Source organism: Methylobacterium sp. FF17 (assembly GCF_025813715.1).
Taxonomy (GTDB): Bacteria; Pseudomonadota; Alphaproteobacteria; order Rhizobiales; family Beijerinckiaceae; genus Methylobacterium; species Methylobacterium flocculans.
Genome location: NZ_CP107532.1, coordinates 4,450,690 through 4,508,360 on the forward strand (window position 1 = coordinate 4,450,690; position 57,671 = coordinate 4,508,360).

Here is a 57,671-nt window from a genome sequence, read left to right on the forward strand (position 1 = left end):
GCACCGGCGACGCCCGAGATGTTGCGCGTCACCTCGCCCGTGCCCATCGCCGCTCGGGAGACGTTGCGCACGATCTCCTGCGTCGCCGCACCCTGCTCCTCGACGGCGGCCGCGATCGAGGTCGCCACGCCGCTGATCTCGCGGATACGCCCGGCGATGCCGTCGATCGCCGTGACCGCCTGACCGGTCGAAGCCTGGATCCGCCCGATCTGGCCGACGATCTCCTCCGTCGCCCTGGCGGTCTGGTTGGCGAGTTCCTTGACCTCGGCGGCCACCACCGCGAAGCCGCGACCCGCCTCGCCGGCCCGCGCCGCCTCGATGGTCGCGTTGAGCGCCAGAAGGTTGGTCTGGCCTGCGATGCCGGAAATCATCGCCACCACGTCACCGATACGGGTGGCCGCCTCGCTCAAATCCCGCACCAGCACGGCTGTCTCGCCGGCCGCCGCCACGGCGCGGGTGGCAAGGTCGGCCGAACCGTCGACCTGCCGGCCGATCTCCTGAACCGACGAGCCGAGTTCTTCGGCCGCCGCCGCCACGGTACCGACATTCGCAGCCGCTTCCTCGGCGGCCGTCGTCACCGAAGTCGACCGGGCAGCGGTCTGTGCCGCAGTCCCCACCATGGCCCGCGCCGTCGCCTGCATCTCGGCAGCCGCGGCATCCACCCGGCCTACGATGCCGTTCACCGTCGTTTCGAACGCACGGGTCGTGGCATCGATCTGCTCGGCCTGACGCACCTTGCGCACCTGCTCGGCGGCACGCTCCTCCGTCAGCCCCCGTGCGGCCAGGGCATTGTCCTTGAACGTCCGCACGGCCCGCGTGATGTCCCCGACCTCATCGCGCTGCAGCGTATCCGGCACCGCCGTGTCGAGTTCGCCCCGGGCGAGCTTCAGCATCACGGCGGTCAGCGGGCGCAGCGGGCGGATGGCCCGATACGCCCAGACCGCGAAGCCGCAGCCGACGAGGCAGGCCATCGCGCACAGCGCCAGCATGAGGACGGTGAAGGCTTGGGAGACCGCGCGGAGATCGGCGCCGGTGGCCTGGTTGCGCGCTTCCTGCAGGTCGATGAACCGGTTGATGCGCGCCAGCCACTCGACGAAGGCCGGTCGGGCGTCCTGCATGAGCGTCGCGCGCGCCTTGCCGACATCCCCGGCCTGCTGGCTGTCGATGACCGTCTTCATCAGCGGCAGGGTTCGGGTTTCGGTCTGCTTGATATCCGCGAGGATCGCGCGCTCGTCGGCAGAGGTCTCCGGCCGCTCGGCGAACATCCGGTCCATGCTCGCCGCCGACCGCGCGTAGGCCTCGGTCAGGCGCGCAATGTCGGACAGCACCGCGTCGCGGCCCGCCTGGTCCGGCACGAGCGTGACGTCACGCAGACTGATGGCCCGGTCGTGCACGCTGCCACGGAAGTTGATGGCGTAGCGCTGCTTGACCGCGTTGAGGTCGTTGATTTCCGTCAGTTTGCTATCGATGATCTTGACCTGGTAAATACCGTATCCTGTCAGCACAACCATCATCAGCAGCATGACGGCATAACCAGTGGCGACCTTGGTGCCTAATCTGAGATTGGCCACGGATATCCCTTTCACGACGCGTGATCAGGCCCCATAAGCAACCCATCTTAACAGACCCAAGTAAACCGAGCGGCCTCACGTAAATGTTATTGGAAACGAAGCAAGACCACCGGGCCTCCCCTGACCGCGTTTTACCGAATCGCTCCCATCTCGCGCAGATGCTGTTCCACGGACTTTCGAATCCTTACCCAGTTTTCGAAAGATGGCCCTTCGGAGCAGCCTCGACCTCCCTGTCTTGGATGCCTCGTTTCCGCACGCGGCCTTGCAAACGCACAGAACTGTCCCGTCGTCGATCCCATGGATCGCTTTCGAAGAGCGCTGGGTCTCGGTCCCCGTGAGGGCAGAGCACCACGCGACACCTATGCGGCGAGCTTCGTGTCGGTGAGAAAGTCCACGAAGTCCGCGTAGGGAAGCGGTCGGCTGACGTGGTAACCTTGAACCTGCCCGCAATGCTCGGCCGCGACGAAGGCGTATTGCTCGGCCGTCTCGACACCCTCGACCGTCGTGGTCATGCCGAGGCACGCCCCCATCGTGATGATGGCCCGGACGATGGCGGCGCTCTCCGGATCCTCGGGGAGCAGGCGGATGAAGGACCGGTCGATCTTGATCTTCGAGAACGGAAAGCGGCGCAGGTAGCTCAGCGAGGAATAGCCGGTGCCGAAATCGTCCATGGCGAGGCCGACACCGACATCCTTGAGCCTGGTCAGCATCGCGAGCGTCCGCGCCTCGTCATCGAGCATCACACCCTCGGTGATCTCGAGTTCCAGTCGATCCGGGGCGAGCCCCGTCGCCTCGAGGATGGATGCCACCATGTCCGGGAGCCGGTCGTCGCGGAACTGGACCGGCGAGAGGTTGACGGCGACCTTGATGGTGCTCGACCAAGCGGTCGCGTGCCGGCAGGCCGTGCGCAGCACCCAGGCGCCCAACGGCATGATCAGGCCTGTCTCCTCCGCGAGCGGGATGAAGTCGGCCGGCGCGATGAGACCCTGTTCGGGATGCCGCCAGCGAACCAGGGCTTCGGCGGCGGTGACCGCTCCGGTCTGGGACTCGACGAGAGGCTGGTAGTGCACCTCGAATTCGCCGGCATCGAGCGCCCGGCGCATGTCGGCTTCGAGCTGGCTTCGGGCTCGCATGCGCTCCGCGAGCGCCGGCTCGAACATCCGGAAGGTGGCCTTCCCCTCGGCCTTGGCCTTGTACAGGGCGAGATCGGCGTTGCGCAGCAATTCGTCGGGCCGACGTCCATCCTGAAACGCGACCGCGACGCCGACGCTCACGCCGACATGGACGAGTTGCCCGTCGAGCAGGAAGGCGCGGTCGATGGCTTCGACGATCCGGGCCGCCACGTCCCGCGCGCGCGCCTCGCCGCCGGCATCGAGAAGGAGAATGGCGAACTCGTCGCCGCCGAGGCGCGCGACGACATCCTCCTGCGCGACGACGGAGGACAGGCGTGCGGCGACCTTGCGGAGGAGTTCGTCCCCCATGCCGTGGCCGAGGGTATCGTTGACGAATTTGAAGCGATCCAGATCGAGCATCAGCACGGCGAAACCGTTGGCCTGCTCACGCAGGGCGGCGGCATGGTGGGCCAGGAGATCGCCGAACCGCGCCCGGTTCGGCAGGCCGGTGATCCCATCCGTGAAGGCGAGTTTGCGCAGCCGGGCCTCGGATCGCAGGCGTTCGCGCTGGTCGCGGAAGGCGATGACGGTCTGATGCTTGTGGCCGAGCGTGATGGCTTTGCGCAGGACCCGCACGGGGACGCCCTGACCCCGCGCGTCGATCAGTTCGGCATCACGCTCCTCCTGCTCCGGCAGGTCGGCGAGCACGAGGCCGGGGAGCAGTCGGATGAGGCTGGCGCCGATGAGCTCGGCCTGCGTCATGCCCGCAAGCTGTTCGAGGCTGCGATTGGCGGTGTTGATCACATCGCCGTCGCAGACCGCGAGTCCTTCGAGGGCAAGGCTCGCGAGTTCGCGCAGGCGCCCCTGGTCGCGGCGAAGCTGCGCCCGGGCGTTCAGGGTCATGCGCAGCCCGATAAAGGCCAGGAGCAGCAATCCGAGCGAGACGGCTGCGATGATCGGCGCGATCGAGGCCGGAGCGATGACGGACGCCGGCAGCGGGACCAGGGGGTCATAGACCAGCCTGACGGCCGTCATGCCCGCGAGGTGCAGGATCACGATCGAGCCCAGCAGCAACGGGACAGCCGCCCGGCGCAAGGCGCGGTTGCGCTCTCCGGAGAGCACCAGGGCCAGCCCGGACATCGGAAGGCTGATGAGGACGGAGGTCGTCACCAGGCTCATGTCCCATGAGACATGCCCGGTCACGCGATAGGACGCTTGCCCGACGTAGTGGAGAGCGGCGATTCCGGCGCCGATGATCACGCCGGCCGCGAAACGGCGCAGGCGACCGCGCCGGCCGAGGGACAGACCGACCCCGACCCCGATGCTGGCGATGACGAGAAGGAGCGAGATGGCCGTGAGGATCGGCTCGAAGCCGGATGCCATGCCTGGCTGGAACGCCAGGAGAGCGATCATATGGGTCGCCCAAGCCGTGCAACCCGAGGCGATGATGCTGGCGAGCCCCCATTGCCGCCGGGCTATCCCCTCGGACCGTGCCGCGTGGGAGGCAATCGCAGACGAGGCATAAACGCCGACCGCACAGACCAGAGCCGCCGCCAGCAAGAGCTGCTGATCATGCCTCTGCGTAACACACGTTAAAAGCGCTTGCATCGCGACCTCTCTGCTTCGGAGATGAGCGGGAGAGAGGTTAAGCCTTCGAGAACAGACCTTTCCATTTACTCGTGAGGAATACCAAGAAACACACTTTTACTCGCCCGGCTCAGTTGCGACGGGGATTGACCGGGGTGCGTCACTTTGAGCGCTGGCCCAGGGGAGCCCGACATTGGCCCCGCGGGACTCGGTGCCCCGCTGGCTTGTGGCGATGTCTCGAAGGCCGACGTCACGGGCGGTGCGGATGACCGCCCAGGGATGCGGGGCCGCGCGTTCCGGATCGGCGTGATCGGATCGACACCGGTCCGAGCCTCCGCCCCGAACCGCGACGTCGAAACCCTGCCGCCACGCCGGCCCCGTCTCACCACCCCATGCTGCCCGGTCCGCCCTTGAACGGCCCGACGATCCCGGGGGTGATCCAGCCGCCGTAGAAGCCGCCGGGCTGGGGCGTCGCGCGCGCTTCCCCGACGAAGCAGCCCTCCATCGGGCCCGCATAGAAGGCGACGTGGCCGGCGATGGCCCGGAAGCCCGGGGTCGGGTCGGGATAGGCCCAGGCGGCGCCCTCGGCGCGGCGATCCCCGGCCGCGACGTCGTACAGGACGGCGCGTCCCTTCCATTCGCAGCTCCCGGCCCGGCGGGCGGGCCCGAGGACATCGGGCGCGACGTCGTCCGCCGGGAGGTAGTAGGTCGGCGGGTGGCTCGTCTCGAGCACGCGGTACCCCGCCACCGTGTCGGCGATGGTCCGGCCACCCAGCACCACCCGCAGCCGGACGGGCACCGGCTCCAGGCGGGGCGGGCGCGGATAGGCCCAGACGCTCTCCTCGCCCGGTCCGGGCGAAATCGGGATGGGTCGCATGGGGAGAGCCTCGCCGTCGGGGATGGGAAGACCGGACAGATAGGGCAGGGCGCCGGGCCGGCCCGTCTTTTCGGAGCCGACCGTCGACGCCGCGTCGGGCCTTGCCGCTTTTGCCCCTTGCCGCTTTTGCCCCTGGCGTGAGGCATGCTAGCGCAGGCCCCGATCAGACGAAGGGACCCCCCGCGTGACCGAGCCGACCGCGTTCGCCCTGTATCTCGACTTCGACGGCACCCTGGTGGAGATCGCCCCCAAGCCCGACCAGGTCCAGGTCGATCCCGCGCTCGCGCCCGCCCTGGAGCGCCTGCGCGCCCGCCTCGGCGGCGCCCTCGCCATCGTCACCGGGCGCCCCATCGGGGTCATCGACGACTTTCTCAGCCCCGCCCGCTTCGACGTGGCGGGCCTGCACGGGGTCGAGCGGCGGGTGGACGGCGTGGTCTCGGGCGGGCGCGCCGAGGACCATCCCGACCTGCGCGCCCAGGTTCCGGCCCTGCACGCGGCGGTCGCCGCCCTCGAACACGTGCTGATCGAGGACAAGGGCGCCTCCGTCGCGGTGCATTGGCGCCTCGCCACCCCGAGCGACGCGGCCGCCGCCGAGGAAGCGGTGAAGGCCGCGGCCGAGGCGCTCGGGTCCGCCTACCGGCTCCAGCTCGGCAAGGCGGTGGGCGAAATTGTCCCGGCCTCCGCCACCAAGGGCCACGCCATCCGGGCGCTCGGCGCGAACCCGCCCTACGCGGGCCGCCGGGCGATCTTCCTCGGCGACGACCTCACCGACGAGAAGGCCTTCGCGGTGGTCAACGAGACCGGCGGCGTCAGCGTCCGCATCGGCGGGGCCGAGACCATCGCGGCCCGCCGCCTCATCGACCCCGAGGACGTACGCCGCCTGCTCTACGCCTGGGCCGACGGGGCGCCGATCGACCCCGACGCCCTGCCGCCGGCCTGAGCGGCTCTTCCCGCCCGAATCGATCCCCCCGCCCCAATCGATCCTCCCTGCCCGGCCCGGGCGCCTGACGGAAGTGGCGCGCATGTTCGAATTCCCCGTCCTCGTCGGCGATATCGGCGGCACCAATGCCCGCTTCGCCCTGGTGCCCGAGGCGGGCGCCGAGCCGGTCCTGCTCTCCCGGGAGGAGACGGCCGGCCACCCCGACCCCAGCGCCGCCATCCGGGCCTCCCTGGCGCAGGCTTCTCGCGCGCAGACCTCCGGCGCGAGCCCGCGCTCGGCCATCCTCGCGGTGGCGGCCCGGGTCGACGGGCCGGCGGTGCAGCTCACCAATGCCGACTGGGTCATCGAGGGGGCCCGGATCGGTCACGATTTCGGGCTGTCGCGGGCGGTCGTCGTCAACGATTACGTGCCGGTGGCGGCGGGCGCCGCCGGGATCCGCCCCGGCGAGCTGACGCCCGTCGGCCCGCGCCGGGAGGAGGGCCGGGCGGGGGACCAGGGCGCGCGCCTCGTCCTCGGCCCGGGCACCGGCTTCGGCGCCGCCGCCCTGCTGCCCGTGGACGAGCGCCTGCTCATCGTCTCCACGGAGAGCGGCCACGTGGATTTCGGGCCGGGCACGCCGGCCGAGCACGCCCTCTGGCCGCACCTGGAGCGGGTGGAGGGCCGCGTCACCGTGGAGACCCTGCTCTCCGGCCCCGGCCTGACCCGCCTGCATGCCGGTCTCCACCGGCTCCGCACCGGCGCGGACGGTCCCCGCCTCGACCCCGCCACCGTCACCGAGGCCGGCTTGGCGGGCACCGATCCGGACGCGGTGGACGCCCTGGACCTGTTCGCGACGCTCCTCGGCCGGGTCTGCGGCGACCTCGCGCTGACCTTCCTCGCCACCGGCGGCGTCTATATCGGCGGCGGCATCGCCCCCCGCATCCTCGAGGTGCTCCAGCGCGGCGCCTTCCGGGCCGCCTTCGAGCACAAGCCGCCCTTCGTGGCCCAGATGCGGGCGATCCCCACCAGCGTCATCGCCGTGCACGACCCCGCCCTCACGGGGCTGGCGGCCCTGGCGAGCCAGCCCGGCCGCTTCGTGTATCACGGGCAGGTCTGGCAGGCCGGCTGAGCGTCGATGCGCCCGCGCCGGGCAGCCCCGTCGCGGGCCACGTCGATCCTCGGCGGCGCGGCGGCCCTCCTCGCCACGGGCCTCGGCCTCCTCGTCCTCGCCGCCCTGCTCACCGCGCGGCCCGGCGACCCGGATCTCTATCCCGCCCGCGGGGCGGACGGGGCGGCGGTCGCCCTGGTCTCGCATGGCTGGCATTCCGGCCTCGTCCTGTCGCGGGCCGACCTGACGGGCGCGGGGAGCGGGCCGGCCCTGGCCGCCATCGCCACGCGGTTCCGCGCCTATCCGGAGATCGAGTTCGGCTGGGGCGAGGCCCGCTTCTACCGGGCGACGCCGACCCTGGCGCAGTTCGATGCCGGGCTCGCCCTCGCGGCCCTGTTCACGCCGGGCGGCCGGGACGGCGTGGTCCAGGTGGTGGGCCTGGAGCGCCCGGCGCGCGACAGCTTCCCCCATTCCGGGATCGTGGCCGCGCGGGTCTCGCCCGCCGGGCTCGCGCGCCTGCTCGCCCGGCTGGAGGCGAGCTTCCGCCTCGTGGACGGCCAGCCGGTCGCCGGGGGCCCCGGCCTCTACGGGCCGAGCCTGTTCTACGAGGGCGAGGGCCGCTTCTCCTACGCCAATGTCTGCAACCATTGGGCGGCGCGCCTGCTCGGCGCCGCCGGCCTGCCGATCACCCCGGTGCTCGACACCCATCCGGCGGGGCTGCTCCTCGACCTGCGCTGGCGCGCCGGCCTCACGCCGCTGCCGCCCGCCGGCGCCAACCTGTCCAAACCGTAATCTCCGCGCCACGCCGGCGTCAGGCGCCGCGCCCTACAAACCGGATCACGGCCCGCCGATGGCGCGTTCCCGCGTTGGACGTTTCATCCCGGCAAGTCCCCCGGCAAGCCCCCCAATCTCGCCCGGCAAGCCCCCCAATCTCGGCAAGCCCTCGATTCGGAGACCCCCATGACCGCCCAGCCCAACCGCCTGCGCCGCAACGCCCTCGCCTCCGTCGCCGTGGCCGCCCTCGTCGCCACGGGCGCGGCCGGCGTCGGTCTCACCCAGCCGGCCACCCCGGTCCAGGCCCAGTCCCTCTCCAAGAACCCGATCGAGACCCCCGACCACCCGCCGGGCTCCTTCGCCAGCGTGGTCGACAAGGTGAAGCCCGGCGTCGTCGCCGTGAAGGTGAAGCTCGACGACAGCGCGGACACGGGTGACGACGACGGCCCCGGCCAGGGCCGGCAGGTGCCCCCGCAGCTGCGCGAGTTCTTCAAGCGCTTCGGTCAGGGCGGCCCCGGCCAGGGCGGTCCGGGCCAGGGCGGTCCCGGCGAAGGTTTCGGCGGCCCGAAGCGCCCGGGCCAGCGCGGCGCCATGGGTTCGGGCTTCATCATCTCGGCGGACGGCTACGTCGTCACCAACAACCACGTGGTCGACAAGGCCAAGACCGTGCAGGTCACCCTCGACGACAACCGCACCCTCGACGCCAAGGTCATCGGCAAGGACCCGAAGACCGACCTCGCGCTCCTCAAGATCACCGAGGGCGGCACCTTCCCGTACGTCTCGCTGAGCAAGGCCGCGCCCCGCGTCGGCGACTGGGTGGTGGCCATCGGCAACCCGTTCGGCCTCGGCGGCACCGTGACGGCGGGCATCGTCTCGGCCCGCGGCCGCGACATCGGCGCCGGCCCCTACGACGACTTCCTGCAGATCGACGCGCCGATCAACAAGGGCAATTCCGGCGGCCCGACCTTCAACGTCGGCGGTGAGGTGGTGGGCGTGAACACCGCCATCGCCTCGCCCTCCGGCGGCAGCGTCGGCCTCGCCTTCGCGATCCCCGCCGAGACCGTGCAGGCGGTGGTCGACCAGCTCCGGGCGGACGGCCGGGTGGCGCGCGGCTATCTCGGCGTCCAGGTCCAGCCGGTGACGAAGGACATCGCGGACGGGCTCGGCCTCGACAAGGCCAAGGGCGCCCTGGTGGACCATGCCGAGGCGGGCACCCCCGCGGCCAAGGCGGGCCTCAAATCCGGCGACGTCATCGAATCGGTGAACGGCACGCCGATCAACGACGCCAAGGAGCTGTCCCGCAAGATCGCCGGCATCAAGCCGGGCGCCAAGGTCGAGCTCACCTACCTGCGCGGCGGCAAGTCGGACACCGCCACGGTGGAACTCGGCGCCCTGCCGAACGACACCAAGGTGGCGACCGGCGATCGCGACACGGCCAGGGACGGCCAGCCGCGCCTCGGCCTCAGCCTCGCCCCGGCCTCCGAGGTCGGCGCCGGCAGCGAGGGCGTCGCGGTGATGGAGGTCGACCCGGACGGCCCGGCGGCCGCCAAGGGCATCGAGCAGGGCGACATCATCCTGGATGTCGCCGGCGCCAGCGTCTCGCGTCCCTCCGAAGTGGCCGAGCGCATCCGCTCCGCCGAGTCGAGCGGCCGCAAGGCGGTGCTGATGCGGGTCAAGAGCGCCAAGGGCACCACCCGCTTCGTGGCGGTGGCCCTGAACAAGGCCGGCTGATCCGCCGGCGGGACGACACCGCCCCGAACGCGACGCGCCGGCCCCTGCAAAGGAGCCGGCGCGTGTCCGTCGAACGCGGCTGCGGCGGGGGCGCTGGCATGCCACGCAACCCTGGCACCGCGAGATCCGCGCCGGCGCAGGGTGACGCGGACGGCGCGACGCGGCATGGTGCGCCCGCTTCGCCGCCCGCGCGGCCTCAAACGGACCCGACACACCATGACGACGATCGCCGACCGCAGCACGGCCGAACTCGCGGACCTGCGCGCGCAGGCTCAAAGCGCCTACGACGCCTTCAAGGCGCGGGGCCTCAAGCTCGACATGACGCGCGGCAAGCCGGCGCCCGAGCAGCTCGACCTCTCCTCCGGGATGCTGACCCTGCCGGGCAACGGCGACTACACCACCGCGGCCGGCGAGGATGCCCGCAACTACGGCGGCCAGCAGGGCCTGCCCGAGCTGCGGGCCCTGTTCTCCCACCTCATCGACGCGCCGGCCGACCAGATCGTGGTGGGCGGCAATTCCAGCCTCGCGCTGATGCACGACACCATCGCGTGGGCCCTCCTCAAGGGCGTGCCGGGCTCCGAGCGGCCCTGGTCGAAGGAGGAGGCGCCGGTCTTCCTCTGCCCGGTTCCGGGCTACGATCGCCACTTCGCCCTCTGCGAGGAGTTCGGCATCCGCATGATCCCCGTGCCCATGACGGGGCAGGGGCCCGACATGGACGTGGTCGAGGCGTTCGTCGCGAACCCGGCCGTGAAGGGCATGTGGTGCGTGCCGAAATACGCCAACCCCTCGGGGGAGATCTTCTCCGACGAGACCGTCCGGCGCCTCGCCACGATGAAGACCGCCGCACCCGACTTCCGCCTGTTCTGGGACAACGCCTACGCGGTGCACCACCTCACCACGGATCGTCACCCCGTGCGGGACATCCTCGCGGCCTGCGCCGAGGCGGGCCACCCGGACCGGCCCTTCCTGTTCGCGTCGACCTCGAAGATCACCCTGGCGGGCGCGGGGCTGGCGGTCTTCGCCGGCTCGCCCGAGAACACCCGCTGGTTCCTGGCGCGCTCCGCCAAGCAGACCATCGGCCCGGACAAGCTCAACCAGCTGCGCCACGTGCGCTTCCTGCGCGACGGCGCCGGCCTCCAGGCCCACATGGACGCGCATCGCGCGCTCATCGCCCCGAAGTTCGCCGCCGTGCAGGAGGCCCTCGACCGGCACCTGTCCGGCACCGGTGCGGCGCGCTGGACCCGTCCGCAGGGCGGCTACTTCATCACCGTGGAAGCCCGCCCGGGCACGGCCACGGAGGTGGTGCGCCTCGCCAAGACGGCCGGCATCGCCCTGACCCCGGCCGGGGCGACCTCCCCCTACGGCCGCGACCCGCAGGACAGCGTGCTGCGCCTCGCGCCCACCTTCCCGAGCCTCGACGACGTGACGAAGGCGGCCGAGGGCATTGCCCTGTGCATCCTTCTGGCTGCGCTCCAGGCCGAGGACGCGGCACGCGCGGCGGCCTGAGGCCGCCGTCGCGCCCCGGAACCGCACGCTGGAAGATGCGGCGCGCGGTTCCGGGCGTGACAGGACGACGACCCTGACGCGGTCGAGGCGGGGCACGCACCCGTTGAGTCGACCACCCGTCCTGCGCCCGCCCGAACCCTGTCGAGACCTGGTCCCCGCCGAGACTTGGTCTTCGTCCCGCCCGCCCGGTAAACTCGACCGATGACGCACGCCTTCCGCCTCGCCGCGATCCTGCTCTCGCTCGGTTCCGGCGCCCTCGCACCGGCCCGGGCGGCGGAGGGCTGCGACGCCCTCACCGCGCGGATGATTCGCGCCACCGGCGCCTCGCTCGCCGGGCGCGAGGGCACCCGCGCGGTGTTCCGCGCCGCCGACGCGGAGCGCATGAGCCTCGATTGCGGAGCCCCGCGCCGGATGGTCTTCACCGCCCTGGCACGGGAGCCGGCCCGCCCATTCTACGGGCTGATCGGCCTCGCCGCCGAGGCGCTGACCGGCGCCAAGTCCGAGGCGGCCGAGACCCTGGCCCTGGCCCTGCACCAGGACGCGCTGCTCACGGGTCGGCCGCAGCAGGGGGTGGCGGGCCGCGCGGCCCTGCGCTGCGAGGCGGCGCCCGACGCGGACCCGTTCGCGACGCCCCGCACCCGCTGCATCCTGGCGCCGAGCACGCGGCCGAGTCGCAGAACCGGCCTTTTCGGAAGCGCCCGGCCGGGCTAGACAGTCCCCATGCCCGAGATCACCCCCGCCCCCGTTGTCGCCGCCGGCTCCGTCGCCTTCGCGAATCACCGGCCCTTCGCCCTCATCGCCGGCCCCTGCCAGCTCGAGGGCCGCGATCATGCCATCGAGATCGCCGATGCCCTGAAGGCGATGACCGACCGCCTCGGGATCGGCCTCGTGTTCAAGGGCTCCTTCGACAAGGCGAACCGGACTTCCGGCAGCACCGCGCGGGGCCTGGGGCTCGCGGAGGCGCTGCCGATCTTCGCCGAGATCAAGGCGCGCTTCGGCCTGCCCGTGCTCACCGACGTGCACGAGGCGGCGCAATGCGCCCCCGCCGCCGAGGTGATCGACGTCCTCCAGATCCCGGCCTTCCTCTGCCGCCAGACCGACCTGCTGCTCGCCGCCGCCGCCACCGGACGGGTGGTGAACGTGAAGAAGGGCCAGTTCCTCGCTCCCTGGGACATGGCGCATGTCGCCGCCAAGGTGACGGGGGCGGGCAACCCCAACGTACTGGTGACCGAGCGCGGCGCCTCGTTCGGCTACAACACCCTGGTCTCCGACATGCGCAGCCTGCCCATCATGGCGCGGGTGACGCACGGCGCCCCGGTGGTGTTCGACGCCACCCATTCGGTGCAGCAGCCGGGCGGGCAGGGCGCCACCTCCGGCGGGCAGCGCGAGTTCGTCTCGGTGCTCGCCCGCGCCGCCGTGGCGGTGGGGGTCGCCGGACTGTTCATCGAGACCCACCCCGACCCGGACCGCGCGCCCTCCGACGGGCCGAACATGGTGCCGCTCAAGGACATGCCGGACCTGCTGGCCGAACTCCAGGCCTTCGACCGGCTCGCCAAGGCGCGGGTAGGCGAGGCGCGGGTGGGCGAGGCGCGGACGGGCGAGGCGTAAATCCCCGATCCGGGCAATTGGGGAACGATCGGCGCGGCTTGACGTTGGAATCTTCAAGATTTCCGCGAACCATCAAGGATTCCATGCGCAAGCTCGCCCTCATCTCCGCCCTGACCCTCTCGCTGGGCGGCCTCGCCGCCGCGACCTCGGCCGAAGCTGGCCCGCGCGGTCACGGTTACGGCCATGGTGGCTACGGACACGGTCACGCCTACGGACATCGCGGCTACGGCCGTGGCGGTTACGCCTATGGCGGCCGTCGTCGCGGCATCGGCACCGGTGCGGCAGTCGGCCTCGGCATCGCCGGCCTCGCCGCTGGTGCGATCGCGGCCGGCGCGGCGCGCGATGCCTACAACCGCGACGGCTACGGTCGTCCGGCCTATGGCTACGGCGCCCCGGCCTACGGCTACGGCTACTGAGTTCAAAACCTTCGAACGGACATCGGGGGCGGTCGGCGCAAGCCGGCCGCCCTTCGTCGTTCCCGCTTCACCGTTGTCAGCGCCGGCGTTGCGTCGTCCACGCGAAAGGATTGAAAAATACAGCCTGAGATAGCATGAGGGCGGTTCGTGCCATCACGCGAAGGTGACGCCCGATGCCCATTCTCATCGCCATGGCGGGGGCGCTCGTGACCGGACTGGTCTATTGGATCCAGTACGGCCACGGGCTGGAGCACATCGACCAGTCCCTGCGCGATTGGCGGACCGGGCGGCGTCGCAGGGCGAGCGAGAGCGCGATCCGCTCAAGCCCCCTGAAAGCGCTTCGACATCCGGCCGACATGGCCGGGCTGCTGATGACGCTGGTGGCCCATCAGCGTGGTCTGCTCACCCCCGAACAGGAGGCCGAAATCCTGTCTCAGCTGCGTGCCGTCGCCGAACCGGGGGACGACCTCGACACCCGGATGGTGGTGATCCGCCACGCGGCCGATCAGGCGCCCGATCCGGATACGGCCGTCCGCTCCCTGGCCCCGCACCTGCGCGACTGCCTCTCCCGATCCGAGCGGGACCATCTGTCGGACATGCTCTGGGCCGTGGCGACCGTGCATCAGGGACCGACGATGGCGCAGGAGCGCTTCATCGAGCAGGTCCGGCGCGCGATCCATGAGGATCGCTGACGACGCGTCTCAGCGTGCCCGGTAGGGCGGCACGCCGGGATCGGGCAGCCAGACGGATTTCGGCGGCTCCCCGGTCTGCCAGAACACGTCGATGGGGATGCCGCCGCGCGGATACCAGAAGCCGCCGATGCGCAGGTAGCGGGGCGCCAGCAGATCGGACAGCGTCAGGCCGATTCCCACCGTGCAGTCCTCGTGGAAGGCCCCGTGGTTGCGGAAGGCGGTGAGGTAGAGCTTCAGCGACTTCGATTCGACCAGCCACTGGTCGGGCACGTAGTCGATGACGAGGATCGCGAAATCCGGCTGCCCCGTGACGGGGCAGAGGGACGTGAATTCCGGCGCGGTGAAGCGGGCGAGGTAGTCGGTCCCCGGATGCGGGTTCGGGACCCGGTCGAGCCGGGCCTCTTCGGGGCTGGCGGGCAGGGGGCTCATCTGCCCGAGTTGCAGGCCCTCGGAGCCCGAATGCTGGTGGGTCATGTGCGGAATCTCTCGTGCCGCCGGGCGCGAAGCCCATGGCGGGCGTCGCGCGTACGACGGAAAACCATCAATTTGCCGCGCAAGCGGCCACGGTGAGTGGCAGGCGCGGGGTCCGCGTGCCATATGGGTGTCATGAGCGACGAAAACACGGCAACCTATCCCTACACCCTGGAGATCCAGCCGCCCAAGGCCCCGGGCAGCCCCTACCAATGGGCGATCCGCCGCAAGGGGAAGCTGATCCAGCGGTCCGACCGCAATCACCCGACCGAGGCCAAGGCGCGGGAGAACGGCATGGCGCAGATCGAACTGCTCCTGTCCGGAGCGGGCGACCGCTAGGACCGGGCGCCGGCGACCGAACGGGTGAGATTCCGGTCCTCCTCGGGCCGGCAGGCTGCGCAGGACGCTTGCCGGACGCGAGGCGTTGGCGGATAAGCCTCGGCGGGAACGCCCCGCGAGACGGCCATGCGCGGCCGTCTCGCGGGGCGTTCCCGGCCTCGTGCGCGAGGCCTCGACAAGCCGTAACGTCCGGAAGGCGCCTGCATGACCGCGATCACCAACATCGCAGCCCGCGAGATCCTCGACAGCCGAGGCAACCCGACCATCGAGGTCGACGTGCTGCTCGAGGACGGCTCCTTCGGCCGCGCGGCCGTGCCGTCGGGCGCCTCCACCGGTGCCCACGAGGCGATGGAGCTGCGCGACGGCGACAAGGGCCGCTACGGCGGCAAGGGCGTGCGCAAGGCGGTGAACGCCGTGCAGTCCGACATCCTCGACGCCATCGGCGGCATGGATGCCGAGGACCAGATCGCCGTCGACGAGGCGATGATCGAGCTCGACGGAACCCCGAACAAGAGCCGGCTCGGCGCCAACGCGATCCTGGGCGTCTCGCTCGCGGTCGCCAAGGCGGCGGCCGAGACCGCCGGCCTGCCGCTGTACCGCTACATCGGCGGTACGCAGGGCCGGGTGCTGCCCGTGCCGATGATGAACATCATCAACGGCGGCGCGCATGCCGACAACCCGATCGACTTCCAGGAATTCATGATCATGCCGGTGGGCGCATCCTCGCTCGCCGAGGCCGTGCGCATGGGCGCCGAGGTGTTCCACACGCTGAAGGGCGCCCTGAAGAAGGCCGGCCACAACACCAACGTGGGCGACGAGGGCGGCTTTGCCCCCAACCTGCCCTCGGCCGAGGCCGCCCTCGACTTCGTGATGCAGTCGATCCAGGCCGCCGGCTTCAAGCCCGGCACCGACATGGTGCTGGCGCTGGACTGCGCCGCCACCGAGTTCTTCAAGGACGGCGCCTACCATTACGAGGGCGAAGGCCAGACCCGCGACATCGAGGCCCAGGTGAGCTACCTCGCGGGCCTCGTCGACGCCTACCCCATCCTGTCGATCGAGGACGGCATGTCCGAGGACGACTGGGAGGGCTGGAAGCTCCTCACCGACCGCGTCGGCGACCGCTGCCAGCTCGTGGGCGACGACCTCTTCGTCACCAACGTGACGCGCCTGTCGCGCGGCATCGCCGAGCAGACCGCCAACTCGATCCTGGTGAAGGTCAACCAGATCGGCTCGCTCACCGAGACGCTGGCCGCCGTCGATATGGCCCAGCGCGCCGGCTACACCGCCGTGATGTCCCACCGCTCCGGCGAGACCGAGGATTCGACCATCGCGGATCTGGCGGTCGCGACGAATTGCGGACAGATCAAGACCGGTTCGCTGGCCCGCTCGGACAGACTGGCCAAGTACAACCAGCTCATCCGCATCGAGGAGGGCCTCGGCTCGCAGGCCCTCTATGCCGGCCGCAACGCCCTGAAGGCGCTCGCCCGCCGCTGAGCCTCACGGCCCATCTGCCCTGACCCATGAGAAACGGCCGCGAAGCGATTCGCGGCCGTTTTCGTTATCTCGATCCCGACGACCGGCCCCGTGACGGCGAGGGAACGCGCTCACGGACAGATCCGCCTCAGCGCGCCGTCCTCTCGATGGCCTCCGCCACGACGCGCCGGGTCGGAGCCGCACGGGGGGTCACGGACGGGGTGGTGGTCAGTTCGGAGGCCGGCCGCAGCGTGGCGGTGACGCGGGCCTGCTCCCGGTAGAGCGGAGGCGTGAGGTAGGCACGGTCATCCGCCCATGCGGCGCAGGTCGGCGTCGCGGCGGCGACGACCACGGACGGCGTGGTGATCAGTTCGGAGGCCGGACGGACCGTGGCGGTGACGCGAGCCTGCTCCCGATAGAGCGGAGGCGTGAGGTAGGTGCGTTCGTCGGCCTGGACCGCACCCGTCAGGGTGGCGGCGGCGAGGGCGGTGAGAACGAGGGTGCGAAGGGTCATGATCCCGATGTCCTTGCGTGTCACGGGGCCCGTGCCCCGTTCGATGACCGCAATCTATTTTGCGTCGCACCATCATTCAAACAGATCTGGTCGATAATCCGTATCGACTTGATCAATATGGGGACTCTGCGCCGGTGCCGGATGCCGCCGACCGGCGGATCCCGTGCCTCGTGCCCACGGAGGCGGCGCGCGCCCTATCTTGCGGGGATGATAGTCTCCGCGCCTCCCGTCCTCACCGTCTACTTCGACGGCGCCTGCTCTCTCTGCGCGGCAGAGATCCGCCTGTACCGACGATCCGAGGGCGCCGAGCGGATCGCCTGGGTCGATGTCGGGACGGACGGACCGGAGGATCGGGAACCTGGGGATCTGGGACCCGGCCTGACGCGCGACGCGGCCCGTGTCCGGTTCCACGTCCGGCGGCCGGGCGGTGACCTGATCTCGGGCGCGGCGGGGTTCGCCGCCCTGTGGGCCGTGCTGCCGCGCTGGCGCCTCCTCGCCCGCCTCGCCGCGTTGCCCGGCGTGACGGCGCTCGGCGAGATCGCCTACCGGCTGTTCCTGCCGCTGCGGCCCTGGATCGCCCGGGTCGTGCCGGTGCGCGGGGCCCGCTGCGACAAGGCTTGCGGGTAGGGCGGGCGAGGGCGCAGAGACGGCCTGCCACGCACCTGCCACGCACTTGCCGCGCAACCTGCTCCTCACCCTTGCTCACATCCTTGTTCCTCCGCGCGAGACGCCGCCATGCGCACCCCCTTCCAGTCACTCCCCGTCCAGGCCTTCTGGCTGCGGCCCCGGCTGCTCGCCTCCGTCGGGCTCACCCTCGTCCTGGCGCTGGTCCTGCCGTTCGCCGACCTTTCGGTGCGGCTCCTCATCGGCTGGTGCCTCGGCGTGCTGGTCTATTGCGGGCTGATCGTCGCAAAGGCCGCGCGGCAATCGCAGGACTCCCTGCGCGCCGAAGCCACCCGGCTCGACGACAGCGCCTTCGCGGTCACGCTCTTCGCGATCCTGGCGGCGGCCGCGAGCTTCGGCGCCGTGGCGATGCTGGTGCTCGGCGGCAACGGCAGCGAGGCCTATCGGCTCAGCCACCTCGGGCTCGCCGCCGCGACCATGGTCTGTGCCTGGCTCTTCGTGCAGGTGGTGTTCACGGTGCACTACGCGCACCTCTATTACGGCGCCGACGACCGGACCTCGCGCGGCGGGCTCGACTTCAACGGCGACGAGAACCCGGATTTCTGGGATTTCTTCTACTTCTCGGTCACCATCGGGGCGACCTCCCAGACCTCGGACACCGACATCACCAGCAAGGCGATGCGCCGGGTCGCGACCGTGCAGACGATCTACGCCTACGTCTTCAACACCAGCGTGCTGGCGCTGGCCATCAACATGGCGGCCGGCGTGGCCCAGCACTGAGGCACCTTCACCGGGCGGCCTCCACGGCCTCCTGGGCATCGCGATGATCCTCCGCCGTCGCTTCCGGCGCGTCCTGCAGCCGGGGCGCCGCCTCGGTGCGGCAGAGGCTGATCAGGATCGGGAAGTGGTCCGACTGGATGTGGGGCAGGCGCTCGATCCGGCCGAGAAGGAAGTCGTCGCTGAAGAAGATGTGGTCGAGGGGCCAGCGCAGCAGCGGCCACTTGGCGTTGAAGGTCGGGTAGAGCCCGCGCCCGATGCGGGGATCGAGGAGCCCGCTGATATTCTGGAAGAGGTCGTTGGTCTTCGACCAGGCGACGTCGTTCAGGTCGCCCGCCACCACGGCGGGGCGCCCCTCCGCCTTCACCTCGCGCGCCACCAGGATCAGCTCGGCGTCGCGGGGCGCGCTGCTCTGGCCGGGATGGGGCGGGCGCGGATGCACCCCGAAGAAGGTGAAGGTCTGGCCCGAGCGCAGGGTCACGCCAGCCCGCACGGACGGCACGTCGTCCTGGAGCAGGAAGCGCACCTGCGGGTCGGTCAGGGGAAGCTTCGAGTAGAACATCAACCCGTAGGTGTTGTCCTGGGGCTGGGCCACCACGTAGGGGTAGCGCGCCTTCAGCGGCTCCAGGGCCTCGGCCCAGGCCGCGTCGGTCTCGACCAGCAGCAGCAGGTCGGGGTCCTGCGCGGCCACGAGGTCGAGCACGGGCGCGGTGGCGCGGTTCGATTCGAGCACGTTGGCGATCATGATCGACACGCCGGCCGCCGAGCGGCAGGCTCCCGCCTCGGCCGCGACCGCCTGCGGCGAGACCAGCCGTGTGAACGGGTAGATGCACGCCACCTGGTAGGCTAGGGCTGCGACGAGGCCTGCGGCGAGGGACAACCCGGTCGCGTCGCGGGCGACGATCAGCAGTCCCAGGATCACGGCGACGATCAGGGCCGCAATCTGCAGGCGCGGGAAGTCGAAGGTGCGGATGAACCCGGAATTGCTCGGAATGAAGGGCAGCAGCGTCGCCACCACGAGGAGCGCTCCGACGGCCTCCAGGCCGATTGCCACCCACGTCACCGCCACCTGCCGCTCCCCCCGCCGTCGCCGGCACGTCGTTCTCGCGGCCAAGCCTGCCGCAACGCCCGACAGGCCGAATGGTGCCCGCATCCGGCACCCGGAGTTGCGACATGGCGCCTGACATGCCCCCCGCCACGGAGGACGGCGCCGCCGCCCGGGTGCGGGTCGACGCCCTGCTGGCGCGCCTCGAGGCCCTGGCGGGCACGCCCTTCACGGCGGATGCGGACGCCCGCGACCTCAGGGGTCTGCCCCTGGGGCGCGACGCCCTGGCGGTGCGGCTCGACGCGGACGCGGCGCCCCCCGCCTGGTGGGATGCCAAGCAGGCGGGGCTGTCGCTGGCGGGGGCGGACCTCACGGACGCGCATCTGGAGGACGCGGATCTCTCGGGCGCCAACCTCGCGGGCGCGCGGCTGGCCGGCGTGCTCGGCCGCTCCGCACGCTTCGCCGACGCCATCCTGGAGGAGGCGGATTTCGCGGGCGCCGACCTCAGCGGCGCCCGGTTCACCGGCATGGCCGGGGGCGAGGCCCATTTCGACGACGCGATGCTGGAGGACGCGCATTTCGGCGGCGCGGCCATGCGGTTCGCCAAGCTGCGCCGCGCGCTCCTCGACGGCGCCAATTTCGACGGAGCAGACCTCTGGGGCGCGGATTTCACCGGGGCGGACGCGGACTACACGCATTTCCGCGGCGCCCGCCTCGACGAGGTGAAGCTCGTCGGCGTCAACCTCACCTATGCGGATTTCGAGGGCGCCAGCCTGAAGAAGGCGCAACTCGGCGGCTCGCGCCTGCGGGGGGCCAACCTCACCGGGGTGAAGCTCGACGGGGCGAATCTCGCGGGCGCCGACCTCTCCGAGACCAGCCTCGTGCGCCTCAACCTCTCCACCTGCGACCTGCGCCACGCCCGCTTCGCCGGCGCCTGGCTCAGCGGCACCCGGATGCGGGTGGACCAGCTCGGCGGCGCGGTGGGTGAGGAGGTCGCCCGCGACTATCCCGCCGCCCAGGCGAGCTACCTCGCGCTCGAACAGAACTTCAAGAGCATCGGCAGCCAGGACGCGGCGAGCTGGGCCTACAAGCGCGGGCGCCGGATGGGCCGGCTCCAGGCGGGCGCCCAGGCGCGGGCGGCCTGGGAGGCGCGCTCCGGGCCCGCCCTCGCCCGGCACGGCTACCAGTGGGTCGCCGACCGCTTCGTCGAATGGCTCTGCGATTACGGCGAGAGCCTGTCGCGCATCGCCCGCGCCTTCGTGATCCTCATCTTCGTGTTCGCGGGATTCTACGGCCTCACCGGTGGCCTCATCCCGGAGGGCGGCGACGGGCGGCCGACCTACAACCCCCTCGACCTCGTCAGCTACAGCGCCCTCAACATGATGACGGCCAACCCCCCCGAGATCGGCGTGAAGCCGGTGGGCCGCGTCACCAACCTGCTGGTGGGCATCGAGGGCGCGGCCGGCATCATCCTGATGGGCCTGTTCGGCTTCGTCCTCGGCAACCGCCTGCGGCGCTGAACGCTTTCACCGCTCATGACCTCGCTCACCGCGCGCCTGACCGAACTCTACGAGGGCGGCACGCCCCGTGCCCACCGGTTCCGCTACGGCCTCCTCGCCTTCGACGTGGCGACGGTGGCCTACGTCGCGGTCACCTCGTTCCTGCCCCGCCAGGCCTGGATCGAGGGGATCGACGTGGTCCTCGGGCTCGCCGTCCTCCTCGACTTCCTGGCGCGGCTCGCCATCAGCCCGCATCGCTTCCGGGAGTTCCTGCACCTCTCGACCTGGGCCGACGTCGCGGCGGTGATCTCGTTCCTCGCACCCATGGTGGGGGAGGGCGCCGGCTTCCTGCGCATCCTGCGGACCCTGCGCCTGCTGCGGAGCTATCGCCTCCTCGACCGGCTGCGCGCCGACAGCCAGGTCTTCCGCGTCAACGAGGACGCGATCCTGGCGGCCACCAACCTCGCGGTCTTCGTCTTCGTGATGACGGGCTTGGTCTACGCGACCCAGCACGGGAGCAACCCGGCGATCGGCAACGCCGTCGACGCCCTCTACTTCACCGTGACCTCGCTGACGACCACCGGCTACGGCGACATCACCCTGCCGGGCACGTCGGGACGCCTGATCTCGGTGGCGGTGATGATCTTCGGCGTGACCCTGTTCCTGCGGCTCGCGCAGGTGCTGTTCCGGCCGCCCCGGGTGCGCTTCCCCTGCCCGGATTGCGGCCTCCAGCGCCACGACAGCGATGCCGTCCACTGCAAGGCCTGCGGCTCGCGCCTCAACATTCCCGACGAGGGCAGCGACTGACGGCACGCGGTGCGGGGCACTGGGCTGCGCGGAGAAGCGGGGTGCCTGAGAACTCCGCGATGAACGGAACCCGGCCCGGCGCGTTTGCGAGCGTCGGTGCCAATGGCCTGCTATGGCGTGTCCGACCCTTCCCGCCCCAGGGCGTCGACCCCCGTGAACCGGACCGCATGACCAAGCCCTCCTCCCCGCTGTCCTTCCTCGGCTGGCGCAGGCCCCGCGTCCTCATGGGCCTGCCGAGCTCGCCCCTGGCGCTGATCCTGATCGGCGTCGCCGTGGCGGCCGGGATCGGCAACTATCTCGCCGGCGAGGCGAGCCGCGCGGAAGTCGCCCGCCAGCACGCCGTCCTGTCGCAGAGCGACCGCCTGCTCGCCAACATGGTGGAGCTGGAGACGGGCATGCGCGGCTTCGTGCTGCTCGGGGAGGAGACCTACCTCGAACCCTACGACGCCGCGCAGGCCACCATCGACGGGCAGCTGAGCGCCATTAACGACCTCACGCGGGGCATGGATGCCCAGAGCCCGGAGCACATGCGGATCCTGCGCGAGGCCGTGGACGCCAAGCGCGCCTATGCCGCGCGGGTGATCCAGCTGCGCCGCACCGAGGGCTACGACCCCGCCGTGGCCGTTGTCCGGACCGGGGAGGGCAAGCGCACCATGGATGCGGTGCGCGCGGCGACCAAGACGGTGCAGACTCATGCCGACGCCGTCCTGACCGCCAGCGAGGAGCGGGACCGGGTGCTCTCCCTGGTGCTGTCGCTGGTCTCCCTCGCCTCGGCCATCGCCGCGGTCGGCCTCCTCGGGCGCCTCGCCCTGGTGCGCCGGCGCGACGAGCAGCGCACGGCCGCCCTCCTCGACGGAGTCTTCGCCAACGCCCCCGTGGGCCTCGGCTTCCTCGACCGCAACCTCACGATCCAGCACATGAACCGGGCGCTGGCCACCATGAACGAGCGCGGCTTCGGCGCGGATCTCGGCGCGCCGATCTGGGCGAGCGTGCCGACCCTCCAGGAGCAGCTGATCCCGAAGCTCAAGGCCGCCCGCGACGAGGGCCTGGTGACCACCAACGTCGACGTGGCCGTGCCGACGCCGAGCGCCCCGCGCGGGGTGCGCCACTTCCAGATGAGCTTCTATCCGCTGCGCGGGCGTGCGGGCTCGTCGCGCGCGGGCGAGATCCAGGCCGACGGCGTGGGGCTGGTGGTCTCCGACGAGACCCTGCGCAAGCTCTCGGAGGAGCGCATGCGCCACAGCGAGGAGCGCTTCCGCTCGCTCACCGAGGCCACCACCGCCATCGTCTGGACGACCACGCCCGAGGGCAGCTTCGAGGTCACCCCGTCCGAATGGACCCGCTTCACCGGCCAGACGCCCCAGGCGGCCTCGGGCGCCGGCTGGCTGGAGGCGATCCATCCGGAGGATCGCGTCCGCACCAACGCGGCGTGGCTCCGGGCGGTGGAGACCCTCTCGCCCTACGAGATCGAGCACCGCGTGCGCCGCGACGACGGAGTCTGGCGGATCATGTCGGCCCGCGCCGTCCCGATCCTCGAGGAGAACGGCAGCATCCGCGAATGGGTCGGCACCCATTCCGATGTCACCGCCCGCAAGGAGGCCGAGCTGGCCCTCGAAGCCGCCAAGGAGGCGGCCGAGGAGGCCAACCGCGCCAAGAGCCAGTTCCTGGCGAACATGAGCCACGAGCTGCGCACGCCGCTCTCGGCGGTGATCGGCTATTCCGAGATGCTGCAGGAGGAGATCGAGGATCTGGGCGAGGAGGGGCTGCTCGCCGACATGCGCAAGATCGAGGCGAATGCCCGCCATCTCCTCGGTCTCATCAACGATGTCCTCGACCTCTCCAAGATCGAGGCCGAGCGCATGGAGATCTACGCCGAGACCTTCTCGGTGCCGGAGGTCGTCCGCGACGTGGCGGCCACCGTGGAGGCCCTCGTGGACAAGAAGGGCAACAGCCTCGCCCTCGAGATCGCCGACGACCTCGGCATGGCCCAGACCGACCAGACCAAGCTGCGCCAGTGCCTCATCAACCTGTTGAGCAACGCGGCCAAGTTCACGGAGGGCGGGCGCGTCGTGCTGGCGGTCTCGCGCGCGCCGCATGACGGCAGCGACTGGTTGACCTTCCGCGTCACCGATACCGGCATCGGCATGAACCCCGAGCAGCAGGCCAAGCTGTTCCAGCGCTTCACCCAGGCGGACGCCTCCACGACCCGGCGCTTCGGCGGGACGGGCCTCGGGCTCGCCATCACCCGCGCCTTCGCGGAGATGCTGGGCGGGCGCATCGAGGTGGAGAGCCAGGAGGGGAAGGGCACCACCTTCACCCTGGCAGTGCCGGCGACCTACGTGGCCCCGGCCACCGACGAGGCCGCCCCGCACGGGCACGACGCCCTGCACCGGCTGGGCGAGGCGCGTCCCGTGCCCGGCGGGCACGTCCTCATCATCGACGACGACGCGGCCACCCGCGACCTCCTCGCCCGCTTCCTGGAGCGGGACGGCTTCACCGTCGCCACCGCCCGCGACGGGCGCGAGGGCGTCGAGCGGGCCCATGAGCTCAAGCCCCGCGTCATCCTCCTCGACGTGACGATGCCGCGCCTGGACGGCTGGTCGGTGCTGCGCACCCTGCGGGCGGACCCCGAGCTCGGCGCGACCCCGATCATCATGGTCACCGTGCTCGACGAGCAGAACCTCGCCTTCTCGCTCGGCGCCACGGACTACCTGCAGAAGCCCATCGAGTGGGGCCAGCTCAAGGCCGCGATGGAGCGGTTCAAGCCCTCCGAGCACAAGGGCCCGGTCCTCATCATCGACGACGACCCGGATGCCCGCGAGCGCCTCTCGGCGATGCTGACCCGCGAGGGCTGGCGCGTGGCGGCCGCCGAGAACGGCGTCGCCGGCCTGGAGGCGACCGCGGCCAAGAAGCCCTGCCTCATCCTCCTCGACCTGATGATGCCGGAGATGGACGGCTTCGGCTTCCTGCGGGCCCTGCGCGAGCGCGCGGAATGGCGCGACATTCCCGTGGTGGTGCTCACCGCCAAGGACATCACCGCCGAGGACCGCCGGCGCCTCGCCGGCCGGGCCGACCGGGTGCTGCAGAAGGGCGGCCTGAGCCTCACGGATCTGGCCGAATCCCTGCGCCCGCTGGTGGCGCCGGGCGTGTGAGGATCGAGCGGCCGGCACGGCGCCCCGCGCGCTTGCCGGCCCCTTCACGCCGGCCTATAGCCCTGGACCCAGCATGACAGCCGCGCCCCAGAGCTTCCCCCACCGGCACCTGCTCGGGATCGAGGGGCTTTCCCGACCCGACATCGAGATCCTGCTCGATCGGGCGGAGGACGCCGTCGCGCTGTCGCGCCAAGTCGAGAAGAAGCGCACCACCCTGCGCGGCCGCACCCAGATCAACCTGTTCTTCGAGCCCTCGACGCGCACGCAGAGCTCGTTCGAGCTCGCCGGCAAGCGCCTCGGCGCCGATGTCATGAACATGTCGGTGGCCTCGTCCTCGGTGAAGAAGGGCGAGACCCTCATCGACACCGCCGCCACGCTGAACGCCATGCGGCCCGACATCATCGTGGTGCGCCACCACGCGGCCGGCGCCGTGCACCTCCTGGCCCGCAAGGTCGATTGCGCCGTGGTCAATGCCGGCGACGGCGCCCACGAGCACCCGACCCAGGCGCTCCTCGACGCGCTGACCATCCGCCGCAACAAGGGCCGGATCGAGGGATTGCGCGTCGCGATCTGCGGCGACGTCCTGCACAGCCGCGTGGCGCGCTCGAACCTCATCCTGCTCCAGGCGCTCGGCGCCCGGGTGCGCATCATCGGCCCCTCGACGCTTCTGCCCACCGGCATCGAGCGCTTCGGCGGCGAGGTCTTCACCGATATGCGCAAAGGTCTGGAGGGCTGCGACATCGTCATGATGCTGCGCCTGCAGCGCGAGCGCATGAACGGCTCCTTCGTGCCCTCGGTGAAGGAATACTTCCGCTATTTCGGGCTCGACGCCGACAAGCTCCGGCTCGCCGCCCCCGACGCCCTGGTGATGCATCCGGGCCCGATGAACCGGGGCGTCGAGATCTCCTCGGAGATCGCCGATGGGGCGCAATCCCTCATCCGCGAGCAGGTCGAGATGGGCGTCGCCGTGCGCATGGCGGTGCTCGAAGCGCTGGCGACGCATCTGCCCAACGCGTGAGCCGGATCACCCGGACGGGCACAGGATCGCCGCGTAATCCTGCACCCGTTTGAGGATGCGCAGCCCGTCGATTCGTCCGGCCGCGACGCGGTCGAAGTTCAGGTACGCGCGGTACGACCGGCGCCGGACACCCGAGGTCTCGTAGCGCGGCACCAGCGAAATCCGTGAGGCGCATCGGCCAGACGGAGGCAGCGAGCGAGGAGCGCGTTCACGAAGCTCACGGCTCGGGGACGGGCTTGTCCTGCGCGATGACGTCACCGATCCGCGCGAGATCCGCTTCGGCCGCCTCGATGAGGCGGACGATCACGAGACGTCGGACTCCGCCCGAGCCTGATAGTTCGCCGTGAGGCGTTCGGCGATATCGGCGACGGCTTCGACCCGGCCCGCATCGGCATCGGCAAGGCCATGCGCAATCGCCGCGGCGAGGGCGAGGAGCCGCCTCTCGCGCTCTTCGACCAGCCGTGCACTCTCCCGGAGCACTTCGCTTCGAGACGGATATCGACCGCTCTGGACCAGGGTGGTCACGTCGCTTTCGAGCCTCGCACCGAGATTCGCGCTGCCGGGCCGATCGATCCTCCGATCGACGCACATCATGCCGGCAGCTGATAACGGTTATCGAGGCGCGTGCTGGTCCGACCCCGAAAGACTGTACCCGAACGGATCGGACGGAGGCCTGCGTCCCAACTTGGTCGGAGCCCGCCGCTACAGGCTGAGCAACGCCCCTTCCGCCCCCGTCAGACCTTCCGAAAACACCACCCGCGCGCCCTCCAGCCGCACTTGCCCGGAGGCCACCAGGGCCAGGGCCTGGGGATAGAGCCGGTGTTCCTGCACCAGGATGCGGGCGGCGAGCGCGTCGGCATCATCGCCGGGCCGCACGGGGACGGCCGCCTGCGCGATGATCGGGCCGGCATCGAGTTCGGGCACCACGTAGTGCACGGTGCAGCCGTGCAGGCGGACCCCGGCCGCGAGCGCCTGCTCGTGGGTGTGCACCCCCTTGAACAGGGGCAGCAGGGAGGGGTGGATGTTGATCATCCGGCCGGCCCAGGCTTCGACGAAGCCGGCGGAGAAGATCCGCATGAAGCCCGCGAGGCAGACGAGGTCGATGTCCGCCACCGCCAGCTCGGCCTGGAGCGCCGCGTCGAAGGCCTCGCGGCTGGGATAGGCCCGGTGGTCGAGGGCGCGGGTCGCGATGCCATGCCCGGACGCGGTGGCGAGGCCGAGGGCGTCGGGACGGTTCGCGGCCACCAGCACGATCTCGGCCGGGTAGTCCGGTGCCTGCGCCGCCGCGACCAGGGAGGCCATGTTCGAGCCGCGCCCCGAGATCAGGATCGCGACCCGGACTTTTCGCGAAGCGCGCATCAGAAGGCGAGCCGGCCTTCGAAGGTGACCGGCTCGGGGCCGCGCGGGGTGATCCGCCCGAGGCGGACCGGAGAGGCACCGCCAAGGTCGAGGGCCTTCGAGACGGCGCTGACGCTGTCCGGCGCCACCACCACGACCATGCCGATGCCGCAGTTGAAGGTCCGCAGCATCTCGGCCTCGGCGACCCCGCCGACCTCGGAGAGCCAGCCGAAGACCGGCGGCGGGATGATCGCGTCGAGGTCGATCCGGATGCCGACGCCGTCGGGGAGCACGCGGGGCAGGTTGTCGGGAAAGCCCCCGCCGGTGATGTGGGCGAGCGCCTTGATGCCGTCCGTGGTCTTCAGGGCGGCGAGCAGGGGCTTCACGTAGATCTGGGTCGGCTCCAGCAGGGCCTCGCCGAGGGAGCGGGTGGGCTCGAAGGGGGCGGGATCGTCGTAGGACAGGCCGCTCTTCTCGACGATGCGGCGCACCAGCGAGAAGCCGTTGGAATGCACGCCCGAGGAGGGCAGGCCCAGCACCACGTCGCCCGGCACGATGTTGCCGCGCGGCAGCAGGGTGCCGCGCTCGGCCGCGCCCACGCTGAAGCCGGCCAGATCGTAGTCGGACCCATCGTAGAGGCCCGGCATCTCGGCGGTCTCGCCGCCGATCAGGGCGCAGCCGGCGATCCGGCAGCCCGCCGCGATGCCCCGCACGATGTCGGCGCCGACCCCCGGCACCAGCTTGGCGGTGGCGAAGTAGTCGAGGAAGAACAGCGGCTCGGCGCCCTGCACGATGATGTCGTTCACGCACATCGCCACGAGGTCGATGCCGATGGTGTCGTGGCGGTTCGTCTCGATGGCGATCTTCACCTTGGTGCCGACGCCGTCGTTGGCGGCCACCAGGATCGGATCCTTGAAGCCGGCGGCCTTCAGGTCGAACAGCCCGCCGAAGCCGCCGATCTCGGCATCCGCGCCCGGCCGGCGGGTGGCGCGCACCAGCGGCTTGATCGTCTCGACCATGGCGTTGCCGGCATCGATGTCGACGCCCGCCTCCGCGTAGGTCATTCCGTTCCCGTGTTCGGCCGTCATCGGCACCTCGTCTCAACGTCCTTCGATCGCTGCTCTAACGGGTCGCGCCGGTCTCGGCGAGTCGGGAATGGCGCGTCGCGCCGTTGCAATCCCGCTCCGACGGGATCCGGGGCGGATCGCGGCGTCGCGAACCACGTCCGCCACGTCGGGGGGATGCGGCAGGCTTCGATTCGCGGAATGCCGGTCCCGGCGCGGCCGCCGCACGGAGGCGAACGGCGGCCGACAGCATGATTCGCTCCAAGCGCAGGCTTGACCGCACCCGCTCGGCTTCCCACTGTTGGGCCCTCAACGACGATCCGAGCGGGGAACGGCCGATGCGCGGCAGGGCGATGATCGGGCTGATGGCCCTCGCGGGCCTGGCGCTCCTGCTCTACCTGCTCGCCGACGTGATGCTGCCCTTCGTGGCGGGCCTCGCGCTGGCCTATCTCCTCGATCCCATCGCCGACCGACTGGAGCGCCTCGGGCTCGGGCGGCTCTCGGCCTCGCTCCTCATCCTCGCGGTCTTCGTGGTGGGACTGGTGGTGGTCCTGCTCCTCGTGGTGCCGCTTGCCGCCAACCAGGTCTCGGCGCTGGTGGCGACCCTGCCCGGCATGGTCTCGCGGCTGCAGGGCATCCTCGCCGACCGGGCGGGGCCGCTGCTGCAGCGGATGGGGGGTGCCGACGTGCTCACCGACCTGCAATCCCAGGTCGGCACCCTGGTGGGGCAGGGGGGCACCTGGTTCCTGACCTTCCTCAAATCCCTCTGGACCGGCAGCCAGGCGCTGATCTCCATCGCCTCCCTGCTGGTGGTGACGCCCGTGGTGGCGTTCTACCTGCTGGTCGACTGGGACCGGATGGTCGCGTCCGTCGACGGCTGGGTGCCCCCGCGCCACCGCCCGGTGGTCCGGCGCCTCGGGCGCGAGATCGACGGGGCGGTGACGGGCTTCGTGCGCGGCCAGACCCTGGTCTGCCTCATCCTCGGCACGTTCTACGCCGTGGGGCTGTTCTGCGTGGGCCTGAACTTCGGCGTGCTGATCGGGCTGATCGCGGGCTTCCTCACCTTCATCCCGTATGTCGGCACGCTGACCGGGTTCCTGCTCTCGGCCGGCGTCGCCCTGGCGCAGTTCTGGCCGGATTCCGACTGGCTGCACCTCGGCCTCACCATCGGCGTGTTCGTCGTGGGGCAGTTCCTGGAGGGCAACATCATCTCGCCCAAGCTGGTCGGCGAATCCGTGGGCCTGCACCCGGTCTGGCTGATGTTCGCGCTCCTCGCCTTCGGCTCCCTGTTCGGCTTCCTCGGCCTGCTGCTGGCGGTGCCGGTGGCGGCCTCCCTCGGCGTGCTGGTGCGCTTCGCCCTGGAGCGTTATCTCCGCAGCCCGCTCTATGATGGGACCGGCTCCAAGCTCCTGATCCAGCGCGACCCGCAATGACCTCCCGCGACAACGTCCCTCCGAAGCAGCTGGCCTTCGACCTGCCCGCCGACCCGCGCTACGGCCGCGAGGACTTCCTCGTGGGCCCGGCCAACGAGGCCGCCTACGCGCTGATCGAGGCCTGGCCGAACTGGCCGGACACGGTCTGCCTGCTCACCGGCCCCTCGGGCAGCGGCAAGAGCCATCTCGCCTCGATCTGGGCGACGCGCTCGCATGCCTGGACCGCGAAGGCCGCCGAGATCACCGCCGCCACGGTGCCGCGCTTCCTCTCCAACGGCGCCCTGGTGATCGAGGACATCGACGCCGAGCCTCGCGACGAGGCGGCCCTGTTCCACCTCCTCAATCTCGCCCGCGAACGCGCCTGCCCGGTGCTCGTCACCTCCGCCCTCTCCGTGGAGGCCCTGGGCCTGACCACGGCCGACCTGCGCTCGCGCCTGCGGCTCGCCCCCGGCGCCACGATCCTGCCGCCCGACGACGCCCTGCTGCGCGCCGTCCTGGTGAAGCTGTTCGTGGACCGCCAGCTCGTGGTGGACCTCGCCATCGTCGAGGCCCTGGCCCTGCGCATCGACCGCTCCCTGGGACGCGCCCGCGAGGTGGTGACGGCCCTCGACCGCGACGCCCTGAGCCGGGGCCGGCGCATCACCCGGCCCCTGGCGCTGGCGGTGCTGGACCGGCTCGGCTTCGGCGCGGAGGGGTCCGAGGACGACGAGGAATCCGACCCCGACGCCGCCCCGTAAGGTCCGTCCCGGGCCATTCCCGGCCAGCGTGAAGTCGTTACCGGCGGGCGATTGTCACCGAAGGGTCAAGAAGAGCGGGCCGGCCCGTGCTAGGAAGCCGCACCTCAATGAAGGAGAGAGCCTTGGCGGATATGGACTCGGACGCGACCCCTGCGAAGACCGGCACGACATCGCAGGATTCGCATGGCACCGAGCACGCGCATGGCACGGCGAACGCACCCGGCACCGCGAACGCGCCCGGCACCGAGACCCGTCCACGGCCGGCGGCCCGCACCGCCCCGCGCAGGGTCGCCGCGCAACGCAATGCCGCCGCCATCCTGGCCGCCAAGCCTGTCTCCGAGTCCGCTCCCGAGTCCGTCTCCGAGACGACGCCCCAGGAGGCTCCTCCCGTGCCCGACGCCCTGCCGGATGCCGACCTCGACCTGCCCTCCGCCGGCGAGCTTCCCGCGCCCATCGAGGTGACGCCCGGGGTGGAGGCCCGTGATTCGGTGCGCGAGGCGGGCCTCGCGCTCCGGCACTCGCCCGAACGCTTCGTCAACCGCGAGCTTTCCTGGCTGCAGTTCAACCGGCGCGTGCTGGAGGAGGCCTCGAATCCCCACCACCCGCTGCTGGAGCAGCTGCGCTTCCTCTCGATCTCGGCCAACAACCTCGACGAGTTCTTCATGGTGCGGGTCGCCGGCCTGCACGATCAGGTCCGCGCCGGCCTCGTGCTGCCCTCGCAGGACGGCCTCACCCCCTCCGAACAGCTGGCGCGCGTCGGCGCGGAGGTCTCGCGCCTCGCCCTCGACCAGCAGACCCGCTGGCGTGAGCTGCGCCACGACCTCCTCGGCGTCGGCATCGAGCTGATGGAGCCCGCCGGCCTGACCCCGGAGCACAAGGCCTGGCTGGAGGACTACTTCCTCAACCACGTCCTTCCGGTGCTGACGCCGCTCGCCATCGACCCCGCGCACCCGTTCCCGTTCATCCCCAACCTCGGCTCCACCGTGGCGCTGATGCTGGTGCGCCCGCGCGACGGGCGGACGCTGCGCGCGCTGATCCGCCTGCCGGCGGTGCTCGACCGCTTCGTGCGGCTGCCGGATGCGGAGAACGACGCCACCGCCCGCTTCATCGCCATCGAGCAGGTCATCATCCTGTTCACCGGGCGGCTCTTCCCCGGCTACGCGGTGCGCGGGCAGGGCGCCTTCCGGGTCATCCGCGATTCGGACCTCGAGATCGAGGAGGAGGCCGAGGACCTCGTCCTGCATTTCGAGAGCGCCCTGAAGCAGCGCCGGCGCGGCGTGGTCATCCGCCTCGAGATCGAGGCCGGGATGCCGGAGGACCTGCGCGCCTTCGTGGCCGACGAACTGGAGATGGGCAGCGACGCGGTGATCTTCGTGGAGGGGATGCTCGCCCTCAACGAGCTCTCGCAGATCGTCGGGATCGACCGGCCCGACCTGAAGTTCAAGTCCTACAACCCGCGCTTTCCCGAGCGCATCCGCGAGAGCGGCGGCGACGTGTTCGCGGCGATCCGCCAGAAGGACTTCACCGTCCACCACCCCTACGAGTCCTTCGACGCGGTGGTGCAGTTCCTCGCCCAGGCCGCCCGCGACCCGAACGTGGTGGCGATCAAGCAGACGCTCTACCGCACCTCCTCGAACTCGCCGATCGTCGCGGCGCTCGCGGAAGCCGCCGAACTCGGCAAGTCCGTCACGGCGCTGGTCGAGCTGAAGGCCCGCTTCGACGAGGAAGCCAATATCCGCTGGGCGCGCAACCTGGAGAAGGCCGGCGCGCAGGTGGTGTTCGGCTTCATCGAGCTGAAGACCCACGCCAAGCTGTCGATGGTGGTGCGACGCGAGGGCGACCGGCTCGTCACCTACTGCCACGTCGGCACCGGCAACTACCACCCGATCACCGCGCGCATCTACACCGACCTCTCCTTCTTCACCGCCGACCCGGCGGTGGCGCGCGATGTCGGCCGCATCTTCAACTACATCACCGGCTACGCGGAACCGGCCGAACTCGAGCGGATGTCGGTCTCGCCGCTCACCCTGAAGCCACGCCTCCTGGAGGACATCGAGGCGGAGGTGGCCCATGCCCGGGCCGGGCGCCCGGCGGCGATCTGGCTGAAGTGCAACTCGCTGGTCGACCAGCAGATCATCGACGCGCTCTACGACGCCTCCCAGGCCGGCGTGCAGATCGACTGCGTGGTGCGCGGCATCTGCTGCCTCAGGCCCGGCATCCCCGGCCTCTCGGAGACGATCCGGGTGAAATCGATCGTCGGGCGCTTCCTCGAGCACGGGCGCGTCTACTGCTTCGGCAACGGCGTCGGGCTGCCCCACCCCAAGGCCACCGTCTACATCTCGTCGGCCGACCTCATGAGCCGCAACCTCGACCGCCGGGTGGAGGCGCTGCTGCCGATCACCAACCCGACGGTGCATCAGCAGGTGCTGGACCAGATCATGCTCGCCAACCTCCTCGACAACCGCCAGAGCTGGCGTGTACTGGCGTCGGGCGCCAGCGAGCGGATCCAACCTGCCGAAGGGGAAGAGCCGTTCAATGCGCATAAGTATTTCATGACGAACCCGAGCCTGTCCGGGCGCGGAAAGTCGTCGAAGAAGTCGAGCCCGCGCGCCCTGAGCCGACGCGCGCAGCGTGGCTGACGGACCGTTCGGAGGAGCCCGCATGGGCCTCGACCCTGCCCGCCCCCAACCCTTTCGGGGAACGCCGTTCCACGGGACCGGGGACCATATCGAACCGGTGGCGATCATCGACATCGGCTCGAACTCGGTGCGGCTCGTCGCCTATGACGGGCTGACCCGGGCACCGACGCCTCTCTACAATGAGAAGGTGCTGTGCGGCCTGGGCCGCAACGTGCTCACCTCGGGCCGACTCAACGAGGAGGCGGTGCGCCGGGCCCTGCTGGCGCTCGCGCGGTTCCGGGTGCTCTGCGAGACCATGCGGGTCACGCGGGTCTTCGTCCTCGCCACCGCCGCCGCGCGCGACGCCGAGAACGGACCCGACTTCCTGGCGGCGGCGGAGGCCGCCTGCGGCCAGCGCATCGAGCTGCTCTCCGGCCGGCGCGAGGCCGAGCTCTCGGCGCTCGGCGTGATCTCGGGGTTCCATGCCCCCGACGGCGTGGTCGGCGACCTCGGCGGCGGCTCCCTCGAACTCGTAGACGTGCGCGGGGCCACGGTCGGCATGGGCGTGACCATGCCGCTGGGCGGCCTCGCCCTGCAGGATCTCTCCGGCGGCTCGGTCAAGAAGGCCCTCAAGATCGTCCGCGAGAACCTGAAGAAGGCGGCCCCGCAGCTGGAGACCCTGCGCGGGCGCAGCTTCTATGCGGTGGGCGGCACCTGGCGCGCCCTGGCCCGCCTGCACCAGTCGGCCCGGGGCTACCCCCTCCACGTGATGCACGGCTACAGCGTCGAGCCCTCCGACGAGCTGAACTTCCTCGAGATGGTGGAGCGCACCGACGCCGCCCTCCTGCAGGACGTGGAAAGCGTGTCGGAGGCCCGGCGCCCGCTGCTCGCCTACGGCGCTGTGGTGCTGGAGGAGATCATCCGCATCGGGCGCCCGCGCGAACTCGCGGTCTCGGCCTCCGGCGTGCGCGAGGGCCTGCTCTACGAGCAGCTCGACCGCGACGCGCGGCTCGCCGACCCGCTGCTGGCGGCGGCCGCCGAACTGAACGCCCTGCGCGCCCGCTCGCCGGGCCATGCCCACGACCTGATCGCCTGGAGCGACCGCTTCATCGCGAGCCTCGACGCGCCCGAGACCGCCGACGAGCGCCGCCTGCGCCACGCCGCCTGCCTGCTCTCCGACATCGGCTGGCGGGCCCACCCCGATTACCGCGGCGAGCAGAGCGTCAACGTCATCACCCACGCGGGCTTCGTCGGCATCGATCATCCGGGGCGCGCCTACCTGGCGCTGGCCATCTACTTCCGCCACGAGGGCATCGCGCCCGAGAAGGCGAGCCCGATGCTGCGCAACCTCGCCGGGCCCCGCCTGTTCGAGCGCGCTCGCCTGCTCGGCGGCCTGTTGCGCCTCGCCTTCCCCCTCTCGGCCGGCATGGAGAGCGCGCTCGGCCGCCTGCCCGTCCTGGTCCAGGAGGGCCGGGTGACCCTGACGCTGCCCCCGGACCAGACGGCGCTCCCCGGCGACCGCATCCTGAACCGGGTGCGGGGCCTCGGACGCCTGCTCGGCCTCGACGGACGGATCGTCGGCGGCTGAACGCGCCGCCGGCGGGCACCTCACCCCGCCGCGACGCCGTCGGGCGCCCAATCCGATCGCGCCGGAACGGGGCTCTGCTGGCGCAGCAGCGCGATCCCGAGCCCCGTCAGGGTGAGCAGGTCGCAGGTCAGGCCGAAGACCGAGCCGACGAGACCGTTGTGCAGGGCCCAGCACAGGCTGGCGCCGACGAAGAGGCGGCGCATCGTCCCCGCCTCGCCCTGCAGGCGCGCCGCCGTCGCGAGCAGGGTGCCGAGCCCGGCGCAGGCCGAGGGCCAGCCGCTCCAGGTCGCCAGCATCGTCGCGGCGGCGGCGAGCGAGCTTCCCGCGAACAGGGGTATGACCCAGGCGGCCCGCCAGCCCGGCCCGATGGCGTAGGCCGAGACCAGGGTCTGCAGGATCGCGATCGCACACATCGCCGCGCCCGTGAGTGCGCCGAGATGGAGGTAGTGGAGGCCAAAGCAGGCGGCGCAGGCCGCGGATGCCAGCAGCATCCCGCGCCGCCCCGGCATCAGCCCGGCCGCGAACCCGAGCAGGAGGCCCCCCGTCCCGAACAGGTCGAGGTGGTGTCCGGCGAAATCCCAGGGTGCGAAGTTCCAGGGTGCGAAGTTCCAGGGTGCGAAGTCCCCGGGTGCGAAGTCCCCGGGCGAGAGGAGGAATGCGACGGCGGCCATGCTGCGTGTCCGGGGGCGCCCGATCGCGCCCCGTTTCCGTCAGCCGCTAGGTTTTCATGGTAACCGGTTCGTTAACGCCCCGGGGAACGCCCCCGCCTGTGGCGCCGGCGCCATAGCGCCGGGCCCGGGACGCGCCCGATCAGGTGGCGGGACGCGCGGGAAAGATCGCCTTCTTCACGATGGCGTGGACACCCCAGTTGCCATCCACCACCTGGGTGATGCCGAAATCCACCGCGATGGACATCAGCGAGATCGCCTCGTCCTCGGTGAGCCCGTGCCCGTGCATGAGGAACTGGCGCATCTTGCGGAAGGCGTCGCGCATGGCGAGGTCGAGGGAGGATTTGGAGAAGATCGCGTTCTGCGCGTCGGGCCCGAGGTCGGCGAGGTAGTTCGGGTAGCTGAACCCCGAGAGCACCCAGTCCTCCGCCGTCTCGATCATGGGAAAGTCGAGGGTCTCCAGGGCGGTGCCGGGCAGGTCGGCCTTCTTGTGGAGGACGAATTGGAAGGTGCCGGTGAGCGAGCACTCGATGGCGGTGCCGCAGAGTTCGGAATCGCCCTGGCTGGCATGGGGGTCGCCGACCGAGAACAGCGCGCCCGGCACGGCCACGGGATAGTACAGGGTCGCGCCCTTGCCGATGCGCCAGTTGTCGATGTTGCCGCCGGTGTAGCTCGGGGGAATCGAGTTCACCATCTCGGCCTCCTTGGGCGCCAGACCCATCGTGCCGAAATGCGGGCGAATCGGGACACGGTAGCCCTTGAGCACGTCGAAGTTGCGCTGCGTCCGGGCGTGATCCACCGGCAGGCCCGGATAGTCGATGGTCGGGTGCGCGATGCCGTCGGGATCGGTGACGCCGGGCCAGCGGAAGCTGTACACCGCCTGCGCCCAGTCGCGCCCGCCGGTGGCATCGACCTCGTAGATCGTCACCACCTCGCGGGGCCGGTCTCCGGTGATCATGTCCTTGTAGTGGTAGCCCCAGTTGGCGGCGGCGTTGCTGCCGAAGGTGCGGCCCCGGAAGGCCGGGTTGACGCAGGGGCGGGGCGCGACGTCGAGGATGCGCACCTCCAGCACGTCGCCGGGCTCGGCGTCCCGGATCGCCACCGGCCCGGTGCAGATATGGACGCCGAGGCCGCCGCCGGGACCGAACCTCGTGTCCTCCGGCCCGGCGCCGCGCCGCGCGACGCCCTTGCTGCCCTTGCTCCAGCGGAACACGCTCTCGGCACCGGGATCACCCGTCACCATGCGCTCGGCATCGTCGTTGGCGTGGTGGGTCAAGGTCTCGATCGTGACGTAGTCGCCGGACTCGATCTCGACGCGGGGCTTCAGGTTGCGGCTGAAATAGCCCCAGTGGACCGTCTCGGCGGTGGCCGGCAGATGATAGTGCGCCGTCTGCCTGAGGCCTTCGCGGGCGCTCGCCTGCGCCAGGGCCCGGCCCGGCAGGGTGAGGCCACCGGCCATCAGGGCCGCCGCCCCGCCGGAGGCGACGAAGCCGCTCTTCAGGAAGGCCCGCCGCTCCGGCGCGAGGTCGTCGAGGAACCGGGCCCGATGCTCGGCGAAATGGGCGCAGTTCGGATCGTCACCCTGGCACATCGTGGGGTCTCGCGTTCGGATTCCGGGCGGAATGCGTCCGGGGAGGACGGATTCCGTGGGAATACGGTATGCAAGCCGACGGCCACGCTTCCCCCGGGCGCCCGGATCGGCAACGACTCGCCCTCCGGCCGCGTTCGTTCCAACCAACCGCTCCGTTCGCCGCGAGAGACACGGACGCAACGCACGGGCCCCTCCCACGACGGGCCCCGCTCCGCACGCAGGATGCCACGACCTTTGACGACGGGTGTCGACCGTTCCCAGCTCCACCAGATCATCGCCGGCCTCACCGAGGGCGTGATCCTGATCGAGCCCGACCAGCGCATCACCTGGGCCAACGCGGCGGCGCTCGCCATGCACGGCGCGGACGACCTCGCCGAACTCGGCGACACGGTGGCGGCCTATCGCGGGCGCTTCACGCTGCGCTACCGCAACCACCACGTCATCGCCCGCACGCCCATCGACCGGCTGCTGGCGGGCGAGACCTTCGAGGAGGTCATCGTCAACGTCCGCCGGACGGACCGGCCGGATTTCGACGCGATGCAGCGCATCCGCAGCCTCGTCCTCACAGACGCGGCGGGGGCCCCGGACTGCCTCGTGCTGATCCTGGCCGACGTCACCGCGCAGTTCGAGGCCGAGGCGCGCTTCGAGAAGACCTTCAACGCCAATCCGGCCCCGGCCCTGATCTGCCGGCTGTCGGACCTGCGCCACGTCAAGGTCAATCTCGGCTTCCTGGAGATGACGGGCTATCGCAGCGAGGACGTCATCGGGCGCAGCGTCTACGAGGTCGACGTGCTGAACGAGGCCCGCAGCCGCGACCTCGCCATCGCGCGCCTCAATGCGGGCGAGACCATCCCGCAGATGGAGGCCTGCCTGCGCCTGCCCGACGGGGGAACCCGCTTCGTCATCGTGGCGGGCCAGCCCATCGCCATGGGCGACGAGCCCTGCATGCTGTTCACCTTCGCCGACCTCGAGCTGCGCAAGAAGGCGGAGACGGCGCTGCGCCACAGCGAGGAGCGCTTCGCCAAGGCCTTCCGCCTGACCCCGGTGCCCACCCTGCTGTGCCGGGCGGAGGGGCTCACCGTGCTCGGCGTGAACGAGGCCTTCATCCGCGTCTTCGGCCATGCCGAGGACGTGGTGATGGGGGAGGGGCTCGACGCCGTGGGCCTCTGGGCCGACCGGACCCAGCACGCGCGCTTCGCGGCGGATCTGGCCGCGGGGGGCAGCGTCCTCGGCTTCGAGGCCTGCCTGCTCGGCCGGGACGGCACCGAGATGGACTGCCTCGTCTCCGCCGAGAGCGTCACCATCGGGGACGAGGCCTGCCTGCTGGCCGTCCTTCAGGACATCAGCGACCGCAAGCGCTCCGAGCGCGAACTGTTCGACGCGATCGAGACCGTGATGGCCGACACCTCCTGGTTCAGCCGGGGCCTGATCGAGAAGCTCGGGAGCCTGCGCCATCCCGGGGGTCCGGGGGCGGCCCCGGCCCGGCCGGAGCTGACCCGGCGCGAGGCCGAGGTCCTGCGCCTGATCTGCCAGGGGCTCGGCGACGCCGCTATCGCCAAGCGCCTCGGGCTGACACCCAACACCGTGCGCAACCACGCCGCCGCCCTCTACCGCAAGCTCGGCATCCACCGGCGCGGCGAGGCGATCATCTGGGGACGGGAGAACGGATTCGGGGGATGAGCGGCGCCGCCGACCCGGCGGAAATGTACGATACTGCACCGGGCACCGGCCGGCCGACACAACCTAACGCAGGTTAGGACGCGCGATCCACATAGGTCTAAGGTTGCCTTCACCAGCGGCGGTTCCCGCACAGGTGCCATTGGCTGGAAGTGACGCGCGCTTCCGCTGCCCATGCGAGGCGAAGCTGCGATGTCCCGGACCTTCGAAAATCACGCTCCGACGGCGCTCGTCCGCAAGCTCGAGGCCATCGCCCCGCTCTCGGACGCGGAGCGCGCGGCGATCCTCGGCCTGCCGGCGCGGTATCGTGAGCTTCCGGCGGGGCAGGACATCGTGCGCGAGGGCGACACGCCCGTGCGGTGCTGCCTCATCCTTGAGGGCTGGGCCTGCCGCTACAAGATCCTCGGCGAGGGCCGGCGGCAGATCCTCTCCTTTCACATCCCCGGCGACCTTCCCGACCTGCACGGCCTGCACCTGCCGGTGATGGATCACAGCCTCGGCACGATGACGGAGGCCGCCGTCGCCTTCATCCCACAGGAGGCCCTGCACGCGGTGATGCTGCGCCACCCGCGCCTCGGGGGGCTGCTCTGGCGGGAGACGCTGATCGACGGCACCATCTTTCGCGTCTGGATGGTCGGCCTGGGCCGGCGGACCGCCTTCGGCCGGGTCGCGCACCTCCTCTGCGAGACGTACCTCAAGCTGGAGGCGGCCGGCCTCGCCGGCGACCGCCGCTGCCACCTGCCGATCAAGCAGGTCGAACTGGCTGATGCCCTCGGTCTGTCGACCGTGCACGTCAACCGCATCCTGCAGGAGATGCGCGGCCGGGGCCTGATCGTCCTGCACAGCCACACCCTGGTGATCCAGGACTGGGAGGAATTGCGCCGCAGCTCCGAATTCGATCCCGCCTACCTCCATCTCGAGAAGCGGGCCGCGGGATGAGCCCGCGCCCGCGTCGGACCGTTCGGGCTTCGATGACCCGCCGCCCGTGGCAGGCTTCGTGCGCGATCTGGAAGGACGCCTGCGCCGGGACGGGCAGCGGCCGCGTCCCCGCAGGGACGAGATGGAACATGACAGAGGAATAGCGGGACGGTATGACCGCTCCCAGCGCGCATTCGTTCCGGCAAGATGAGTCACCTGGCCCAGGATAGTGTGAAGGTCGACACGTCCGATCCGGATCGATTGGCCGAACTCGAAGCCCTCGACGTCCTGGATACGGCGTCCGAGGAAGGATTCGACGACGCGGTTCAGATCGCTCGCCTGATCTGCCAGACCCCGGTCGCGCTCGCGAGCCTGGTGGCGGCGGATCGGCAGTGGTTCAAGGCGCGGGTGGGGTTCCCCGACTGCCAGACCGATCTCAGCCGCTCCGTCTGCGTCTACGCCTTGGGCGAGCCGGACCTGCTCGTCATTCCCGACCTCACGACCGATCCGCGCACCCGCACCAACCCGCTGGTCGTGGGGGAGCCCCATATCCGCTTCTATGCCGGTGCGCCGCTGCGCATGCCGAGCGGACGCGTGATCGGAAGCCTCTGCGTCATCGACCACCAGCCCCGGCCGGACGGGCTCAGCGAGGACCAGGCCGAAGCGCTGCGGCGCCTGGCACGGCAGGTCATGATCCTGCTGCGCGAGCGCCGCCAACTGGCGCGGATGCAGGCCGCCGAAGTGCAGGCCGGGGCCGCCACCAACCGCCGCCTCGCGCTGATCGAGCTCGGCGACCAGCTGCGCGACATCGGCACCATCCCGGAGATGACGGCCAAGGCGGCCGAGATCGTCGGCCGGACCCTGAACGCGAGCCGGGCGGGATACGGCGAACTGGACCGCACCGGCGCGTTCGTCACGGTCCCGGAGGATTGGGCCCTGCCCGGCGAGGTCCGGCTGACGGGACGCCACCGCCTCGCCGATTACGGCAGCATCGGCGCCGGCATCGAACGGGGCGAAACCCTCGCGGTCACCGACGTCGGGAGCGACATCCGGACCGCAGCGGAGGCGGAACCGTTCACCGCGCTCGGCATCCGCGCCATGCTCAACGTGCCGGTGCGCGAGCGGGGCCGGACCGTCGGCCTGCTCTTCGTCAACAGCCCCGCGCCGCGCACCTGGGCCCCGGAGGAGATCGCGTTCGCCCGGAACGTCGCCGACCGGGTGCAGGTCGGGATCGCCCGCCTGCGGGCGGACGAGGTCCAGGCGACGCTGAACCGCGAACTCTCCCATCGCATGAAGAACACCCTGGCGATGGTGCAGGCCATCGCCACCCAGACGATGCGCAACGCCGTGACCCTCGAGGACGCCCGCCACGCGCTATCGGCCCGGCTCCTCGCGATGGGCAAGGCGCACGACCTCCTGCTCACCGGCGAGCGCGAGAGCGCCAGCCTGGAAGCCGTGGTCCGGGGCGCCTTGGCGATCCACGACGATGCGGAACGCGGCCGCCTGCGCCTCGCGGGGCCCTCCGTGCACGTGGGATCGCGGGCCGCGCTGTCGCTGGCGCTGATCGTCCACGAACTGGCGACCAACGCGGTCAAGTACGGGGCGCTGTCCGTGCCCGAGGGCTCGGTCTCCGTGTCCTGGCAGATCGACACCTCCGGTGCGGAGCCGATCATCCGGCTGTGCTGGATCGAGGGCGGTGGGCCGACCGTCACGGCGCCGGATCGGCGCGGGTTCGGCACCCGGCTGATCGAGCGTGGGCTTGCGGGGGCGTTCGGTGGTCACGCGCTGCTGACCTACCGGCCCGAGGGCGTGATCTGCGAGCTGACGGCGACCCTGGCCGGGCTCGAAGCCGAGGAATAGGGCGAGGAATCGGGCGAGGAATCGGGCGAGGAATCGGGCGAGGAATCCGGCAACGAATCGGGATCTCGGATCGGGCGATCGGCGGCATTGCGTCGATGCACGGCTCCGCGCGGTCGCGACCCGAGCGCATATTTTCTGGGCAATCGGTCAGAAACACGCCGGACCGGAGCGCACATGCCACGGTCACGGGCGTTGATGGGGGGATGGGGCCGCGTTCGTCGGTCCGATCCGCCGCACCGCATTCCGGACCGGTCGGCGACGCCGTGCCCCGGCGACGGGACATCCGGACCGTCGCCGTTTCGACGCCGATTTCCCAGGAGTTCGTCCTTGGCCCTCTCTCCCACACCCGTTCCCAAAGCCGAAGGCCGCGCGGTCCCCGTGAATCAGGCCTCGTCGCACGCCCCTTCGCAGATCTCTTCTCAGGTCTCCTGGCAGATCTCCTGGCAGGTCTCCTGGGGCGCGATCTTCGCCGGCGCCGTCACGGCCCTCGTCGCCCAGATGATCCTCAACCTGGTGGGCCTCGGCATCGGCCTCGCCACCCTGAACCCCACCGGCAACGACACACCGAGCGTCGGTTCGCTCTCCACCGGCGCCGGCCTCTGGTGGGTGGGCTCCGGCATCGTCGCCTCGCTGATCGGCGGCTTTCTCGCCGGCCGCCTCTCCGGCAAGCCGGTGGGCCCGACCAGCGCCTATCACGGACTCGTCTCCTGGGCGGTGACCACCCTGGTGATCGTGTACCTCCTGACCTCGGCGGCGGGCGGCATCCTCGGCGGCGCGTTCGGCGGCCTCACCAGCGTGCTCGGCGGCGCCGGTTCGGCGATCGGCGGCACCGTCCAGACGGCGGCGCAGACGGCGGCCCCCTCGCTGACCCAGGTCGGCAACCCCCTCGAGGGCATCGAGCGCCAGGTCCGCCAGGCGAGCGGAAACCAGGATCCGGAGGCCCTGCGCAACGCCGCCGCCGACGCGGTGCGGGGCTACCTGTCGGGTGACGCCGCCCAGCAGGCCCAGGCCGAGCAGAAGGCCGCCGACGCCCTGGCCAAGGCGCAGGGCATCCCGCCCGAGCAGGCCAGGGCCCAGGTCCAGGACTACCGCAAGCAGTACGAGCAGACCCTGGCCGAGACCAAGAGGAAGGCCGAGGCGGCCGCCGAGGCGACCCGCAGCACCGCCGCCCAGGGCTCGCTCTACGCCGCCCTCGCGCTGGTGCTCGGTGCGCTCGCCGCCTTCCTCGGCGGCCGTCTCGGCACCGTCTCGCCGGCCAGCGCCTACGGCGAACGCCGCGTCTGAGGCTCACGGGCCGAAACCAGGCTCCGACCCAAGGGCGGGGCCGGTTGAGGCCCGGCATGAACTTCGACAGGCCAGCCTTCCATGAAAGCAGGAACGCCCGTCCCCGGCAGGGAACGGGCGTTCCTTTTGACGTCGTACGGGCGCCCGGAGGCGCAGCCGCTACGGCGCCGCCTTGATGGCGGCGGCGATGCGCTTCAGCCCGGCCTCGATGTTCCCGCCCTTGATGTGGACCCGCAGGGCGCGGCGCGCGCGCTCGGCCAGCACCGCGAAGTCGCCCCGCGCCTGGGCCGCCACCACCGTGCCGAAGCCGAGGCTGCGGCCGGGGATCGCGAGATCCGCGGACGGGTCGGCTGTGATCTGCAGGAACACGCCGGTATCCGGGCCGCCCTTGTAGGCCTGTCCGGTGGAGTGCAGGAAGCGCGGCCCGAATTCGAGGCAGGTCGCGAGGCGGCGCTTGTCGCGCAGCGCCACCCGGGCCTCCTGCAGGATCGCGTGATGGCCGGGATTGCGCGCCACGTAGGCGAGCAGCGCCACGTAGTCACCGTCCTTGGCGCGGGCGAGATGCGCGGCGAGGGCCGCCTCCAGGCCCTCCGCCGCCTGGGGCAGGGCGCCCGCATTGCGCGGGTCCGCGTAGAGCGCGATCGTCTCGTCCGAGAAGATCGGCGTCTCGGAGGGGAGCGAACCGCTCGCCTCCGCCGCGTCGAACAGCTTCTTCGTCTCGATCTTGCTCGCCTCGACGTCGGGCTGGTCGAAGGGGTTGATCCCCAGCATCGCGCCCGCCACCGCCGTGGCGATCTCGAAGCGGAAGAACTCCTGCGGGAGCTGCTCCTCGTTGGCCAACGCGACATGCGCCACCGGATGGCCCTCGCGCTCCAGGTTGCGCACGGCCTCGTCCTGGCGGGGGTCGGCGCGGCTATCGAGGCGCAGGTACACGAAGAAGCGGTCGCGGCCGTAGACGGCCGGCACGTCGACGGGCTCGCCGTCGATGGGGATCAACCCCTTGCCCGCCTTGCCGGTGGATTCGGCGATGAGCTGCTCGGCCCAGGCGCCGAAGGTGTCGATGCCCGGCGAGGCGATGATCGTGACCTTGTCGCGACCCGTCGTGAGCGCGGCGGATCCCAGGGCGGTGCCCAGCAGCACGCCGGGGTTCTGGGCCGGCGGCACGGCCGGGCCGCAGGAGCGCACCATGGTCCGGGCAATGTCGAGGAAGGCCTTCACGTCGATGCCCGAGGCCGCCGCCGGCACGAGGCCGAACGCCGAGAGCACGGAGTAGCGTCCGCCGATCTGCTTCACGCCGTGGAAGATGCGCCGGAAGCCGTCCGCCTGGGCGGCCTTCTCCATGGCAGAGCCGGGATCGGTGACGGCGACGAAGTGCGCGCCGGCCTTGTCGGCGCCGACCGTGTCCTTCATCCGGCCGAGGAAGTAGTCGCGGAAGACGTTGGGCTCCAGCGTGGAGCCCGACTTGCTCGCCACGATGAAGAGCGTGGTCGGCAACCGGATCGCGGCTTCCGTCTCGCGGACCTGATCGGGCTCGGTGGAGTCGAGGATGCGCAGGATTGGGAAACCCGCGCGGGCGCCGTAGGTCTCGGCGAGCACCTCCGGCCCGAGGCTCGATCCGCCCATGCCGAGCACGACCACGTCCGTGAAGCCGCCCGCCCGGACCTCCTCGGCGAAGGCTTCGTAGTCGGAGACGCGCTCGAGTTCGTCCTCGACGATGCGCAGCCAGCCGAGCCAGCGATCCTCGTCGGCGCCGCTCCACACGGTCTTGTCGTGGGCCCAGAGCCGGCGGATCTTTCCGGCGGCGCGCCATGCCTCCACCGCCTTCTTGGCGGCGGTGCTCAGGCTCTCGTCGAGCACGAGGGTCTGGGCGTTCAGCTTCGGCCCGAGCAGGTCGATGCGCTTTCCCGCCACCGCGCCGAGGAGCTTGTCGGCGGCGTCGATGAAGAGCTGCACGCCCTCGTCCACCAGGGTGTCGCCGACCTTCGCGATGTCGATCCCGGCCTCGGCCAGGCGCGCCATCACGGCCTGCGCCCCCGCCACATCGTCCTCGATGGCGGCCTTGAGGGTGCCGTGGTCGCGGAAGGCGTCCATGGTGGCCGGCGGCATGGTGTTGACGGTGTCGGGGCCGATCAGCTCCTCGACGTAGAGCACGTCGGAATAGGCCTTGTTCTTCACGCCCGTGGAGGCCCAGAGCAGGCGCTGCGCCTTGGCGCCCTTTGCCGCCAGCGCCTGCCATTGCGGCTCGGCATGGATCGCCTTGTAGCGCTGGTAGGCGAGCTTGGCGTTGGCGATGGCGACCTTGCCCTTGAGGTCGTCGTAACCGCCTGTCTCGTCCAGCGCCTTGTCGACCGCCACGTCGATGCGGCTGATGAAGAAGCTCGCCACGCTGGCGACCCGCGAGACGTCCCCGCCCTTGGCGGCGAACGCCTCCAGGCCCGCGATGAAGGCGCGGGCCACGGCCTCGTAGGTGTCCACCGTGAAGAGCAGCGTGACGTTGATGCTGATGCCGTCCGCCGTCAGGGCCTGGATCGCCGGGATGCCTTCCCGGGTGGCGGGCACCTTCACCATCAGGTTGTCGCGCGCGACCATCTTGTGGAGGCGACGGGCCTCGGCCAGCGTCTCGTCCGTGTCGAGGGCGAGGTAGGGGGAGACCTCCAGGCTGACATAGCCGTCGGCGCCGTCGGATCCGTCGTAGACCGGGCGCAGCACGTCGGCGGCGGCCTGGATGTCGGCCACCGCGCAGCCCTCGTAGAGGTCGATGACGCGGGCATCGCCCTGGTCCATCACGGATTTCAGGGCGTCGTCGTACTCCGACGAGCCGCCGATGGCCTTCTCGAAGATCGAGGGGTTCGAGGTCACGCCGCGCAGGCCGTCCGCGTCCACCAGGGCCTTGAGCTTGCCTTGGGCCACGAAGCCCCGGGCGACGAAATCGAGCCACACGGCCTGACCCTGTTCGGGGAAGAGAGCCTTGAGCGGGTTCATGGAAAACTCCTCGTCGTCCGTCATCGCGACGCCGCTCACCACAGGCAGCGTCGCCTCATCCGTCATCGATCGACGTCATCGATCATGCGCCTCTCCTCCCGCTTGCGGGGAGGAGCTGGAGGTGGGGTGCGGGCACCGATCCCACCGATCGAGGCTGGCGCCGACCCCCCACCCCTGACCCCTCCCCGCAAGGGGGAGGGGGAACGCGCTCTGGGTGAAGCCAGAACGCTTGCTCCCTACTTCTTGTGCCGGGCGATCTGGTCGCGGGCGGCCGCGAGCACCTTCTCGGGAGTGAAGCCGAACTTCGTCTGCAGGTCCTTGATCGGAGCCGAGGAGCCGAAGGTGTGCATGCCGATGATGCTGCCGGCCGAGCCCGCGTAGCGGTCCCAGCCGATCACCGAGCCCTGCTCGACGGCGACGCGCGCCAGCACCTCGGGGATGAGGACGCTGTTGCGGTAGGCCTCGTCCTGGCGCTCGAACAGGTCCCAGGACGGCATCGAGACGACCCGGGCCTTCACGCCCTCCGCCTTCAGGGCCTCGTAGGCCGAGACGCAGAGCTGCACCTCGGAACCCGTGCCGATGAGGATGACCTCCGGCGTGCCCTCGCAATCGGCCAGCACGTAGGCGCCCTTGGCGGTGCCGGAGGCGGCGGCGTACTTCGAACGATCGAGGGTCGGCAGCGGCTGGCGGGAGAGCGCCAGCACCGCGGGCTGGTCCTTGAGGCCCATGATGACGCGGTAGGATTCCGCGACCTCGTTGGCATCCGCGGGGCGCAGGGTGACGAGGCCGGGGATCGCCCGCAGGGTGAGCAGCTGCTCCACCGGCTGGTGGGTCGGGCCGTCCTCGCCGACGCCGATCGAATCGTGCGTGAAGACGTGGAAGACCGGCACCTCCATCAGCGCCGCGAGGCGGATCGGCGGGCGCATGTAGTCGGCGAAGACCAGGAAGGTGGCGCCGTAGGCGCGCAGGCCCACGAGGCCGAGGCCGTTCACGATGGAGCCCATCGCGTGCTCGCGCACGCCGAAATGGATGTTGCGGCCGCCTGGCTCGAAGGGCGACAGGGTGCCGGCGCCCTCGAATTCGAGCTTGGTCTTGTTCGACGGCGCGAGATCCGCCGACCCGCCGAGCATGAACGGCACGTGCGGCGCGATGGCGTTCAGCACCTTGCCGGAGGATTCACGGGTGGCGAGCCCCTTGGCGTCGGGCGCGAAGACCGGGATGTCGCGGTCCCAGCCCTCGGGCAGGCGGCCTTCGAGGTAGGCGGAGAGTTCCTCCGCATGCTCCGCGTCCGCCGCCTTGGCCTCTTCGAAGAAGCCCTCCCAGGTGGCGTAGAGCTCGGCGCCGCGCTTGCCGATGCCATTGCGAAAGTTGTCGTAGACGCCGTCGGGGACCAGGAACTGCGCGTCCTCGGGCCAGCCGTAGGCGCGCTTGGCGCCCTTGACCTCGTCCTCGCCCAGCGCGTCCGAGTGGGCCTTGGGGGTGTTCTGCTTCTTCGGGGCGCCGTAGCCGATGATCGAATTGACGATGATGAGCGTCGGGCGGTCGCTGGACTGGAGAAAGGTCTCGATCGACGACGCGATCGCGTGGACGTCGTTGGCGTCCGCCACCCGCAGCACCTGCCAGCCATAGGCGAGGAAGCGCGCCGCGACCTCCTCCGAGAAGGCGAGCTCGGTATGGCCCTCGATGGTGATGGTGTTGTTGTCGTAGATCCAGCACAGGTTCGACAGGCGCAGGTGCCCGGCGATGGAGGCGGCCTCCGAGGCCACGCCCTCCATCAGGTCGCCGTCCGAGCAGATGGCGTAGACGTTGTAGTCGAACAGCGGCAGGTCCGGCCGGTTCAGGCGCTCGCCGAGGAAGCGGCCGCCCATCGCCATGCCGACCGAGTTGGCCACGCCCTGGCCCAGCGGCCCCGTCGTGGTCTCGACGCCGGTGGTGAAGTGATATTCCGGGTGCCCCGGCGTCCTGCTGTCGAGCTGACGGAAGTTCTTGAGGTCGTCGATCGTCAGGGCGGGCGCGTTGCCGCCGTCCTTCTCGGCCACGCCGGCGAGGTGGATCAGGCCGTAGAGCAGCATCGAGGCATGGCCGGCGGAGAGCACGAAGCGGTCGCGGTTGGGCCAGTGCGGATGCGCCGGGTCGTAGCGCAGGTAGCGGTTCCACAGGGTGTAGGCCGCCGGCGCGAGCGCCATCGGCGCGCCGGCATGGCCGGAATTGGCCTTCTGCACCGCGTCGATGGCGAGCGTGCGCAGCGTATCGATGCTCAGCTTGTCGATCTCGCTCAAGGCCGCCTTCGGCTTGGTCTCGGCTCCGCTCATTGCTCGTCGTCCTTCGTCTCTGGGCTCGTTGGCCTGCGGCGCGTGGGGCGCGGTCAGGCGTCGCGCCGTTGGGGGGCGGCGGTGTCCGCGCCCGGGGATAATGCGTCGGCGGAGCCGCTGCTCCGCTCCCTGGCCGGGCCCTTGGCCCGGCTGTAGTTGAGGATCGTGTTGACCAGGGTGACGTGGCTGAAGGCCTGCGGGAAGTTGCCCACGAGGCGCTTGGCCTTCACATCATACTCCTCCGCGACCAGACCGACATCGTTGCAGACGCCGATCAGCCGCTCGATCAGCGCACGCGCCTCCTCGCAGCGGTTCAGGCCGATGAGGTTGTCGGCATACCAGAACGAGCAGGGCAGGAACGCGCCCTCGTCGCCGGGCAACCCGTCCGTGGTCTGGTTCTCGGTGTCGTAGCGCAGCACGAAGCCGTCCCGCATCAGGGTGCGGCCGATCGCGTCGACGGTGCCGACCACGCGCGGATCGTCCTGGGGCAGGAAGCCCATATGGGCGATCAGCAGCAGGCTCGCGTCGAGGCGCTTCGAGCCGTAGGACTGCACGAAGCTGTTCAGCTCCGGATCGAACCCCTTGGCGCAGACCTCGGCGTGGATTTCGTCGCGGATCTCGCGCCAGCGCGCCACCGGCACGTCGCGGGTCCGGGTCGGCCGGTGGTTCACGCCGGTGAGGCGGATCGCGTCCTGCTCCTGGCCCTCCGCCTCCTCGAAGGAGCGGATGGCACGGTCGAAGGCGACCCAGGCCATGACCTTCGAATGCACGAAGTGCCGGCGCCCGCCGCGCACCTCCCAGATGCCCTCGTCGGGGGTGCACCACACCTTCTCGAGGTGGCGCAGCAGCGCCTCGCCGACCCGCCAGCCATCGGCGTCGCCCTGCAGGCCGCGCTGGCGCGCCTGGTAGAGCGCGTCGAAGATCTCGCCGTAGACGTCGAGCTGGAACTGCTCCACCGCCGCGTTGCCGATGCGCACGGGCTTCGAGTTCTCGTAGCCGGGCAGCCAGTCGAGCTCGATCTCGGGCAGCATGCGCTCCCCGGCGATGCCGTAGAGGATGTGCGCCTGCTCCGGGTTGCCAGCGACCGCGCGCACGAGCCAGTCGCGCCAGGCGCGGGCCTCGTCGATGTAGCCGCCGTCCATGAGCGCGATGAGGGTGAAGGTCGAATCGCGCAGCCAGCAGAACCGGTAGTCCCAGTTGCGCACGCCGCCGAGATCCTCCGGCAGGGAGGTGGTGGGCGCCGCCACGATGCCGCCGGTGGGGTGGTAGATCAGCGCCTTCAGGGTGAGGAGCGAGCGCTTCAGGATCGCGTCCCAGGGCGTGCCCGAGGCCGCCCGGCCTGACCAGTCGCGCCAGTAGCGGTCGGTCTCGAACAGCACCTTGCGCGGCTGGATCGGGGCCGGGTCGTCCTCGTGGGACGGGCCGTAGCTCAGGGTGAAGGCCTGGCTCTGGCCCGCCTCCACGGTGAATTCCGCGACCGTGGTCTGGTTCTCGCCATGGGTGGGCACGAGGGTGCGCAGCACCACCTTGTGCGGCCCCGAGATGGCGCGCAGGTCCCCGAGCTCGTTGTGGGAGACCCACGGCACGGCGAGCCCGTAATCGAAGCGCACCCGCATCCGCATCCGCATGGGCACGGCGCCCGCGAGTCCCTCGACGATGCGCACGAGGTGCGAGCCGTCATTGGCGGGCATGTAGTCGGTCACCCGCACGGTGCCGGTGGCGGTCTCGTGCCGGGTCTCCAGGACGAGGCTGCCCTCGCGGTAGCACCGCGTGGTCCGGACCTCCGGATCGACGGGGCCGAGCTTCCAGTAGCCGTGGTCCTCGGTGCCGAGCAGGGCGGCGAAGCAGGCAGCGGAGTCGAAGCGCGGCCAGCATAGCCAGTCGACGCTGCCGTCGCGGGCGATCAGCGCGGCGGTGCGGCCGTCGCCGACGAGCGCGTAATCCTCGATCCGTCCCGCCATGCCGGTCCTCGTCTCCGCGACGTCGACCGTCGCGGGCCGCGCTGCATCCCCCGCGTCCACCTAATCGCCGAACCCGGCAGGGTCCAGGGTCGGCGCGGCGATTGCGGACGGAGGACGACCGGCAAACGACCGATCGAACGGTCCTCGGCGGCTCAGCGCAGGTGGCCGACCCAGCCGGAGACGGCCGAGCCGAGGCTGGTCGCACCGGCGTTCAGGGACGCGCCCTGGGCCCCCACGAAGGCGCCGGCGGCGGCGCTCGCCTGCGTCACGACCCGGATCGTCGGCGCGAAGGGCAGGGCGATCGCGGGCAGCAGGCCCTCATCCGAGGACGCGACGGTGGTCTCCTCGGCCGCGAAGGGCAGCGGTCCGTCCGGGGCCGAGGCCGGGCTCGGAATCGGGGTGGCCTCGGGGGCTTTGGCGACGACGCGCGGAACCTCGCGGCGCGGCGCGGCGACGCGCGCCGGCCGGGTGGCCCTGTGCGCCGCCACCGGGCGCGGCACCTCGGCCTCGGCCACGGCGATCATCGGAACCGGTGTCTGCGGAAACTGGAGCGGGAAGGCGAGGGAGGCCGGGACGAAGGGCGCCTCCGCCACCGAGGCGGGCGCGGCGGCGACCGCCGTCGCGGGGACCGGGGCGGGGGTCACCACGGCCGTCGGCTCGTGGCAGAGATAGGAAGCGGCACCGAGGATCGCCGCCATCACCAGGGTCGGCAGCAAAGGCGGCGTCACGCCGCGCGACAGCCCCGAGTCCAGCGCAGCAGGGGCGGAGGGCGTGCACGCTGACATCCGGGACACCTCGCTTGAGCAATTGGGCGATCGGTTCGATGGCCGATCTCATAAGCGCCGGTGTTTGCGGCGGAACCGGGGCTGTTTCCTCTCTCGACGGTAACGAAGCGCCTCGCATATCGACTTTCAGGGCATGCCGTTTCCTTGGGCATGCCCCTTGCGTTCCCGCTCTCCCTCACCCATCGCCGAGGCTTGTCCCCCGCCGGACCGTCCGCCAACCCCGATCCGTCCCCGGACCCCGATGACCGAGCCGACCCTCACCGTCGCCGTGATCGACCCGAGCCGTGCCCGCGCCGCCATCCTGGAGGAGGGCCTGACGGCCGCGGGGTTCACCCGCGTCGTCGTCCTGCCCGACACCGCCGACCTGCCGGCCCGGGTGGCCGCCCTCAACCCGGACGTGGTCGTGATCCATCTGGAGAGCCCGAGCCGGGACATCCTGGAGCAGATGTCGGGCCTCTCCCGCCACGTGGAGCGGCCGGTGGCGATGTTCGTCGACCGCTCCGACGTGCCCATGATGCAGGCGGCGATGGATGCGGGCATCTCGGCCTACGTGGTCGACGGGCTGCAGCCGCAACGCATCCGCTCGATCCTCGACGTGGCGATCCTGCGCTTCAACGCCTTCGCGCGGCTGCAGCGCGAACTCTCCGAGGCGCGGGGGGAGCTGGCCGACCGCAAGCTCATCGAGCGGGCCAAGGGCATCCTCATGACCGCCAAGGGCCTCTCCGAGGACGAGGCCTACCGGATGATGCGGCGCAAGGCCATGAACGAGAAGCGCAAGATCGCCGACATCGCCCGGGCCATCGTCACCGCGGCGGACCTCCTCGGATGACGGACCTGTCCCGATGAGACTCGCGCTCGGATACGTGCCCCTCCTCGATGCGGCGCCCCTCATCGTGGCGGTGGAGGGCGGCTTCACCGCCGCTGAGGGGCTGGCGGCGGACCTCGTGCGCGAGCCCTCCTGGGCGACCCTGCGGGACAAGCTGGCGCTCGGACATCTCGACGGCGCCCACATGCTGGCGCCGCTGGCGCTGGCCAGCGCGCTCGGCATCAGCGGCCCCGAAACCGACCTCGCGATCCCCCTGGGGCTCAGTCTCAACGGCAACGCCGTCACGGTCTCGCGGGCCCTCTGGGCCGCGATGGCGGCCGAGTCCCGGGAGATCGAAACCCAGGAGGTCGAGTCACAGGAGATCGACGGTGCCCACCGCGATTTCGCCGACCTCGATTCCGTGGCCCGCGCCTTCGCGCGAGTGGCGCGGGCGCGGGCGGGGGAGGGGCGCCCGCTGACACTGGGCACCGTGCACCCGTTCTCCAGCCACACCTACCAGCTCCGCCTGTTCGCGGCGCGCGGCGGCCTCGACCTCGACGCGGCGACCCGGATGGTGGTGATCCCGCCGCCCTGGATCGCCGAGGCCCTGCGCACCGGCCAGATCGACGGCTTCTGCGCGGGCAGCCCCTGGAACAGCGTCGCGGTGGCGCAAGGCTACGGCCGCATCGCCGCGTTCGGCTGCGACCTCGCCCCCGACTGCCCGGAGAAGGTGCTGGCCCTGCCGGGCTACGCGGCGGCGGGGAGCGCCCCCCTGGTGCGGGCGGTGCGCCGGGCCGGGCGCTGGTGCGCCGATCCGGAGAATCAGCGCGAACTCGCGAGCCTGCTCGCGCAGCCGCGGCATCTCGGCATCGATCCGGCCCTGATCGGCCGGGCGCTCGCCGGCGCCGTGGTGGTCGACCCCGAAGGGACCGAGCGGTCGGCGCCCCGCTTCGTGGTGTTCGGCGCGGAGGCCGAGCGGCCGGCGCCCGCCCAGGCCGACTGGCTCCTGGCGCGGATGGGGGAGGCGGACCAGATCGTCCCGACGCCGGCCCTCGCCGAGCGCGCCCGCGCGATCTACCGGCCGGACCTGTTCGAGGCCGCGCTCGTGACGTGACGGCTCCCCGGAACCGTCCGGCTGCCGCGCACACCGGCAGGCTGCCTGCCGATTGTGCAGTGCGGAAGATGGCGCGCGGGCAGGCAGATCTGGCGCGCGGGGACACGGCGAACGGCCTTCCCACCGAACGGGCAAGCCCCGGACCGGCGGCCCGCCGGGTGAGGCATTTCTGACAAAAGGCATTCGTCTGAAAAGCTTGGAATGATTCCGAGAACCCCGCCCCGCGTGGAGGCGCCGGACTCGACCGGCCTTGGCACGCCCCGTGCAAAGCATCGTGGGCTCGCCAACGATGACGAGCCTTATCCGTCGGCAGAGCCGCTGACCCGAGTCCCCCACAGAACGCACCTCTCGCGTTCGATGGATGTGCTTGGTCGGCGGCTTTTACTTTGGCGGGTCTCCATTGCTTTCGAGGGTGTCGGGTTCGATGACTGACGGTGTTCGCAACAACCGCCGTGATCTGCTGAAGGGCGCCGCCGCGACGCTCTCCCTGGCGGCTCTGGCCCGCACCGCCCTGCCGGGCGGCGCCTTCGCGCAAGGGACCGGCCCCGAGGTGAAGGGGGCGAAACTCGGCTTCATCGCGCTCACCGATGCGAGCCCGCTCTTCGTGGCCAAGGAGAAGGGCTTCTTCGCCAAGCACGGCATGCCCGACGTCGAGGTGCTGAAGCAGGCGTCCTGGGGCACCACCCGCGACAACCTCGTGCTCGGCTCGGAGGGCAACGGCATCGACGGCGCCCACATCCTGACGCCGATGCCCTACCTCATCTCGGCCGGCCGGGTGACGCAGAACAACGTGCCCGTGCCGATGCACATCCTGGCGCGCCTCAACACCAACGGCCAGTGCATCTCGGTGGCCAAGGAATACCTCGACCAGAAGGTCGCCCTCGACGCCAAGGTCTTCAAGGCGGCGATCGAGAAGAAGAAGGCCGCCGGCAAGTCCGTGAAGGCGGCCATGACCTTCCCGGGCGGCACCCACGATCTCTGGATCCGCTACTGGATGGCGGCCGGCGGCATCGACCCCGACAAGGACATCGAGACCATCGTCGTGCCGCCGCCCCAGATGGTGGCGAACATGAAGGTCGGCACGATGGACTGCTTCTGCGTCGGCGAGCCGTGGAACGCGCAGCTCGTGCAGCAGGGCCTCGGCTACACCGCGCTCACCACCGGCGAACTCTGGAAGGATCATCCCGAGAAGGCCTTCGCCATGCGGGCCTCCTTCACGGAGAAGTACCCGAACGCCACCAAGGCGCTGCTGATGGCGGTGCTGGAAGCGCAAGCGTGGTGCGACAAGCCCGAGAACAAGGAAGAGGTCGCCGCCATCGCGGCCAAGCGCCAGTGGATGAACGTCCCCGTGGCGGACGTCGCGGGCCGCATCAAGGGCACCATCGACTACGGCGACGGCCGCGTGGTCGAGAAGAGCCCGCACATCATGAAGTTCTGGGACGACAACGCCTCGTATCCCTACCAGTCCCACGACCTCTGGTTCCTCACCGAGGACATCCGCTGGGGCAAGTTCGACGCCCAGACCGACACCAAGGCGCTCATCGCCAAGGTGAACCGCGAGGATCTCTGGCGCGAGGCGGCCAAGGCGTTGGGCGTCACCGCGATCCCGACCTCCACCTCGCGCGGCAAGGAGACCTTCTTCGACGGCAAGGTCTTCGATCCCGCCGATCCCGCCGCCTACCTGTCCAGCCTCGGCATCAAGAGGATCGCGTGATGGCCAACACCTCCACCATCGCCGCCGCCACCGTCGCCGCGCCGACGAAGCCCAAACGGGCTCCCCTGGTCACGCTGGCGACCCTGAACACCATCGCGAAAAACCTGATCCCGCCGGTGGTGGTGATGATCGCCTTCCTGGTGATCTGGGAGCTGCTGTGCTCGCGCCCGGGCGCCGGTCTGCCGCCGCCCTCGCGCGTGGTGACGGAGGCCTGGGACATCATCGCCCACCCGTTCTACGACAACGGCGGCACCGACAAGGGATTGTTCTGGCACATCTCCGCCAGCATCCAGCGGGTGGCGCTCGGCTTCGCGCTGGCCACCGTGGTCGGCATCCTCACCGGCACCCTGATCGGGCAGTCGGAATGGGCCATGCGCGGCCTCGACCCGATCTTCCAGGTGCTGCGCACGATCCCGCCGCTGGCCTGGCTGCCGCTGTCGCTCGCCGCCTTCCGGGACGGCCAGCCGAGCGCGATCTTCGTGATCTTCATCACCTCGATCTGGCCGATCATCATCAACACGGCGGTCGGCATCCGGAACATCCCGCAGGATTACCGCAACGTCTCGGCGGTGCTGCGCCTCAACCCGCTGGAATTCTTCGCCAAGATCATGCTGCCCTCGGCGGCCCCGTACATCTTCACGGGCCTGCGCATCGGGGTGGGACTGTCCTGGCTCGCCATCGTGGCGGCCGAGATGCTCATCGGCGGCGTCGGCATCGGCTTCTTCATCTGGGACGCGTGGAACTCCTCCCACATCTCCGAGATCATCGTCGCCCTCGTCTATGTCGGCATCATCGGCTTCGTCCTCGACCGCCTCGTCGCCTTCGTCGGCACCCTCGTCACCCGCGGCACCGCGACGGCCTGAGGAAAATCCCATGAGCTATCTCAGCATCGAGAACGTCGGCATCTCCTTCACCCGCTCGGGCCGCACCAACGAGGTGCTGCGGGACGTGAGCGTGAAGATCGACAAGGGCGAGTTCGTCTCGCTGATCGGGCATTCCGGCTGCGGCAAGTCGACGGTGCTCAACATCGTCGCTGGCCTGCTCAAGGCCTCGACCGGCGGCGTGCTCCTCGAGGACAAGGAGGTGAACAGCCCCGGCCCCGACCGCGCCGTGGTGTTCCAGAACCACTCGCTCCTGCCCTGGCTGACGGTCCGCGAGAACGTGGCCCTGGCCGTCGACAAGGTCTTCAAGGGGAAGAAGTCGAAGGCCGAGCGCAACGCCTGGATCGACCACAACCTGTCCCTCGTGAACATGACCCACGCCGCCGACCGGCGCCCGAGCGAGATCTCGGGCGGCATGAAGCAGCGCGTCGGCATCGCCCGGGCGCTGGCCATGGAGCCGAAGGTCCTGCTCCTCGACGAGCCCTTCGGGGCGCTGGACGCCCTCACCCGCGCGCACCTTCAGGACTCGCTGATGGACATCCATGCGCGGCTCAAGAACGCCGTGATCATGATCACCCACGACGTCGACGAGGCGGTGCTGCTCTCGGATCGCATCGTGATGATGACCAACGGCCCCTCGGCCACGGTCGGCGAGATCCTCACCGTCGACCTGGAGCGCCCCCGCCGCCGCCTCGATCTCGTGGAGGACGCGACCTACACCCATGCCCGGGCGGCGGTGCTCGAGTTCCTCTACGCGCGGCACGCCAAGCCCGCCATCGCCGCCTGACGGACGGGGCCTCGACGATGCGGGAACGTCTGGTGGTCATCGGCAACGGCATGGCGTCGCTGCGCTTCCTCGAACGCCTCACCGAGCGGGCGCCGGGCCTCTACGACGTCACCGTCGTCGGAGCGGAGCCGCAGGCGGCCTATAACCGCGTGCTGCTCTCGTCCCTGCTCGGCGGCGAGGTCGACGAGGCCGGCTGCGCCTTCCGGGGCCTCGACTGGTACGAGGGCCACGGCATCCGCCTCATCACCGGCGCGCCGGTGACCGAGATCGACCGCGAGAACGCCCTCGTGATGGTCGGCGAGACCCACGTGCTGCCCTTCGACAAGCTCGTGCTGGCGGTCGGCTCCCTGCCGATCCGCCTGCCGAAGCCCGGCATGGACCTGCCCGGCGTCCTCACGTTTCGCGACCTCGCGGACGTCACGGCCATCCGCAAGGCGGCGGTGGAGCATGCGCGCGCCATCGTGATCGGCGGCGGGCTGCTCGGGCTGGAGGCCGCCGTCGGCCTCGCGCGGCTGGGCGTCGACACCACGCTCCTCCACGTCATGGACCGGCTGATGGAGCGCCAGCTCGATCACGCCGCCGCCGGCCTGGTGAAGCGCGCCATGGAATCCCGCGGCGTCAAGGTGCGGCTCAAGGCCGACACCGCGGCGGTCGAGGGCGAGGGCCGCGTCGAGCGTCTGGTCCTCTCGGACGGCACCGTGCTGCCGGCCGACCTCGTGGTGATGTCGGTGGGCGTGCGCCCCAACGTGGCGCTCGCCCAGAAGGCCGGGATCGAGACCGGCCGCGGCATCAAGGTCGACGACCGGATGCAATCCTCCGATCCCCGCATCTTCGCGCTCGGCGAATGCGCCGAGCATCGCGGCCTCGTCTACGGCCTGGTGGAGCCCGCCTACGAGCAGGCCGAGACCCTGAGCCGTCACCTCATGGGCGAGGACGCGGCCTATCTCGGCACCGCGCTCTCCACCAGCCTCAAGGTCTCGGGGCTGCCGGTCTTCTCGGCCGGGGAGATCGAGGCGCCGGAGGGCGCCGAGACCGTGCTGATGTCGGATCCCGGCCTCGGCCTCTACCGCAAGCTCATCGTCGCCGAGGACCGGCTGCTGGGCGCGGTCTTCGTCGGGGACATCGCCGAGCAGGGCTGGTGCAAGGAGCTCATCCGCACCGGCACCGCGATCGGCGAGCACCGCGACGACCTCATGTTCGGGCGTTCCGCGCCCGCCTCCCAACCCCTCGCAGCGTGAGGAGCCGAGCCATGGCCGACGCATTCAACGCCGAGCAGAAGCGCTATCTCGAAGGCTTCGCCTCCGGTGTCGCCGCCGCGCGGATGACCGGCGGCCTCGCCCTCGGGCAAGCTGCCTCCGCCCCGCCGGCCGAGCCGACCGGCCCCGACGCGATCCACATCAAGGCGCAGGACGCCACGATCAAGGCCGGCGGCAAGCTCTGCGAGCAGGAGAAGTGGAAGCGCGCGGAGAACCCGTTCGACGGCCACAACCGCCTCATCACGGAGGCCGCCACCGGGAAGGGCCCGAAGCCGGAGGACAATTTCCGCTGGCGCTACCACGGCCTGTTCTGGGTGGCCCCGGCCCAGAACTCCTACATGTGCCGCCTGCGCATCCCCAACGGCATCCTGCACCACTGGCAGTTCGCCGGCATCGCGGATCTGGCCGACGCCCATGGCGGCGGGTACAGTCACGTCACCACCCGCGCCAACCTCCAGGTCCGCGAGATCGCCCCCGAGCACGGCCAGCCCTTCCTCGACGGGCTGATCGACCTCGGCCTGACCGCGCGGGGCGCGGGCGCGGACAACATCCGCAACGTCACCGGTTCGCCGGTGGCCGGCATCGACGCGCAGGAGCTGCTCGACACCCGCCCGCTGGCGAAGTCCTGGCACAACCACATCCTCAACGACCGCTCGCTGTTCGGCCTGCCGCGCAAGT

Annotated in this window: 48 protein-coding genes (2 of these 48 only partly in view); 32 read left to right on the top strand and 16 right to left on the bottom strand. The window is 70.9% G+C overall.

What is annotated here, in order from left to right:
- From OF380_RS21375 to OF380_RS21385, 3 genes are all read right to left on the bottom strand, one after another.
- Positions 1-1,511, bottom strand: the 5' portion of a protein-coding gene (locus OF380_RS21375; protein WP_404810626.1) for a methyl-accepting chemotaxis protein. It extends 121 nt beyond the left edge of the window; 1,511 of the gene's 1,632 nt are visible here — the first part of the coding sequence; its start codon is at positions 1,509-1,511; the stop codon falls past the left edge of the window.
- Positions 1,512-1,930: 419 nt separating this feature from the next.
- Complete coding sequence (locus OF380_RS21380; RefSeq protein ID WP_264047371.1) at positions 1,931-4,291, bottom strand: bifunctional diguanylate cyclase/phosphodiesterase; 2,361 nt, start codon at positions 4,289-4,291, stop codon at positions 1,931-1,933.
- Between the two features lie 361 nt (positions 4,292-4,652).
- A complete protein-coding gene (locus OF380_RS21385; RefSeq protein WP_264047373.1) occupies positions 4,653-5,147 on the bottom strand; it encodes a DUF427 domain-containing protein in 495 nt (164 codons plus the stop codon).
- A gap of 184 nt (positions 5,148-5,331) precedes the next feature.
- Between OF380_RS21385 and otsB the strand changes: the two genes are divergently transcribed.
- From otsB to OF380_RS21430, 9 genes are all read left to right on the top strand, one after another.
- Positions 5,332-6,087 carry a trehalose-phosphatase gene (gene otsB / locus OF380_RS21390; RefSeq protein ID WP_264047375.1) on the top strand — a complete coding sequence of 252 codons (756 nt, stop codon included), beginning with the start codon at positions 5,332-5,334 and terminating at the stop codon, positions 6,085-6,087.
- Between the two features lie 82 nt (positions 6,088-6,169).
- On the top strand, positions 6,170-7,195 hold the full coding sequence (locus tag OF380_RS21395; protein WP_264047377.1) for a glucokinase: 1,026 nt from the start codon (positions 6,170-6,172) through the stop codon (positions 7,193-7,195).
- A gap of 6 nt (positions 7,196-7,201) precedes the next feature.
- Complete coding sequence (locus OF380_RS21400) at positions 7,202-7,966, top strand: DUF2459 domain-containing protein (RefSeq protein WP_264047378.1); 765 nt, start codon at positions 7,202-7,204, stop codon at positions 7,964-7,966.
- Between the two features lie 168 nt (positions 7,967-8,134).
- Positions 8,135-9,679 carry a Do family serine endopeptidase gene (locus OF380_RS21405; RefSeq protein WP_264047379.1) on the top strand — a complete coding sequence of 515 codons (1,545 nt, stop codon included), beginning with the start codon at positions 8,135-8,137 and terminating at the stop codon, positions 9,677-9,679.
- Positions 9,680-9,895: 216 nt separating this feature from the next.
- On the top strand, positions 9,896-11,185 hold the full coding sequence (locus tag OF380_RS21410) for an aminotransferase class I/II-fold pyridoxal phosphate-dependent enzyme (protein ID WP_264047382.1): 1,290 nt from the start codon (positions 9,896-9,898) through the stop codon (positions 11,183-11,185).
- Between the two features lie 201 nt (positions 11,186-11,386).
- The gene (locus OF380_RS21415; RefSeq protein WP_264047384.1) at positions 11,387-11,896 is read left to right on the top strand and encodes a hypothetical protein; all 510 of its coding nucleotides are present in this window, start codon (positions 11,387-11,389) and stop codon (positions 11,894-11,896) included.
- A gap of 9 nt (positions 11,897-11,905) precedes the next feature.
- Positions 11,906-12,793, top strand: a complete 888-nt coding sequence (kdsA, locus tag OF380_RS21420) for a 3-deoxy-8-phosphooctulonate synthase (RefSeq protein WP_264047386.1) — start codon at positions 11,906-11,908, stop codon at positions 12,791-12,793.
- A gap of 83 nt (positions 12,794-12,876) precedes the next feature.
- Positions 12,877-13,209 (top strand): hypothetical protein, encoded by a 333-nt coding sequence (locus OF380_RS21425; RefSeq protein ID WP_264047388.1) that lies wholly within the window; start codon positions 12,877-12,879, stop codon positions 13,207-13,209.
- A 173-nt stretch (positions 13,210-13,382) separates the two neighbouring features.
- Positions 13,383-13,901 carry a hypothetical protein gene (locus tag OF380_RS21430; protein ID WP_264047390.1) on the top strand — a complete coding sequence of 173 codons (519 nt, stop codon included), beginning with the start codon at positions 13,383-13,385 and terminating at the stop codon, positions 13,899-13,901.
- Positions 13,902-13,910: 9 nt separating this feature from the next.
- Here the strand turns inward: OF380_RS21430 and queF are convergent, their stop codons facing one another.
- Positions 13,911-14,375 carry a preQ(1) synthase gene (gene queF, locus OF380_RS21435; RefSeq protein ID WP_264047392.1) on the bottom strand — a complete coding sequence of 155 codons (465 nt, stop codon included), beginning with the start codon at positions 14,373-14,375 and terminating at the stop codon, positions 13,911-13,913.
- Positions 14,376-14,507: 132 nt separating this feature from the next.
- Between queF and OF380_RS21440 the strand changes: the two genes are divergently transcribed.
- Positions 14,508-14,711, top strand: a complete 204-nt coding sequence (locus OF380_RS21440; protein ID WP_056183260.1) for a hypothetical protein — start codon at positions 14,508-14,510, stop codon at positions 14,709-14,711.
- Between the two features lie 204 nt (positions 14,712-14,915).
- Positions 14,916-16,205, top strand: a complete 1,290-nt coding sequence (gene eno / locus OF380_RS21445; RefSeq protein ID WP_264047399.1) for a phosphopyruvate hydratase — start codon at positions 14,916-14,918, stop codon at positions 16,203-16,205.
- A gap of 127 nt (positions 16,206-16,332) precedes the next feature.
- Here the strand turns inward: eno and OF380_RS28715 are convergent, their stop codons facing one another.
- Positions 16,333-16,698: a hypothetical protein gene (locus tag OF380_RS28715; protein ID WP_318784262.1), complete on the bottom strand. Its 366-nt coding sequence runs from the start codon at positions 16,696-16,698 to the stop codon at positions 16,333-16,335.
- Positions 16,699-16,905: 207 nt separating this feature from the next.
- Between OF380_RS28715 and OF380_RS21455 the strand changes: the two genes are divergently transcribed.
- Both OF380_RS21455 and OF380_RS21460 read left to right on the top strand, forming a co-directional pair.
- A complete protein-coding gene (locus OF380_RS21455; RefSeq protein WP_264047401.1) occupies positions 16,906-17,325 on the top strand; it encodes a thiol-disulfide oxidoreductase DCC family protein in 420 nt (139 codons plus the stop codon).
- Positions 17,326-17,433: 108 nt separating this feature from the next.
- Complete coding sequence (locus OF380_RS21460; protein ID WP_264047403.1) at positions 17,434-18,102, top strand: DUF1345 domain-containing protein; 669 nt, start codon at positions 17,434-17,436, stop codon at positions 18,100-18,102.
- A 7-nt stretch (positions 18,103-18,109) separates the two neighbouring features.
- Here the strand turns inward: OF380_RS21460 and OF380_RS21465 are convergent, their stop codons facing one another.
- Positions 18,110-19,168: an endonuclease/exonuclease/phosphatase family protein gene (locus OF380_RS21465; protein ID WP_318784264.1), complete on the bottom strand. Its 1,059-nt coding sequence runs from the start codon at positions 19,166-19,168 to the stop codon at positions 18,110-18,112.
- A 104-nt stretch (positions 19,169-19,272) separates the two neighbouring features.
- Here OF380_RS21465 and OF380_RS21470 point away from each other — a divergent pair, with 104 nt between their 5' ends.
- The 4 genes from OF380_RS21470 to OF380_RS21485 all read left to right on the top strand — a co-directional run bounded on the left by OF380_RS21470 (position 19,273) and on the right by OF380_RS21485 (position 25,620).
- Positions 19,273-20,664 carry a pentapeptide repeat-containing protein gene (locus OF380_RS21470; protein ID WP_264047405.1) on the top strand — a complete coding sequence of 464 codons (1,392 nt, stop codon included), beginning with the start codon at positions 19,273-19,275 and terminating at the stop codon, positions 20,662-20,664.
- A 15-nt stretch (positions 20,665-20,679) separates the two neighbouring features.
- Complete coding sequence (locus tag OF380_RS21475) at positions 20,680-21,450, top strand: potassium channel family protein (protein WP_264047407.1); 771 nt, start codon at positions 20,680-20,682, stop codon at positions 21,448-21,450.
- Between the two features lie 167 nt (positions 21,451-21,617).
- Positions 21,618-24,602, top strand: a complete 2,985-nt coding sequence (locus tag OF380_RS21480) for a response regulator (protein WP_404810487.1) — start codon at positions 21,618-21,620, stop codon at positions 24,600-24,602.
- Positions 24,603-24,675: 73 nt separating this feature from the next.
- Positions 24,676-25,620, top strand: coding sequence for an aspartate carbamoyltransferase catalytic subunit (locus OF380_RS21485; protein ID WP_264047409.1), 945 nt, complete (start codon positions 24,676-24,678; stop codon positions 25,618-25,620).
- Between the two features lie 6 nt (positions 25,621-25,626).
- On the opposite strand, the gene OF380_RS21490 is transcribed toward OF380_RS21485, so the two are convergent.
- The 4 genes from OF380_RS21490 to purM all read right to left on the bottom strand — a co-directional run bounded on the left by OF380_RS21490 (position 25,627) and on the right by purM (position 28,046).
- Positions 25,627-25,773: a hypothetical protein gene (locus OF380_RS21490; RefSeq protein WP_264047411.1), complete on the bottom strand. Its 147-nt coding sequence runs from the start codon at positions 25,771-25,773 to the stop codon at positions 25,627-25,629.
- 150 nt (positions 25,774-25,923) lie between these two features.
- A complete protein-coding gene (locus OF380_RS21495; RefSeq protein WP_264051431.1) occupies positions 25,924-26,211 on the bottom strand; it encodes a type II toxin-antitoxin system ParD family antitoxin in 288 nt (95 codons plus the stop codon).
- A 111-nt stretch (positions 26,212-26,322) separates the two neighbouring features.
- Positions 26,323-26,979, bottom strand: a complete 657-nt coding sequence (purN, locus tag OF380_RS21500) for a phosphoribosylglycinamide formyltransferase (RefSeq protein ID WP_264047412.1) — start codon at positions 26,977-26,979, stop codon at positions 26,323-26,325.
- Positions 26,979-28,046: a phosphoribosylformylglycinamidine cyclo-ligase gene (gene purM / locus OF380_RS21505; protein WP_264047414.1), complete on the bottom strand. Its 1,068-nt coding sequence runs from the start codon at positions 28,044-28,046 to the stop codon at positions 26,979-26,981. The genes purN and purM overlap by 1 nt, the downstream gene beginning before the upstream one ends.
- Positions 28,047-28,360: 314 nt before the next feature.
- Here purM and OF380_RS21510 point away from each other — a divergent pair, with 314 nt between their 5' ends.
- The 4 genes from OF380_RS21510 to ppx all read left to right on the top strand — a co-directional run bounded on the left by OF380_RS21510 (position 28,361) and on the right by ppx (position 34,398).
- Positions 28,361-29,455 (top strand): AI-2E family transporter, encoded by a 1,095-nt coding sequence (locus tag OF380_RS21510; protein WP_264047416.1) that lies wholly within the window; start codon positions 28,361-28,363, stop codon positions 29,453-29,455.
- Entirely contained in the window at positions 29,452-30,192 is a 741-nt protein-coding gene (locus OF380_RS21515) for a P-loop NTPase family protein (protein WP_264047418.1), read from the top strand. The genes OF380_RS21510 and OF380_RS21515 overlap by 4 nt, the downstream gene beginning before the upstream one ends.
- 131 nt (positions 30,193-30,323) lie before the next feature.
- Entirely contained in the window at positions 30,324-32,831 is a 2,508-nt protein-coding gene (locus OF380_RS21520) for an RNA degradosome polyphosphate kinase (RefSeq protein WP_264051432.1), read from the top strand.
- Positions 32,832-32,853: 22 nt separating this feature from the next.
- Positions 32,854-34,398 carry an exopolyphosphatase gene (gene ppx, locus OF380_RS21525; RefSeq protein WP_264047420.1) on the top strand — a complete coding sequence of 515 codons (1,545 nt, stop codon included), beginning with the start codon at positions 32,854-32,856 and terminating at the stop codon, positions 34,396-34,398.
- Between the two features lie 20 nt (positions 34,399-34,418).
- Here the strand turns inward: ppx and OF380_RS21530 are convergent, their stop codons facing one another.
- Positions 34,419-35,069, bottom strand: coding sequence for a YgjV family protein (locus OF380_RS21530; RefSeq protein ID WP_264047422.1), 651 nt, complete (start codon positions 35,067-35,069; stop codon positions 34,419-34,421).
- Positions 35,070-35,208: 139 nt separating this feature from the next.
- The gene (locus OF380_RS21535; RefSeq protein WP_264047424.1) at positions 35,209-36,657 is read right to left on the bottom strand and encodes an acetamidase/formamidase family protein; all 1,449 of its coding nucleotides are present in this window, start codon (positions 36,655-36,657) and stop codon (positions 35,209-35,211) included.
- Positions 36,658-36,891: 234 nt separating this feature from the next.
- On the opposite strand from OF380_RS21535, the gene OF380_RS21540 reads away from it, so the two are divergent.
- The 4 genes from OF380_RS21540 to OF380_RS21555 all read left to right on the top strand — a co-directional run bounded on the left by OF380_RS21540 (position 36,892) and on the right by OF380_RS21555 (position 42,396).
- Positions 36,892-38,337: a helix-turn-helix transcriptional regulator gene (locus OF380_RS21540; protein ID WP_264047426.1), complete on the top strand. Its 1,446-nt coding sequence runs from the start codon at positions 36,892-36,894 to the stop codon at positions 38,335-38,337.
- Positions 38,338-38,526: 189 nt separating this feature from the next.
- Positions 38,527-39,273, top strand: coding sequence for a Crp/Fnr family transcriptional regulator (locus OF380_RS21545; protein WP_264047428.1), 747 nt, complete (start codon positions 38,527-38,529; stop codon positions 39,271-39,273).
- Between the two features lie 186 nt (positions 39,274-39,459).
- Positions 39,460-41,112 (top strand): GAF domain-containing protein, encoded by a 1,653-nt coding sequence (locus OF380_RS21550; RefSeq protein ID WP_264047430.1) that lies wholly within the window; start codon positions 39,460-39,462, stop codon positions 41,110-41,112.
- 411 nt (positions 41,113-41,523) lie between these two features.
- On the top strand, positions 41,524-42,396 hold the full coding sequence (locus OF380_RS21555; RefSeq protein ID WP_264051433.1) for a PhnA-like protein: 873 nt from the start codon (positions 41,524-41,526) through the stop codon (positions 42,394-42,396).
- Positions 42,397-42,555: 159 nt separating this feature from the next.
- Here OF380_RS21555 and OF380_RS21560 read toward each other — a convergent pair whose 3' ends face one another.
- The 4 genes from OF380_RS21560 to OF380_RS21575 form a co-directional block, all read right to left on the bottom strand.
- On the bottom strand, positions 42,556-45,378 hold the full coding sequence (locus OF380_RS21560) for a bifunctional transaldolase/phosoglucose isomerase (RefSeq protein WP_264051434.1): 2,823 nt from the start codon (positions 45,376-45,378) through the stop codon (positions 42,556-42,558).
- Between the two features lie 236 nt (positions 45,379-45,614).
- Positions 45,615-47,690 carry a transketolase gene (gene tkt / locus OF380_RS21565; RefSeq protein WP_264047432.1) on the bottom strand — a complete coding sequence of 692 codons (2,076 nt, stop codon included), beginning with the start codon at positions 47,688-47,690 and terminating at the stop codon, positions 45,615-45,617.
- Between the two features lie 53 nt (positions 47,691-47,743).
- Positions 47,744-49,651 carry a glycoside hydrolase family 15 protein gene (locus OF380_RS21570; RefSeq protein WP_264047434.1) on the bottom strand — a complete coding sequence of 636 codons (1,908 nt, stop codon included), beginning with the start codon at positions 49,649-49,651 and terminating at the stop codon, positions 47,744-47,746.
- Between the two features lie 152 nt (positions 49,652-49,803).
- The gene (locus OF380_RS21575; RefSeq protein ID WP_264047436.1) at positions 49,804-50,436 is read right to left on the bottom strand and encodes a hypothetical protein; all 633 of its coding nucleotides are present in this window, start codon (positions 50,434-50,436) and stop codon (positions 49,804-49,806) included.
- Between the two features lie 241 nt (positions 50,437-50,677).
- Here OF380_RS21575 and OF380_RS21580 point away from each other — a divergent pair, with 241 nt between their 5' ends.
- The 7 genes from OF380_RS21580 to OF380_RS21610 all read left to right on the top strand — a co-directional run.
- The gene (locus OF380_RS21580) at positions 50,678-51,265 is read left to right on the top strand and encodes an ANTAR domain-containing response regulator (protein WP_264047438.1); all 588 of its coding nucleotides are present in this window, start codon (positions 50,678-50,680) and stop codon (positions 51,263-51,265) included.
- 13 nt (positions 51,266-51,278) lie between these two features.
- Positions 51,279-52,355 carry a CmpA/NrtA family ABC transporter substrate-binding protein gene (locus tag OF380_RS21585; RefSeq protein WP_264047440.1) on the top strand — a complete coding sequence of 359 codons (1,077 nt, stop codon included), beginning with the start codon at positions 51,279-51,281 and terminating at the stop codon, positions 52,353-52,355.
- A 424-nt stretch (positions 52,356-52,779) separates the two neighbouring features.
- On the top strand, positions 52,780-54,069 hold the full coding sequence (locus OF380_RS21590; protein WP_264047442.1) for a CmpA/NrtA family ABC transporter substrate-binding protein: 1,290 nt from the start codon (positions 52,780-52,782) through the stop codon (positions 54,067-54,069).
- A complete protein-coding gene (ntrB, locus tag OF380_RS21595; protein ID WP_264047444.1) occupies positions 54,069-54,932 on the top strand; it encodes a nitrate ABC transporter permease in 864 nt (287 codons plus the stop codon). Before OF380_RS21590 ends, ntrB begins: the two co-directional genes overlap by 1 nt.
- Before the next feature lie 10 nt (positions 54,933-54,942).
- A complete protein-coding gene (locus OF380_RS21600) occupies positions 54,943-55,737 on the top strand; it encodes an ABC transporter ATP-binding protein (RefSeq protein WP_264047446.1) in 795 nt (264 codons plus the stop codon).
- A gap of 17 nt (positions 55,738-55,754) precedes the next feature.
- Positions 55,755-56,975, top strand: a complete 1,221-nt coding sequence (locus OF380_RS21605; protein ID WP_264047448.1) for an NAD(P)/FAD-dependent oxidoreductase — start codon at positions 55,755-55,757, stop codon at positions 56,973-56,975.
- A gap of 11 nt (positions 56,976-56,986) precedes the next feature.
- On the top strand, positions 56,987-57,671 hold the beginning of the coding sequence (locus OF380_RS21610; RefSeq protein WP_264047450.1) for a NirA family protein. 1,106 nt of this gene lie beyond the right edge of the window; the window shows 685 of its 1,791 coding nt (coding positions 1-685); its start codon is at positions 56,987-56,989; its stop codon lies beyond the right edge, outside the window.

Coding starts and splice junctions, on each gene's coding strand:
- tkt (WP_264047432.1), bottom strand. CDS start 47,690: ATGAGCGGAGCCGAGACCAAGCCGAAGGCGGCCTTGAGCGAGATCGAC.
- OF380_RS21560 (WP_264051434.1), bottom strand. CDS start 45,378: ATGAACCCGCTCAAGGCTCTCTTCCCCGAACAGGGTCAGGCCGTGTGG.
- OF380_RS21600 (WP_264047446.1), top strand. CDS start 54,943: ATGAGCTATCTCAGCATCGAGAACGTCGGCATCTCCTTCACCCGCTCG.
- OF380_RS21515 (WP_264047418.1), top strand. CDS start 29,452: ATGACCTCCCGCGACAACGTCCCTCCGAAGCAGCTGGCCTTCGACCTG.
- OF380_RS28715 (WP_318784262.1), bottom strand. CDS start 16,698: ATGACCCTTCGCACCCTCGTTCTCACCGCCCTCGCCGCCGCCACCCTG.
- OF380_RS21590 (WP_264047442.1), top strand. CDS start 52,780: ATGACTGACGGTGTTCGCAACAACCGCCGTGATCTGCTGAAGGGCGCC.
- OF380_RS21460 (WP_264047403.1), top strand. CDS start 17,434: ATGCGCACCCCCTTCCAGTCACTCCCCGTCCAGGCCTTCTGGCTGCGG.
- OF380_RS21485 (WP_264047409.1), top strand. CDS start 24,676: ATGACAGCCGCGCCCCAGAGCTTCCCCCACCGGCACCTGCTCGGGATC.
- OF380_RS21530 (WP_264047422.1), bottom strand. CDS start 35,069: ATGGCCGCCGTCGCATTCCTCCTCTCGCCCGGGGACTTCGCACCCGGG.
- OF380_RS21415 (WP_264047384.1), top strand. CDS start 11,387: ATGACGCACGCCTTCCGCCTCGCCGCGATCCTGCTCTCGCTCGGTTCC.
- ntrB (WP_264047444.1), top strand. CDS start 54,069: ATGGCCAACACCTCCACCATCGCCGCCGCCACCGTCGCCGCGCCGACG.
- OF380_RS21385 (WP_264047373.1), bottom strand. CDS start 5,147: ATGCGACCCATCCCGATTTCGCCCGGACCGGGCGAGGAGAGCGTCTGG.
- OF380_RS21605 (WP_264047448.1), top strand. CDS start 55,755: ATGCGGGAACGTCTGGTGGTCATCGGCAACGGCATGGCGTCGCTGCGC.
- OF380_RS21455 (WP_264047401.1), top strand. CDS start 16,906: ATGATAGTCTCCGCGCCTCCCGTCCTCACCGTCTACTTCGACGGCGCC.
- kdsA (WP_264047386.1), top strand. CDS start 11,906: ATGCCCGAGATCACCCCCGCCCCCGTTGTCGCCGCCGGCTCCGTCGCC.
- OF380_RS21580 (WP_264047438.1), top strand. CDS start 50,678: ATGACCGAGCCGACCCTCACCGTCGCCGTGATCGACCCGAGCCGTGCC.
- queF (WP_264047392.1), bottom strand. CDS start 14,375: ATGACCCACCAGCATTCGGGCTCCGAGGGCCTGCAACTCGGGCAGATG.
- eno (WP_264047399.1), top strand. CDS start 14,916: ATGACCGCGATCACCAACATCGCAGCCCGCGAGATCCTCGACAGCCGA.
- OF380_RS21520 (WP_264051432.1), top strand. CDS start 30,324: ATGGACTCGGACGCGACCCCTGCGAAGACCGGCACGACATCGCAGGAT.
- purM (WP_264047414.1), bottom strand. CDS start 28,046: ATGACGGCCGAACACGGGAACGGAATGACCTACGCGGAGGCGGGCGTC.
- ppx (WP_264047420.1), top strand. CDS start 32,854: ATGGGCCTCGACCCTGCCCGCCCCCAACCCTTTCGGGGAACGCCGTTC.
- OF380_RS21545 (WP_264047428.1), top strand. CDS start 38,527: ATGTCCCGGACCTTCGAAAATCACGCTCCGACGGCGCTCGTCCGCAAG.
- OF380_RS21575 (WP_264047436.1), bottom strand. CDS start 50,436: ATGTCAGCGTGCACGCCCTCCGCCCCTGCTGCGCTGGACTCGGGGCTG.
- OF380_RS21380 (WP_264047371.1), bottom strand. CDS start 4,291: ATGCAAGCGCTTTTAACGTGTGTTACGCAGAGGCATGATCAGCAGCTC.
- OF380_RS21430 (WP_264047390.1), top strand. CDS start 13,383: ATGCCCATTCTCATCGCCATGGCGGGGGCGCTCGTGACCGGACTGGTC.
- OF380_RS21495 (WP_264051431.1), bottom strand. CDS start 26,211: ATGTGCGTCGATCGGAGGATCGATCGGCCCGGCAGCGCGAATCTCGGT.
- OF380_RS21405 (WP_264047379.1), top strand. CDS start 8,135: ATGACCGCCCAGCCCAACCGCCTGCGCCGCAACGCCCTCGCCTCCGTC.
- OF380_RS21570 (WP_264047434.1), bottom strand. CDS start 49,651: ATGGCGGGACGGATCGAGGATTACGCGCTCGTCGGCGACGGCCGCACC.
- OF380_RS21395 (WP_264047377.1), top strand. CDS start 6,170: ATGTTCGAATTCCCCGTCCTCGTCGGCGATATCGGCGGCACCAATGCC.
- OF380_RS21535 (WP_264047424.1), bottom strand. CDS start 36,657: ATGTGCCAGGGTGACGATCCGAACTGCGCCCATTTCGCCGAGCATCGG.
- OF380_RS21470 (WP_264047405.1), top strand. CDS start 19,273: ATGGCGCCTGACATGCCCCCCGCCACGGAGGACGGCGCCGCCGCCCGG.
- OF380_RS21475 (WP_264047407.1), top strand. CDS start 20,680: ATGACCTCGCTCACCGCGCGCCTGACCGAACTCTACGAGGGCGGCACG.
- OF380_RS21425 (WP_264047388.1), top strand. CDS start 12,877: ATGCGCAAGCTCGCCCTCATCTCCGCCCTGACCCTCTCGCTGGGCGGC.
- OF380_RS21440 (WP_056183260.1), top strand. CDS start 14,508: ATGAGCGACGAAAACACGGCAACCTATCCCTACACCCTGGAGATCCAG.
- OF380_RS21510 (WP_264047416.1), top strand. CDS start 28,361: ATGCGCGGCAGGGCGATGATCGGGCTGATGGCCCTCGCGGGCCTGGCG.
- purN (WP_264047412.1), bottom strand. CDS start 26,979: ATGCGCGCTTCGCGAAAAGTCCGGGTCGCGATCCTGATCTCGGGGCGC.
- OF380_RS21400 (WP_264047378.1), top strand. CDS start 7,202: ATGCGCCCGCGCCGGGCAGCCCCGTCGCGGGCCACGTCGATCCTCGGC.
- OF380_RS21585 (WP_264047440.1), top strand. CDS start 51,279: ATGAGACTCGCGCTCGGATACGTGCCCCTCCTCGATGCGGCGCCCCTC.
- OF380_RS21550 (WP_264047430.1), top strand. CDS start 39,460: ATGAGTCACCTGGCCCAGGATAGTGTGAAGGTCGACACGTCCGATCCG.
- OF380_RS21480 (WP_404810487.1), top strand. CDS start 21,618: ATGACCAAGCCCTCCTCCCCGCTGTCCTTCCTCGGCTGGCGCAGGCCC.
- OF380_RS21410 (WP_264047382.1), top strand. CDS start 9,896: ATGACGACGATCGCCGACCGCAGCACGGCCGAACTCGCGGACCTGCGC.